Source organism: Deferrivibrio essentukiensis, from assembly GCF_020480685.1.
In the GTDB taxonomy this organism is placed as follows: domain Bacteria; phylum Chrysiogenota; class Deferribacteres; order Deferribacterales; family Deferrivibrionaceae; genus Deferrivibrio; species Deferrivibrio essentukiensis.
This window is the reverse complement of the sequence record NZ_JAJAFU010000016.1, coordinates 1-57,404: the sequence shown is the minus strand read 5'-3', so window position 1 is coordinate 57,404 and position 57,404 is coordinate 1. Positions and strand designations below refer to the sequence as shown.

Genomic DNA, 57,404 nt, shown 5'->3' with positions numbered 1-57,404 from the left:
CCATACGGAATTTTTTCTGAGTCAGACTGCAATCAATTTCGACCCTACCTCTAAGGCATTGAAACTATAATTCTTTTGTATTTGTAATTATTTGGGATTTTTATTTCGACCCTACCTCTAAGGCATTGAAACCAATCTTTATATGGCAAAAACAATTAGAATTCTCTAATAAGATGTTAATTTTGTATGAAAATTTACGAACACGGAGTTTTTTTTGAACATAACAAAATGCCGGAGGGGGGACTCGAACCCCCACGGGTGATTAGCCCGCCGGATTTTGAGTCCGGTGCGTCTGCCAATTCCGCCACTCCGGCAAATATAAGAAACTCTTGAATTTCAGACGCTTATATACTTTTTCATTGAAATTGTCAACCGTTAAAAATAGTTAAAAATTAGCAATTTTAGGTAAGTTTTGTTAGCAATTCGTTAGCAGAAAAAAGCGGGCTAAATGCACTGGTTATTTGGCAAATAATTTGTTTTTTTGTTGTTCGAGATACTGTCTTGCCTGTTCTGGGTCGAAAGATTCCCAGTCTTTTGGGTGGTATATGTCTGACGGATTAAGTTTTAATCTTGCGTCTGCTTGCTTTCTAATATGTCCAATATCTTGTACGACATCCTCAGGTCTTGCTTTAAATATTCTATTTCTGAGTCTGTCAATAGTACTGAACCGCAAAAGGTAATCCGCTTGTCCTTTTGTGAGCCCGTCGATTTTCCCAGTGATGTCTGCTTCTCTAAGGATTTTTTCGAGGTTTTCTCTGCCAAATCTTTCCTCCATCGAACGGATTTGTTCTGGTTTTATTCTTAATTTATAAGAACCATAGACTTTTGTCAAACCAAAAAAATTCTATAGTCGCCTGTCTTTTGTAATTTTGAACTATATGATTTGACTTTTGTCTTTTTTAAATCACCAAGGATACAGAGTATCGCAAAGAGCTTTTATTTTATTATTTTTAAAGCTTAAATATTTTTCTCCTTGTCCCTCCGTGTGCTCAGTGATGAATTATCTTTTAAACTACCAAACTCAGAGGTTATTTAATTTTTCCTATTCATAATACTAAATTCTTATGTGGAAACGGGACGATACCAAAAATGTCAAACTAACAATATTTTGTATTTAATTAAAGCTTTCTTCATGAATTCTGCTTTGTTGTAACTTTGAGTAATCTATCGGTTTTGGTTTGCTTGCAGGATACCCAATTCCAATAATTGATTCGATAAGATAGTTGTCAGGAATATTTAATATTTTTCTTACGTTGTTCTCAGCTAAGTTTTTATTTTCATCATATCGTAATCTTATTTGAGCCCAACAGCTTCCAAGCCCTAAACTTTCAGCAGTAAGTTGAATTATTATGGAAGCGATAGAGCAATCTTCAATGCAGGTGTCTGATTTGTCGGTATTGCCAATTACTACAAAAGCTACATTAGATTTGCTTAAAAACTCTGCTCCATGAGCTTTCACCTTACTCAATTTTTCCAAAATTGATTTGTTTATGACAATAATAAACTCGGTTGGGTTGATATTTCTTGATGTAGGAGCCCTAAGTGCGGCCTCTTTTAAAATTTCCAGTTTTTCAGCTTCAATATTTTTAGGTAAAAAGCTTCTTACACTCCTTCTTTTTCTTAAAATTTCAATCATTTAAAGGGTCCTCCTCTGGTTTCCAATTTTTCAGTGTTTTTTCATATAAATTAAAGTCATCCCCTTTATGTTCTGTAAATACAAGATACATATTTTCTTTTGGCACGGAAAATGTGTTGTATATTTCATCCATAAACTTTAAGGCAAGTTGCCTTCTTTGCTCAAAGGTTCTCCCTTCCCTAATATCAGCATTAATAAAAGCAACCTTTTCATCAATATTTTTCATTCTGCCCATCAAAAGTGAGCCCTTTTCAAATTCCCTTATAGTTATGCCAATATGACCAGTCCCTGTGTCCATAACTTCAGAAAAAATTGCCATGATTTTTTTAGAAAAGGATTCCTTTTCATCTTTTGAAATTTTGAAATTAAATTCAAATTGTAGATGTGGCATTTTTGACTCCTAATAGTTAGTTAACAATTTTTCAGCTAATTCTTTTCCGGCTGCTTCAATTTCATCCAATATTTTTTTGTTTTTTATTATGCTCTTTTTTTCAAAAGAACCTAATACTTTTATATTTTTTACGACTTTATAGCCTAAAGCTTGCATAGGCTTATCCATTGCACTTAGTGTAAAGTTTATATCTTCCTCATCAAGTTGCTCGCACACTGAAGCAGTTACAGCAAGCCTGTTTTGATTTGATAATTTACTTCCCCATCTTCCAGGCCTTGGCAACTCAAAATCGTAAAAGCAGTATAGTCTGTCTAAGAATGCTTTCATCCATGCTGTAATATTATAATTATAGAACGGAGAAACCAAAAGAAGACCTTTAGAATCTATTATCTTTTTGTAAATGCTTGTCATATCATCATTAAATCTTTTGCATACGTTGTCTTTTCTGCATGATTCGCATCCTACACAAGAAGAAAACTTTAAATCTGTGATATTTATGGTTTCATCTTCCAGATTTAGTGCTCTTACACCTTTAATAAATAAATCAGCAATGATTTCAGAGTTGCCACCTTTTCTTGGGCTTGCAACTATTGCAAGCACTTTATTTTTGGGCTTAAAATTATTTTTCATGACAAAATGGTATATTGTAAAGAACATAAATTCAAGTAGTTTATGTTTTAAAGTGAACAATAACTTCTATATTTTCTTAAAGAAAGTATTGAAATTGACGATATAAAGGTGTATTTAACTATCCGTAAAGGGCAGAGTAATTTATTGTTGGGAGTGTGTTATGAATATTAAACTCAAGTTAGTTTTATCTTATTTAATCATTACTTTAATTATTGTTGTTTTTGGTATGGTAACGTTAGGGTATTTTTCTAAGATTAAAAACTTTATTAATAAAGATATTACCATTAACAATAGGCTGTTAACAGACATTTCAAACTTTGATATCGGTTTTTTAAAGGCTGCAAATATATTAAGCGCTATACTGACTGAAAGTGACCTTGAAAAGCTTGATAAAGAATTTGAAAATATAAAAAGTGTAAATCAGAATTTGGGAAAGCTTGTACTATCTATAAAAAATACAAATCCCAAAATATCTCTGAGATTGGAGAATGAGCTGAGGCAGTTAAAAGAAACAATAGAGCAAATGGTGAACAGTAAGAAGGAATATCTTACAATCAAAAAAGAAGTAGATGGTGTAGCTTTAAAAATAGATGACCTTTACAGAAGGATTAAAGGTTATGTGGAGATTCTACTAAAGACTATGCCTACAGATAAAACTGGCACGTTAAGTCTTCTTAACACTATTATGGAAGATGACTTACAGCTTAAAGTTTATGCAAATTATATGCTGACTCAGACTGATGAGTATGAGATAGAAGATGCTCAGCTTTCAATGAATAGTTATTCTAAAGCTATGGTTTTGAAGGCCAAGTCAATTCTTGACGGTAAAAAATATCAAGATATAACTCCAGAAAGATTGACCGATGTAAAGAATAGGGAAAGACTTGAAAATATTATAAAAACTAATGAAGAGTTAAAACCTCTGATTGATGAGATGTATAATAAGTATATGAGATTAGTAAACCTACAGTTTTCTTTAAATGATATGACTATGAAAATGGAAGGGAATATACAAAGTTTAGATAAATATGTAGTGCAGCAATTGGATTTAGCCCAGAAAAATTTTGAAAAAAGTTTGACAACTATTGGCTCAATTTCTGACAAAAGCAGATATTTTTCTGTAATTGCGATTTTAGTTGCCATAATTTTATCGTTGGTAGTAGGGATTGTTTCTGCAAATCGGATTTCTTCCCCCGTTATAAAAATTACGAAAGTAGCTAAAGATATAATTGATGGCAGATTGAATATTGAAGATTTAGAAGTGTCAGAAAGTCAAAAAGATGAGCTTGCAATATTAACAAAATCTATAAATGAGATGAAAAACAGTTTAAAAACGATGATTGAAAAAATAGCAACTTTTTCAAACTCTATGCTTGAAGTAAGTCATCAATCTTTAAACGGTATGGAAGAGATGAAAATGTCTACAATTAATATCAATGAAGAGATAAATCAGACAGCAACTGCAGCCGAAGAGATGTCAAGTACATCCGAAGAGATTGAAATGAATATACAGGAAAGTGTAAGTAATGTAAATATTACTAAAGGTGAAATACTTAATGGTAATAAGGGGCTTCAGGAGTCGATTGATAATATAAGAAGGATAGTAGGTGAATTTTCCGAGGCATCTGCAAGCTTGATGAATTTGAAAAAATCCAGTGATGAGATAAATGATATTATCAAGCTGATAATGGATATTGCTGACCAGACAAACCTCCTTGCACTTAACGCCGCGATTGAGGCAGCCCGTGCAGGTGAGCATGGACGTGGATTTGCAGTGGTAGCCGATGAAGTTAGAAAATTGGCAGAGAAGACAGCGTTTTCTACTAAAGATATATCAGAAAAAGTTAACGTGATTCAAAGAAGTGTTGATGAAGTTGTCAATGTAGTTGATATGGGAATAAGAAATATAGAAAAAGGCTCAGATGAGATAAGTGCGGTTGGCGAGAGTTTTAATTTGGCTACCAATGATTTGGAGGTGGCTGTAAATTCAATGATGCCTATTCAAAGGATGGCTGAAGAGCTTAATGTGGCTATAAGTATGGTGGCATCTTCTATTACAAATATTTCAAAAAGTGCTGAGGAAAATGGTGCCATTATCGAAAGTATTGTGGGACTTTCTGGTGAAATAGAAAAAATAGCCGAAGAACTAAATTCGATAATTAAAAAATATACTATTTAAACCAACAAGCCGGTTTAGACCGGCTTTTTTTATTGGCATCACATCATTTTTATGTATCTATCTGCCTTATTCGGTTACAAAACTGAGAATGGTGAAAGGTGAATAGTGAAAAGTGATTTTGTTGGCAAACAATAAATTGTGTAAGTTAATATGAGTTATAAATGTTATAAAGGTTCTATAGGCTTAACACTTAGAACTAAATTCGAACGTTGAACCTTGAACATTCTTAACACTTAGCATTAACCTTGTGCTTCTCTGCGGTCATTGTTATTAAAAAAGAATAGGTTAAAGGAGCTTTTTTTATTCTTGCAGAATAATTAAATTTTCGATAGATTCCAAAATATGTATGAAATAATTGATGTTAGAAATGTGTCTAAAACTTTTAGTATATCGGAAGGGATATTTTCATCTTCTACTGCAAAAGTTAAAGCTGTTAACAATGTATCTCTCCAGATAAATAAAGGTGTGGCACTTGGTATTGTTGGTGAATCAGGTAGTGGAAAGACCACGCTTGCCAATATAATTGCTGATATTATAAGGCCTGACAAAGGGGAAGTCCTTTACAAAGGGGAAAGGGTAAATGCAAAGAGCCCTTCATATAAAGATTATAGAAAGAATGTTCAGGTAGTTTTTCAAGACCCATACTCAAGTCTTAACCCAAGATTAAAAATTATTACAATGTTAAAGGATGGCTTTAAAGCACATTTTAAATCAAACGATTATATGGGTGTGTTTATTCAGACATTTGCCAAAGTGGGGTTGAAAGAGGAATTTTTGTATAGATATCCTCATGAGTTTTCTGGTGGGCAGAGGCAGAGAATATCTATAGCAAGAGCACTAATTTTAGACCCGGAAGTAATTATAGCTGATGAGCCTGTGAGTGCTCTTGATGTTTCAGTGCAATCTCAAATTTTAAATATTTTTAAAGAGCTTAAAGTTAAAGAGAATAAAACAATTATTCTGATTTCACACGATTTGGCAGTGGTAAATTTCCTGTGCGACTATACGGTTGTAATGTATAAAGGGGTGGATGTAGAGTATGGTAAAACGGAAGATATTATAGATAATCCCATACATCCTTACACTAAAACTCTTATTGATTCTTCAAAAAATTTAAATGTTGTAAAATTTGAAAATAAAGTAGAGGCGGTCTGTCCTTTTGCCGGCAGATGTTCAGCATTTGACAAAGAAATTTGCAATAAAGAGCTTGAAAAAAAATATATAAATGATAACCATTACCACAGATGTAATAAAATTTAAGGAGTCTCTATGGAAATTTTTAATACTATGACGTTAAAAAAGGAAACTTTCGAGCCGATACATGCTAATGAAGTAAAAATGTATGTATGCGGTGTTACTGTTTATGATGATTGTCATATTGGGCATGCAAGAAGCTCGGTAGTATTTGATGTAATAAGAAAGTATCTAAAATATAAAGGGTTTAAGGTTACATTCGTCAAAAATTTTACCGACATAGATGACAAAATTATCAAAAGGAGCAATGAGCTTGGTATTTCTTGGAAAGAGTTAACAGACAGATATATCAAATCACATGATGACGATATGGCTGCCCTTATGGTGGAAAGGCCTGATTATACGCCTAAGGCAACCGAATTTATAAATGAAATGATTAATCTTTGCGAAAGGCTAATAGAAAAAGGATATGCATACGAAAAGGATGGCGATGTATATTTTAGAGTCAGGGCTTTTAAAGATTATGGTAAGCTTTCACACAGAAGCATAGATGATTTGCTTTCTGGTGCAAGGGTAGATATTAACGAAATTAAAGAAGACCCGCTTGATTTTGCCTTATGGAAAAGGAGCAAAGAAAATGAGCCCGGGTGGAAAAGCCCTTGGGGGGTTGGTAGACCTGGCTGGCATATTGAGTGTAGTGCGATGAGCTCAAAAATATTGGGCATTCCTTTTGATATACACGGTGGCGGTAAAGATTTGGTATTTCCTCATCATGAAAATGAAATTGCCCAATCTGAGGCATCTGAAGATAAAACATTTGCAAAGTATTGGATGCATAACGGCTTTGTTAACATAAACAAAGAAAAGATGTCCAAATCTCTTGGCAACTTTTTTACCATAAAAGATATCTTAAAAGAGTTTGACAGGGAAGCTTTAAGATATTTTTTACTTACTACTCATTACAGGTCACCTCTGGATTTTTCTCAGGATAATTTAATTGAAGCTGAGCGTGCCCTTGATAGAATTTATACTGCCCTTGATGAAGTAAAAAGTTACAAGCCGACTAAAAAGTCAAAAGATTTGACTTCTGAAATTGAAAAAGCAGGTAATGAATTTTTTGAAGGTTTTGCAAAGTCAATGGATGATGATTTTAATACTCCTGCAGCACTATCACACCTTTTTGAGTTTGTTAAGGCATTAAATATAATACTTACTAATAAACCTGATGAGCAAAGCTACAGTTTGCTCTTGAAGATAGTTGATAAAGTTAAGTCAACTTGCCTTGATGTGCTTGGTATTATTCAAAAAGAGCCTGAAGAGTGGTTTAAGGCTAATCTCGCATTAGATGAAGAGGAGCTTAATAAATTGATAGAGGAAAGAAATTTAGCAAGAAAAAATAAAAATTTTGCCAAGGCGGATGAGATAAGGGATTACCTTAAAGAGAAGGGTGTAGAGCTTCTCGATACTTTGGAAGGCACAAAATTTAGAGCTAAAAAAATTAGGTGAGGGAAAATATGAATATATTATTGACCGGTGTTGCAGGTTTTATAGCATCTTTTACGCTGAAAAAACTTCTCGATGAAGGGCACTTTGTGGTGGGAGTTGATAATCTCAATGATTATTACAGCCCGGAGCTTAAAGAGTATAGACTCAAGCAATTTGAAAGTAATAAAAATTTTAAATTTATTAAAGCCGATATTTCAGATTTTGAGGCGATGAGTGTACTGTTTCAGACATTTAAAATAGATGCCGTAATTAATTTGGCTGCAAGGGCGGGGGTAAGATACAGCCTTGTAAATCCATTTGTTTATTATGATACAAATTCGACAGGGACAGTTAATCTGCTTGAGCTTTGCAAAGATTATGGTGTCAAAAAATTTGTGCTTGCATCAACCTCAAGTCTTTATGCAGGGCTTGAAACCCCTTTTAGCGAGGACAAGCCTGTCAATACGCCGATTTCCCCTTATGCTGCATCTAAAAAAAGTGCTGAAGTGTCATGTTATACTTACAATTACTTATACGGAATAGATGTTACAATAGTGAGATACTTTACTGTGTATGGTCCTGCGGGCAGACCTGATATGAGTATTTTTAAGTTTATAAGCCTTATAGATAAAAATGTGCCTATTACCTTGTATGGTGATGGCAGTCAGTCAAGAGATTTTACATATGTTACGGATATTGCTGACGGAACGGTAAAAGCACTTAAAAATGTTGGCTATGAAATAATTAATCTTGGTAACAATAACCCTCACAAACTATCATATGCCATAGAATTAATATCAAAATATCTAAATAAAAAAGTGGAGTATGATTATAAGCCATTTCACAAGGCAGATATGCTTGCCACATGGGCGGAAGTGTCAAAAGCAAAAAATATATTAGGGTGGCAGCCTCAAGTTTCTTTGGAAGAAGGGATAGAAAATACTATAAAATGGTATAAAGATAATTACGAATTTGCTTCAAAAATTCCGTTAGTGGATTAGTTATTTTAATAACGGGTATTTTTGCTTTATTTATGAATTATAATTTGTTAGAAATTTATAAAATTTACTTTCGGGGTGAGATATGAGTAAAGGGCTTACAAATTTGAGTAGATTTTTGCTTGAAGAACAGAGAAAATTTCCAACTGCAACAGGAGATTTTACTTTAATTTTAGAGCAGATTGCTTTTGCAGCAAAGATAATCAGCAGAGAAGTAAATAAAGCTGGTCTTGTAAATATTATCGGCAAAACCGACAGCACAAATTATCACGGTGAGGAGCAGCAAAAACTTGATGTATATGCCAATGAAAAGATGATTCAAGCGCTTGACCATACAGGACAGATTTGTGGAATGGCAAGTGAAGAGGTAGATGAGGTAATACGTATACCGAGTAAATACCCTAAAGGGAAATATCTTGTAGTATTTGACCCTCTTGACGGCTCAAGTAACATAGACGTGAACATAAGTATCGGGACAATATTTGGTATTTATAAAAGAAAATCGGACAGCTCTGTTGACGGCTGTGAAGAAGATTTTTTACAGCCTGGGCGCGATTTGGTAGCGAGCGGTTATGTGATTTACGGCTCAAGTACAATGTTTGTTTATACGACAGGAAATGGAGTCAACGGCTTTACATTAGACCCATCAGTTGGTGAATTTATACTTTCACATCCTGATATGAAGGTGCCGAAAGAAGGGAAAATTTATAGTATCAATGAGGCAAATTACCATAAGTGGGATGACAGAATAAGAAATTTTGTTGAATTTATAAAGAATTATAAAGAAAGAAGTTACACTACAAGATATATTGGCTCACTTGTGGCTGATTTTCATAGAAACCTTTTAAAAGGTGGAATTTTTCTCTATCCGGGTGATTCAAAAAATCCTAAAGGTAAATTAAGACTTCTCTATGAAGCTAACCCACTTGCATTTATAATCAAACAAGCAGGTGGGATGGCAACTGACGGAGAAAGAGATATCCTTGATATTGTGCCTGAAAGTCTACACCAAAAAACTCCGCTAATTATAGGCTCGGAGTTTGAAGTAAAGAAGTATTTAGAGTTTATGGGTAAATAAATCGATATGTTTTTAGGTGCTCACGAGTCAATTAGCGGTGGTATTTACAAGGCTTTTGAAAGGGGAGCAGCTGACGGTTGCGAGTGCATACAGGTCTTTGTTAAAAACTCAAACCGTTGGGTAGCAAAACCACTTAGCGACAAAGACATAAAAAAATATTTTGAGCTTCATGATAAATATAGCTTACCGGTTTGTTGTCACAGTAGCTATCTCATTAATATGGCTTCTATTAAACCGGATATTAAAGAAAAATCATATTTAAGTATGGTGGATGAGCTTAAAAGGTGTGACCAGTTAAATATAAAATATTATGTAATCCATCCGGGCTCACATCTTGGAGTGGGTGAAGATGAAGGACTCAAACTTGTTGCCCAAATGATTGATAAAGCATACGATGAAAATGGTTTTGAAGCCTCTATACTTTTGGAGATTACTGCAGGGCAGGGGACAAATCTTGGTTATAAGCTTGAGCATTTTGAAAAAATTTTTAATATGTCAAAATACTCTCATAAACTCAATATATGTCTTGACTCATGTCATATGTATTCGGCCGGATTTGACATAGTAAACCAATATGACAAAGTTTTTGATGAGCTTTTTGCAAAATTTGGGGATAAAATAAAGGTATTTCACTTAAATGATTCTAAAAAAGACTTCTCTTCAAAGCTTGACAGACATGAGCTTTTAGGGAAAGGGACCATAGGTATTGATTTTTTCAAAAGAGTTGTAAACGATAGAAGATTTGAAAATGTATTGGGTATTTTAGAGACTCCCGTAAAAGAAGGGGAGACTTACAAAGGTGAAATTGAAATCTTAAAGAGCTTGAGGGGTGACATATGAAAAAGGCTCTTATAATTGTTGATATGCTTAATGATTTTGTGTTAGAAGGGGCTCCTTTGCAGGTGAAAGGTGCTGAAAAGATTATTCCCTCAATAAAGAAACAGATAGAAATTGCCAAAAAAGAAAATTATCCCGTTATTTATGTGTGTGATAATCATGACGCCAACGATAAAGAGTTTGAGATTTGGCCTAAACACTGCGTTGAAGGGACTGACGGGGCAAAGGTAGTCAAAGAGCTTGCTCCAGAAAGTGAAGATATAATTGTTCCTAAAACGAGATATTCGGGGTTTTACAACACAAATTTAGATGAAATTTTGAAAAAGCACGGTATTGATACGCTCATCGTTACAGGGCTTGTGACAAATATTTGCGTACTATATACGGTAGCTGACGCAGTTAGTCGTAATTATAAAGTAATTGTTCCTAAAGACTGTGTGATAGGTCTTGATGATTATGGTCACGAAGTCGGTCTTTATCAGATAAAAAATGTACATAATGGTGAAATAATATGAGCGAACTCTCTCCCTCTGCACTTATTTTAAAAGAGCTGGTTAAGCCTGAAAAAATAATCGAAACCCATATATCTTATGTAATGCTTACAAAGGACTATGTATACAAGTTGAAAAAAGCTGTGGATTTTGGTTTTCTGGACTTTAAGCTTTCAACTCAGAGAAAAATATATTGTATCTTGGAAAAAGAGCTTAATGAAAGGTTTTCAAAGGGGATTTATGAAGAGGTTTTGAAGATAGCAAGACGAGGTAAAGAGTTTGTACTTGTCCCTTTTCACAATACTTTGGTAACGGTTGATTATGTCCTTAAGATGAAACGTATTGATGATAATAATTTTTTATCGACTAAAATAAAAAATAGCCAAGTTGATGAAAAATATATTTTTGAGATAGGTAAACATATCGGGACACTTTTTAAAAGTATCAATACAAATTACGAAAATGCTAAAGAGAATGGAAGCTTTGAAGTAATATTAAAAAACTGTCAGGAGAATTTCGAACAAACAGAACCTTTTGTAGGTAAATTTATAGATAATGGCATTTATGAGTTTATTAAGGACAAAACATTAGGTTTTCTTGAAGGAAATAAAGAGCTTTTTGAAAGAAGGCTTTCTGACGGTTATATTATTGACGGTCATGGAGATTTACGGTTAGAGCATATTTACGAAGATGAAAACGGTATTGGCCTTGTAGACTGTATAGAATTTAATAAAAGATTTAGATATAATGATGTGATTTCTGACTTTGGATTTCTTTTAATGGAGCTTGACCAGACCGGAGAGATAGGGCTTTCTGATGCATGTCTTAAAGGATTTCTAACAGTTTATAATGACAGCGATACATTAAGACTTTTAAATTTTTATAAATGTTACAGAGCGTATGTAAGGGTTAAGATAGCTTGTTTTATGTTAAACGGACTTGAGGAAGGCAGTGAAAAATATCTTGAGGAATTAGATAAGTTAAAAAGGCTTCTTGATTTGAGTCTGACATACGCTTTAAATATGATTGAGCCTAAACTTGTAATTTATTACGGTCTTATGGGCTCAGGCAAGAGCAAGAATTCAAAAATGTTAAATCAAAAACTCCCATCTTTTAGAGTTAATACGGATGAATTTAGAAAAGAATATTTCAACATAGACAAAGTTGAAAAGGTAAATGAAGATTTTAATAAAGGGATATATTCATATGAAAATTCTCTAACTATCTACAAAGAGTTAGGAAAACTTGCGGACGAAAAATTAAAAATTAACAGGATGACAATTGTGGACGGCAGTTTTTCTAAAAAGGAATATTTGAGACAATTTCAAGAAAATATTAATATAAAGCCTTTGAAAATAAAATGTGAAGCGGATGATAATACGATTTTAAAAAGGCTTGCTGATAGAAAAGATAAAAAAATTGCCACTGACGGGCGACCTGAACTCTATTTTAAACAAAAGGAATCTTTTGAAGATATTGGTTGTGACTTTTTGATTGATACGACAAGCGGGGTAGAAGAAAATATTGAAAAAACTATAAAATTTTTGATAAGTAATGAGAAATAACTTTATAATAAAAAAGATAAATTCCCCTTTTGAAGATTCGGCATTTTTTGTCAGGAATATCTACAAAAAGACGGCATTTTTGCTTGATTGTGGAAGAATAGGAAACATAACAAATTCCGAAGTATTAAGCATTACAGATGTATTTGTAAGTCATACTCACATTGACCATTTTTACGGATTTGACCGCTTGTTGAGAGGGTTTATCCGTGCTGACAGTAGATTAAGATTTTTTGGCCCGCCTGGTTTTATAAATAATGTAAAAGGTAAGCTTGCAGGCTATACCTGGAATCTCATAAAAAATTATACTCTTGTAATTGAAGCGATTGAGCTTCATGAGGATAAAATAAAAGGTGCAGTGTTTAAGGCTTGCGAAGGGTTTGTGCCACAGGAGTATGAAAAAGAAAGAACATTAATTAGCTTAGGTGATGGATTTACTCTTGATTATGAATTTTTTGACCATGGTATTGTTACTTTGGGGTTTAGAATCAGAGAAGATATCCATGTAAGTGTGAAAAAGGATGCACTAGAACAATTTGGATACAAAAAGGGGCCTTGGATTGCCGAGCTTAAAGCAAAATTGAGATGTTTTGACAAGAACGGTTTTTTTGAAGTAGAAATGGAAGGGGAGATGGTTAAAAAGAGTGTAATTGACCTTGAAAATGAGCTTATTTTATACGCACCTCCACAGGATATTACATATATTACTGACCTTGCACCAACTTACGAAAATTTCAAGAAAGCCGTTAATTTCGCAAAAGATAGCCATATACTTATGATAGAGGCAATGTTTTTGAAAAAAGATGTTATGCACGCTATAAAAAAGAAACATTTAACGTTAGAGCTATCAAAAGAAATATTTAAACTGTCAAACAGCAAATTTGTCCATTTTTTTCATTTTGCTCCAAAATATGAAATGGAAAAGAATATTTTCTTTAAAGTGTTATACGAAGGGATAGATAAAAAAGTAATTTGAAATTTATTGCTAAGTGTGTAATAATCCGCACGAGGTGAGAAGTGGACGATAAATTAACGAAAAATATGGAAGACTATCTTGAGGCTATACTTATCCTTGAAAGCAAACATGAAGTTGCAAGGTCTACAGATATTTCTGAAATGCTAAACGTTAAAAAGCCGTCTGTTACAAGTGCATTAAAGTATTTAGCTGAAAAAGGTTATGTAAACTACAATAGATATAAAGGGATAACACTTACGAAAGAAGGTTTGGAATATGCAAAGCAGATATATCACAGACATAAAAGGATAAAAGAATTTTTGATTAAAATTTTAAATGTTGAAGAAAAAGAAGCGGAAGAGAATGCCTGCCGTATTGAGCATGTGATTGATGAAGATATTTTTCACAAATTGTCCTGTTTCCTTGACTTTATCCTTGAAAGCGATACAAAATGCGTAAATATAGACAAGTTTAAATCAAAGTGTGATGAAAATTGAAAGTAGGCGACAGAAATATACTCGGCTCAATTGTAAAATGGTTTATAATCCCATGGTTAATTTTTGGAGTATTGGGGGGTTATTTGTACGACAGTATGAAGACGCCAGATAAGAATATTATTAAGCCATATGTTGACCTTTCCCAGGTAAACCCTGAAGAGCTTTTTATTCTTGATACTAAAAGAGCAATATCTGAAGGTGTAGAAAATAAAGACAATATGCCTTTTTATCTTAAAGGGTCAAATGATGTAGGTATCTTGTTGATTCATGGCTTTACCGCTTCACCTTTTGAAATGAAAGCCTTGGGTGAGTATCTGAATGAAAAAGGTTTTTCTGTTTACGGTGCAAGGCTTCCGGGACACGCATCTTCCCCTGAAAATATTAATAAACTTACTTTTATGGATATGTATGAGGGGTTAAAATATGGTTATTACGTGCTGAAAAATACTAATAAAAAGGTATTTGTTATAGGTCAGTCTATGGGTGGACTTTTGGCAGCTGAGGTTGCCATATTTAATAAAGTAGACGGCTTAATAATGCTTTCCCCGGCTTTTAAAATAAAAAGCAATAAGGTTATTTTTGTGCCGTTTTTAAGAAAATTTATAAAATTTAGCAAAAAAGAAAATTTTGAAGACAGGTTTGCAGACCATTATTACAATGTTAGACCTGTTGAAGGAATTTATCAGCTTACAAAGCTTTCAAGGCATCTTATCCCTTTATTGCCTGAGATGAAAATCCCTGTCTACGTGGTGCAGTCAAAATACGATGATATTATTGATTCAGGTTATACTGAATACTACTTCAAACAAATTGGAACAGAAAGAAAAACTATTGATATTTTGGATGATAATAGAGTAAAACATATTCTTACGACAGATGAAAATCCATTAATGGATAATCTGTTTTCTAAGATTTATGAGTGGATATTGGGGGTAATGTGATGTTTGAGAATAAGAGGATAGGGTTTATAGGTGCTGGAAATATGGCAACGGCACTTATAAAAGGGATTTTGAAGGCAAATCTTGTACCGAGCGATTTTGTCAGTGCAAGTGATGTGGATATTGAAAAACTGGATTCTCTAAAAAGTGAATATGGTATAAATGTAGTGTTTAAGGATAATGAAAAACTCGTAACTGAATCCGATATTATAGTTCTGGCGATAAAACCTCAGATTTTTGAAAAGATATTAAAGGAAATAGCTCCAAAGCTTGATAAATCAAAATTAATTATTTCAATTGCTGCCGGTATTAGTACTGAATATATAGAAAATATTGTGGAAAAGGATTTAAAAATTGTAAGGGCTATGCCAAATACCCCTGCTCTTATTTTGGAAGGTGCGACAGCTATTGCGCCTGGTGCACATGTTGCGGAAGATGATTTGAGGATAGCATATAAAATTTTTGATGCAGTTGGTAAAGTCGCTGTTGTTGATGAGAGTCAGATGGATGCAGTCACAGGCCTTTCCGGTAGCGGGCCGGCATATATTTTTATGATTATTGAAGCATTAAGTGATGCCGGTGTAAAAATGGGGTTATCCAGAAGCGTTGCCATGAAGCTTGCAGCTCAGACTGTTATGGGAGCAGCAAAACTTCAGATTGAAACAGACATGCACCCCGGCAGATTAAAAGATATGGTTACTTCTCCGGGTGGAACAGCAATAGCAGGTATTCATACCCTCGAACAAGGTGGTCTTAGAACTACTCTAATAAATGCAGTGGAATCAGCTACAATGAGATCGATAGAGCTTGGGAGGAAGAATGGAAAATAATAAGGCTAATAAGTTTGACAAAATATTAGACTCATCCATTAAAATTATTGGTCAGAAAGGTTTTCACGGTGCAAAGGTAAAAGATATTGCCAATGACGCAGGAGTAGCGGACGGGACAATATACAACTACTTTAACAATAAAGAAGATATACTTGTCACTATCTTTAAGGTAAAGCTTGAAGAGTATGTCAACATGGCTAAAGAAGAGATTGCAGGTATTGATAACCCCGAAGAAAAGCTTAAGACATTGTTAAAGTATCATTTTAAAGTTATGACTGAGACCCCTTATCTGGCTAATGTATTACAGATTGAGCTAAGGCAGCCTATTAAGGATTTGAGGATAAAAGTAAGGCGTCATCTAAAAAATTACTTTAGATTAATTGAGCAGGTTATTGAGGAAGGTATTCAAAAAGGTGTGTTTAATAAGAAATTAGATGTTTATCTTGCAAGAGAAATATATTTTGGGACATTGGATGAAATTGTTTCTACTTGGATATTTAAAGGTGGAGAATGGGACTTGCAGGAAACATCTGAAAAGTTATTCCCAATATTTTTGAAAGCTTTTAAGTAGTATGGAATTATACACAGTACTCTATCTTTTTATAATAATTTCATTGGGATATTTTATTGGAAATCTCAAAGTTAAAGGTTTTTACCTTGATATTTCGGCTATTTTAATAATAGCATTAATTGCCGGACATTTTGGAGTAAGTTTCCCTTCAGAGTTTAAATATCTTGGTCTTGCGTTTTTTATATATGCTGTTGGTTTGCAATCAGGGCCTGGATTTTTTGAAAATATAAAAAAGAATGGACTGGTACTAAATCTATATGCTTTTTGCCTTGTTACATCAATATTTTTGATAATTTTTATTATTGGCAAGATATTGAAATATGATAATAATGTTATAGCAGGTATATTTACAGGTATTATGTCGAGTGCTCCTGCCCTTGCAGCTACGGTAGAAATAAGTAATTCTCATGTTACTTCGGTAATATTTGGTATAGTCTACCCTTTTGGGACAATAGTTGCGGTGCTTTTGGTCAGAATGATTCCGATTTTATTAAAGTCTGATGCGGAAAAGGAAGTTGAAAGATACAGGCTAAGTAAAGAAAAGGATTATCCAAAAATTGTATCTAAAAACTTTAGAATCACTAATGAAAATTTTAATAATAAAATCATAAGAAAATCTCAGTTGGAAGATATGTCCAATGTCATAATTGAACGTATAGAAACGGAATTTGAAGCAGATGAAGTTGACCCTCAAATACATTTTGGTGATATTGTCAGAGTGACAGGAAGAAAAGAGCATGTGGATAATATGAATATTATCCTTGGAGAAGAGATAGACAGTTATGTTGATTTTCATGACAATATGAAAGTGTTAAGACTGTTAGTTTCAAATAAAAATATTGTTGGAAAAAAGATTAGTGAAATTAAAGAGTTGTTTGCAATGAGAGTTACGATTACAAAAGTAAGACGTTCAGGGATAGATTTTGATGCAAAACCTCAGACAACACTTTTATTAGGTGATAAGCTCTACATTACTGTTCCTCAAAAGTATGAAGAGCAGGTAACAAAGCTTATAGGTGATAATTTAATGGCTTTTCCTGCTGCAGATTTTTTGCCAATTTCCGTCGGGATAGTTATTGGGATTTTGGTAGGTTTTATCCCTTTGAGTTTGCCTTTTCTTGGCAAGTTTAAATTAAGTTTTATCGGTGGTATACTAATAACTTCTCTTATTTTGGGAAGGATTGGCAGGACCGGCCCTGTCGTTTGGCAACTTTCGCCACACTCTACAACATTGTTAAAAACCTTTGGGCAGCTTATATATATGGCGACCATCGGGACGAGTGCAGGTAAATATTTGGTGGAAGCCATAAAAACAAATGGATTAACACCAATATTTTTGGCGCTGTTTGCATTGATTGTTTCACTGACAGTCTTTACTTGCATTTTAAGATTTGTATTAAAAATGAATATGGTTGAAATTTTGGGGCTTATTTCAGGCGGGATGACTTCAACCCCCTCGCTGACAATGTCTTCTAATATTTTAAAGTCAGATTATCCTGCAGTGAGTTATGCTGCGGTGTACCCTTTTTCTCTTATTTTAACTATGTTGTTATCACAAATCCTTATAAAGCTTTGAGGTAAATTTTGGATATAGAAATATTTATGATTGCATTTGCAATGAGTATAGATGCTTTTAGCGTTTCATTTGGAGTGGGATGTAAGTATAACAGCTACAGGCATTACTTCAGACTTGCCTGGCATTTCGGACTTTTTCAGTTTTTTATGCCTCTGATAGGGGCATTCATCGGTAAAGAGCTCTATCAATTTTCCAATAGATTAAATATTATTGCAGCATTAATACTCTTTTTTATAGCTTATAATATGTTTAAAGAATCTATGAAGTCAACTGAAGAAAAGTGTTATATAAAAGACCCTACAAAAGGGTTTTCTCTTATAATCTTATCTGTTGCCACAAGCATGGATGCTTTGGGTGTAGGGATAGCACTTCCTCTTCTGAAAGGGAGTATATTTTTGAATGCGGGGATTATCGGTGTTGTTTGTCTAATTATGTCTTTGGCAGGTGTATATTTTGGCAGTAAAAGTAAAAACTTTTTTGGTGGCTTTGCCGAAAAAGTTGGTGCACTTGTGCTTGTAACAATCGGAATAAAATTTTTGGTGATATAAATGCTTAATATCGGCGAAATCAGTTATGCTAATGTGTTCCCCATCTTCAATATGTTAAAGAGGTATGAAGGGTTAAAATTTATCTCTGCATTCCCTTCTTTTTTAAACAGGGCTGTCAGGGAAGGTGGGGTCGATGTTACCCCATGCAGCAGTATCGAGTACGCAAGAAATAGTAATAACTACCTTATAATTCCAAATATTTCCATCAGCAGCAAAATTAAGGTAAAAAGTGTGTGTCTGTTTTCAAACTATGACATCGGTTATCTGAGCCATAAAAATATTTTTCTGACCTCTGAGTCGGGGACAAGCGTTGTGCTTTTGAAGATACTTTTTAAAAAATTTTACCAAATGAAGGCTAATTTTACAATTGATGAGAATAATGCCGATGCTTATCTGTATATCGGTGATAAAGCCCTTTTTCAATATTATAAAAAAGGGTTTAAGTATGTTTACGACTTGGGGGAGCAGTGGAATAATTTTACCGGACTTCCGTTTGTGTATGCTCTGTGGCTTGTTACAAAAGAGGCCGTCAATACCAAAAGGGATGAAATGATTGAGTTTAAGAAACTTTTATTAAAAATAAAAGAGGACAGCAAGCAAAATCTCTCTTCATTAATTGACCATTATTATTTTAAAGGGCTGACTTCATACCAGATTATAGATTATTGGGAAACAATAGATTACAGCCTGACAGATACCCATATTGCAGGATTAAAAGAATTTTACAGACTTGCTAACGAAATTGGTGAAATAAAGAGTGTGCCTGAGTTAAGTTTTTTCTTAGATTAATACTAATTTATTTTAATCATAATCTATTTTTCAGGTGTTTTCTCAATATAAACAGACATAGAGTTAAATGCAAAATCTATTCCGAGATTTTCTAATATTTCCATAATTTTCAAATTAACATCCTGTTTAATCTCAAGATATTTAGCCCAATCTGCGGTTGTTGCAAAGCAGTAGATAAAAATATCAAGGCTACTTGCCTGAAAATCTGTAAAATATACCATCAAAGGGTCTTTATGAATTTGCGGGTGTAATCGTAACATTTCATCTATCTCTTTGACTGCTTTTTCAAGTAAGTGTCTTGGTGTCGAATAAGTGACGCCGATATTAAAATTTATCCTTCTTCTGTCCCTCATTGACCAGTTTGTTATGGCAGTTGTCGCTACTACTGAGTTTGGGACGCTGACAAGAGCCTTTGCAAATGTCCTGATACGTGTGCTTCTAAAACCTATATCTTCCACTATACCTTCAATGTCATTAATGACTACCCAATCACCTATTTTAAAAGGTCTGTCTATTAAAATCATTATACTTCCAAAAAGATTAGCCAGCGTATCCTTTGCAGCCAAAGCAACGGCAACACCACCAATACCAAGCCCTGTAATGAGAGCTCCCACATTGTAGCCCCATTCTTGAACAATGAATATAACGCCAAAAATTATTATTGTTGTTTTAATAAATTTACTTATAAATGGAAGAAAACTTGATACAAGCTCAAAATCTCTATTTTTTAGGAATTTTTCAATAATTCTTTCTAACAGGGTTTCGCATCGATAAATCCCCCAAAATATTGCATATATAAATAATGAATTCATAATATGGTTTACAAGAGTTTTTGCGTTTGCTGGCAAGTAAAGAGTTGAAAAAGCAATGTAAAATCCAGCAATTACTACGGATAGTTTTAACGGTTGCTCCAAGGCATCTATCAGCTCATCGTCAGCGTCTGTCTTGGTTTTAGAAGCAATCTTTTTTAAGTGATTTAGAATAATTTTTGTAATAATTTGCTTAAAAAATAGTGCCAAAAATATTATCCCAAAAAATATGAGCAGCTGTTTTAGCTTTACATCCAGTATGGTATATTCGAGGAGTTCTTTTAAATCATTATAAAGTTCCATATTATTCCTTTTTAAAATCAATTTTTATTACTTTGCCTTTTGGACTTTGCTTTTTTGCACTTTTATTATCTGTAGTAATAGTTTTTTGGGATTCCTTACTTTTGCGTTCTATGTCAGGTACATTAAAGTTGAATACAAATGTAGGAGCTACCGGAGAGTCGAACACTGTCGTAATGGCAGATACAGGTATCACCAAACTTTCCCATTTTCCCGCAAATCTCATTTCTACATATATAACGTCTTCTTCAAACTCAAGGTTTTTATAAGATTGTGGCCCAAATACCAAAACAATACCTTCTTCATTCTCTTTGCCTATTAATCCTCTTTTACCTATAAAGAGCTCAGGATGCACCATTATATGGAGATACACTTTTTCAGAGGAATAAAGTATTTCTTTAAGTATATTTAATTTTGTGCTTGTATTCATGATATAATAGTAGCATATAATTATAAAATTTAAAAGTATGGTTTTATTTTAATATTTTATGCTATAATTTATTGGTTGAAAAGGAGGATTCTATGGGAAGATTAGATGTTTACGTTGATTTGTTGATTAAGTATGGGACTAAGCTTGCCATTGCAATTTTAATTATATTAGCCGGAAAGTTTATTGCCAACAAGGTAAAGAAAGTTAGCCGAAAGGCTATGGAGAGGGCAAAAGTTGATGAGATGGTTGGAAAATTTTTGGGCGACCTTATCTATTACGCACTTTTTATTATTTCCATTGTTGTAGCATTAAACACGCTTGGCATGAGGACTACATCTATTGCTGCAGTAATTGGTGCTGCTACTCTTGCAATCGGTTTGTCTTTGCAGAATAATCTTTCAAATTTGGGCTCAGGTGTAATGATTTTGATGACAAAGCCTTTTAAAGTTTCCGATACTGTTGAAATTGGCGGGATAACGGGTATGGTTGATAAAGTGTCAATTTTTAATACAAGACTTAAGACACCTGACAATAAAGTAGTTTACATGCCTAATGCAAAGATAACAGGGTCAGAAATAATAAACTATTCGGCTGAAGAAAATAGGCGACTTGATATAGTTGTGGGGATTGGGTATGAGGATGATATTAAGCTTGCCAAAGATATTTTGAAAAAGATTGCCGAAAGCGATGCAAGGGTGTTGAAAGAGCCCGCTATTTTTATAGGTGTCTTAAATCTTGGCGAAAGTGGTATTGATATTGGGCTTAGAGTGTGGGTGAATAATGGTGATTATTTCACTTTAAAATGCGATATTCTTGAAAAAATTAAGGAAGAATTTGATAAAAACGGTATTAGTATCCCATACCCTCAGATGGATATAAGCATTAAAAGAGTGGAAAATGCTTAAAAGTGAAATAAATTTTTCAGATTTTTTGGATACTGTAAAAGACATAAAAATACTTAATGAGTTAGGGGAAAAGCTCTTAAAAAGTATTGCAGACAGTGCCAACTATATTAACTTGACGGAAGGTGAGATACTTTTTAATAAGGCGGAAAGCTACCATAAGGGTATCTACCTTATAATTAATGGCGAAATAAGACTGATTGATGAAGCAGGAAAAATTCTGGAGATTTTGGGAAAAGGCGGCTTGGCTGGGCTTACCACATTTCTTGGAAAGTCAAGTTATGTGGTGACGGGGGTTTCAGTCGGTCAATCGACGCTATTATTTATACCCGAGATAACAATATATAAGTTAATAAATGAAAGTGAGGCTTTTAGTAAGTATTTTTATTCAGTAGTTAATGACAGGCTTCATCTTTTTCAAAATAAAGACAACAGTTTTTCAAAAAGTTTTACTTATAAGCCTGTGGGAAATTATATGACATTTCCTGTAATCACTGTTGAGAAAGATATACCGATTATTGAAGCAAGTAAAATTATGTCTTCAAATAAGGTAGGAAGTTTGATTGTCACGGATAATGAAAACGTATCTGGGATACTAACAGCTAAGTCTTTGGTACACAACTTTTTGCCAAATGCTGACAGATATGGTTTGAATGCCAAAATATGCGATTTTGTCGACAAAGATATTGTAAAGGTGCCCAAAGAATATCCTTTGGTGGAAGTTTTGGCAGAGATGCAGGCCAGAAATAAAGAATATGGTGTAATTGTCAAAAATGAAAAGCCTATAGGGATAATTTCAAATAAGGATATTCTTAAGATTTTGTATAATAGTATCAATATATACACCTCACATATTGAATCTTCTGAAAGTCTTGATGAGCTTAGAAACTCTTACCTTAATCTCTATAAGGTCGCTGATGAGCTGATAGAGTCAAGCAGAATGACCGCAGATGTCTTGCCGATAATATCATCAGTCCATCTGGCAATTCAAAAACAGGTACATAAAATTACCACCCAAGAATTTTATAAAAAGTCAGGAATAAATGTATGTGATATCAAGCACGCATTGATAATAATGGGGAGCGGTGCGAGAAAGGAGATGATGCTTGACCCTGACCAAGATAATGGATTTATTTTTGATGATGATATAACACAAACTGAGAAAAGTATCCTGAAGGATTTTGGTAAAAAACTTGTCGAGAATCTTGATTATGTCGGCTATAAGAAATGTCCTGGCAATGTTATGGTAACCAACCCTAATATGTCCAAGACATTGAGGGAGTGGAAAAAAAGCATAGCTGAAATTGTCAATGATCCTTCAAGCGGTGGTGGATTTTTAAGGTCTTCCATCGTGTTTGATATGGATACATTTTGCGGTCACGATAGTCTTGTCTGGGAGTTAAAAGAGTTTATTTTCGACATTATAGCAGAAAAGCCGATTTTTCTTATTCAGTTTTTAGAAAATGATACTAACTTTAAATCACCTGTATCATTGTTTGGAAAGTTTATAGTTGAAAAAGAAGGGGAAAATAAGGACAAGCTTAATCTAAAACCTTATGCTCTTTCTATAGTCGTTGATGTTACAAGGGCTTATACGCTTGCAAAGAAGCTGAGCAGCTTGAATACAATGGAAAGACTAAAGCATCTTGAAAGAAAGCATATACTTTCGGATGAGACTGTAGGGAAAGTGTCTAAGGCTTATGAAGTTGTAGTTGATATAGTACTTAGAAATCAAATAAAGTCGGCAAAGAAGGGTGAAAAAGTTAATAAATATATAAATCCTGAAAGTTTGTCCACTTACAACCAAAACAGGCTTAAAAATGCTTTAAACACAATAACAAAATATTTAAATAACAGCTTGAAATATTTTAAAGGGCACCCTTAACCACCGTCACCCGTTTTATTCAACGTTCACTATTAGTGTTAAGTATTAACTGTTAAGTGTTAAGCCTTTACAACCTTTATAACTCATATTAGCTTACACAATTTATCGCTTGTCCACAAAATCTCTGTTCACGATTCACTTTTCACCGTTTACAGTTTTATAACTGCATAGGGCGCAGCGATAAATAAGCTTATCTTGCAAATCTCATTGCCACTTTTAGAATAGGTGGATAGATAATAGCTGTCAGTATGGATGTCAAGATTGCTGCACTTGCCATTTCAACACTTAATATGTTTGTAGCTTTTCCTATCTCTGCAAATGCTACTAAAAGTGTTAACGGGAAAGAGGTGCTTAAAGGTATTGCAATTATACTTTTTAAGTTTATGTCAGCAAATACAAAAACAAGACTTGCCAGAAGTCTTACCACAAATATCCCTATGGAAAGAGAAACCGCATATATTATTGTTGTAATATTGGTAAGGCTGTTAATATCAAATGCCAGACCAACATAAATAAAAAAGATAGGTATCAAAAAACCGTTGCCAAACATTTCAAAACCTTCTCTTATATCTTCGTTGTCTTTTAAAATTGTTGCATAAAGCATTCCGCCAATAAAGCTTCCAATAATGATTTCAATGTTCAAATATGCGGCAAGGGCGACAAATACAAGCATATTTAAAAAGTTAGTACGCATTCCTGTCTCTGCAGAGTTGTCACTGCTGACAATTTTAAGCAGCGTGCTTGGATACCACCATGAGAAGAGTTTCAAGCTCTTTAACGCCAGATAGGCAAAAATACAGAAAAATAAAATTTCCGAAATATGGTAAACAGACTTAATGCTGAAGCCGTAACTGTAATATATTGTTGTTGCAGTTATGATTATAAGACTTATTATTTCTCCTACACTACCAATGATTAAGAGTGTCCTTCCGATATTTGTATTCAATGCATTACTTGCTGAAAGGATTGGGTATAAAAGCCCGATTGCCGACATAGATACCAAGAGGACCAAAGGTATTGGTAGGTTAAATAAGATGGCAGTGGCAAAAAGCACACCTATTACTATAAGGTAGTATAGCACATATATTAAAAAGTCTTTTTTCGGAGTCTTTTTCAAATCTTCTATGTCAAGCTCAAGCCCTGCTAAATACATAAGTACCAAAAAACCAAATTCAGATATAAATTTTATGATAGTAAATGCATGTTTATCAATGTTGATAAATGTGCCTATCAATATACCTAATAAAATTTCAATTACAGGTATTGGTAGACGGAGCTTTTTGCCAAGGTATGGGGATATAAAAGCGATGGCTGCCATTAAAAATAAAAGTAAAGCTTCATGTGCTGACATACTTAATCTACACTCTGAGGTATTAATATCGTTGAAAATGTTGTTTTTGTCGCGAGATGATATGCAACGGATGGTTTGAAAAACGAGCCTGGATTAAATCGCTCATAACCTATGACGAATAACAAACTATCTTCCTTTGATAAAAATCTTAAAGTTTCCCTAACGGGATTACCCTCAATTACTGTATAGTTAATGTTTATTTTGTATATAGATTTAAAATCATTAACTATTGTGTAAGATTCTTGCAAGAGCTCAGCATCCTCCTCATTTCGCAAAGCCTTTGGAAGTGTAGTGTATACCGCTTCTACTTCCACTTTAAATAATCTTGCAAGCTCCACTGCAATTTCAAGAATGTGTGTCATGTCAGGGCTATTAAGGCTTACCATTATTTTTGAAAAATCAGAGCCGTTTTTCATAAGAGCTGTAGGCTTTAATGTTTCTTTCAAGATTTGCTTTATTTTAAGTTTTTTCAAGAATGTAGATTTTCTTTGTATGAATACATTTATTCCATTATCAGGTCTGTTTAGATTTTCAAAAAAAGTTTGGGTGGAAATTATACCAAAATCTTTTGTTATTTCGTTTTTCTCAAATAGTGAAATAATCTTTTCTTCTCCGACAACAGTATCCACAGCAATTATTTCAAGCCGTTGCGACCTTATATGTTTAAATAGATGGACACTTCCTCCTAATGAGAGTAAATCTTTGTCAGAGAAGATATACAATGACATAATTTTACCATATTGAAGGGGGAATTGAGGGATACCTTTTAAGAATATATTTGCAAGGTTTTCCAAAACCTTAGGTTCACCAAATATAATAACTTTATCCCCTACCTCTATTTTAACATTGCCAGTGGGGATAACGATTTCATTATTTCTGTAGATAGCTGCTACATGCCAGTTTGAAGGCTTAATATTTTTTAATTTTCTATCTGTCAGGTGAGATTTTGATAAGACATTCATTTCAATCAGCTCACCTTTTCTTATACCTATATCGATAGCTTTCGAATAATTTTTATTGAGTTTATTTATTACAAGGTTAATTGACATCTCAAGGGGGTTTATTAGTGTGACACCAAATTCAGCAAATTTATCTTCAATATCCCCTGAATATGAAATAACCAAAATTGGAAGGTCAAGTTTAAAGGTTTTTCTGATAAAAAAACAAATTTCAAGACTTACATCGGCATCTTTGAAGGCAGTTATGATGTGCTGAACATTATCCAGGTCTATTTTTTTCCATACCAAAACACTGCTTGCATCACCAACAATTGTTTTAACATGTGGATATTGAGATTCAATTTTGGCAGCTTTTTCTTTGTCCAATTCAATGGCAATTACTTCTCTATCTTTTATGTTAGCTATAAGTTGCTCTTCAAAATAACCTATTCCACAAATTATTATCATATACTTTCCCTTGTTTACTATTAAGAATTATTTTGTTAATAATATAGCACTCAATTAAAGAGGTGTAAAATGAAATCTTTCAGAAAAGAATTATGGTTTAATACAAAAGAAAGGGTCGAATTTATAAATATTACATCTGAGGTGCAGCAGGCTGTAAACGAAAGTGGGATAAAAGAAGGACTTTGCCTTGTTAATGCAATGCATATAACTGCTTCAGTGTTTATAAATGACCACGAATCAGGTTTGCACAGTGACTATAAAAGGTGGCTTGAGGAGCTTGCTCCGCACGAGCCGCTAAGTCTTTACAAACATAACTTAACCGGGGAAGATAATGGGGATGCTCACCTTAAAAGGCAGATTATGGGAAGGGAAGTAGTTGTAGCCGTTACAAACGGTAGGCTTGATTTTGGACCCTGGGAGCAGATATTTTACGGGGAATTTGATGGAAGAAGACGTAAAAGAGTACTTATTAAAATAATCGGAGAATAAATTTATGATTTTGCATGTTACACATAACGATCTTGATGGTGCCGGATGTGGCGTATTGATAAAAAAGTATCTTGATGTGGCTGATACGGTTTACCTCAATTATGATGAAATAGATAATTACCTTATTAAAAATTACAATAACTTCAATAAAATTATAATTACAGACCTTTCACCTACCATTGAAACTGCTAAGTTTTTGACAAACTATGTCGAATTATTCTTTATAGATCATCATAAAACTTCAGAAGGACTTAGCAAGTTAATAGATTCTTATCATGATATATCAAAATCGGCTACTTTATTGACGCTTATGTGGCTTAAAGAGATTGGCTGTGATGTGGAAGATTACAGAGAGTTTGCAGAGTGTGTTAATGATTATGATATGTGGCACTTAAAACGGGAAGATAGTTTAACAATGAATATGTATTTTTCTTTAGTGGGGATAGATAGATTTGTAAAAAGGTTTTTGGAAAATCCTTCCACGAAATTTGACAAGTATGAAAAGATGCTGCTTGAGATTGAAGAGGAGTCAAAGAGTAAATATCTTGATAATGCATTAAAAAATCTTACATTTTTCGAGGATGTTGAAGGGAGAAAATTTGCGGTAATTTTTGCGGAAAGGTATAATTCTGAGCTTGGTCATCACATAATAAATAATACTGAAGCTCAGTATGCGGTAATTATCAATGCTCAGAAAAAGAAGATTTCTCTACGCTCCCAAAATGATATAGATGTAAGTAAAATTGCCGTTAATAATGGCGGTGGTGGACATAAAAATGCTGCTGGATTTTCTACGGACTTCGATTTTTGCTTAAAAACTTTTCTAACTAATTGTGGGGTGCTGCCTTGAATGCGGAATTTATAAAATCGGCTCTTTTGCCAAAAGATTATCCGGCTCATGATTTAAGTGAAGTCGCTTTTTTGGGCAGGAGTAATGTGGGTAAATCCAGTGTAATAAATGTGTTGCTTGGTAGAAAAAGTCTTGTCAAAGTAGGTAAAACACCGGGGAAGACAAGACTCATAAACTTTTTTAATATTGACAATAAGATGGTTTTTGTAGACTTGCCGGGATACGGATACGCTAAAGTATCAAAGAAAGAGAAAGAGAGCTGGTCTAAAAATATTTATGCTTATATCTCTTCGAGAAATCAGCTTAAATTATGCGTTTTGATACTTGATATCAGGCGGGTGCCGACGGAAGATGATATTAGTGTTATTAATATGCTTTATGAACTTGACCGTGACGTCTTGTTTATTTTGAACAAGTCTGACAAACTATCTGGAAATGAAATAGCTAAGCAGGCGAAGGTGATTTCCGATAAATTGGGTTTAATTAAGGAAAATTTTGTAATATTTTCAGCTACAAAGAAAAGGGGTACTGATGAGGCTTGGGAAAAGATTAACAAAACGTTATATTAAATACATCTTTGCTGTTTTTTTTATAATTTATGTTTCTATTACAAACATTTATGCAAGACCTGAGGCATATGACGCCAAGGTTACATTTCTGCCTAACAGATATCTTTTGGATTCTATGATAAAAGATGTTACGGATGCTCAAAAAAATATTTTTATAGCTATTTATATGTTTAAGACGACTGATGATAGGCATCAAATGAGCACCCTTTTGGAGGAAGCATTGATTAGTGCTTTGAAAAAAGGTGTAAAGGTCTTTGTCGTTATGGATTTAGGGAAAGGGAATGACATTACTACCGATATTAACAAAGAAACTGCCGAAGAACTGTTAAAAGCGGGCGCAACGGTTGTGTTTGATTCAAAAGATGTGCGTACACATGCAAAGCTAATGGTTATCGATGAAAAGATAACTTATGTTGGTAGTCACAATTATACTGACAGTGCGTTTAAATATAATAATGAAACTACTGTGAGAATAGTTTCCGAAGGGTTAGCAAGTGATGCAGTAAAATATATCAAAAGGTTGGTTAGGTAGATGGTTTTAGGGACGATTGTTAATGCTGCTGCAGTAACTGTGGGGACAGTTATAGGGCTTTTTTTTGGTAAAAGAATAAAAGGTGAGCTAAAAGAGTCAGTCTTAAAAGCTTTGGGGCTTGCTGTAATTGTTTTAGGGGCGAAGATGGCTTTTGAGGAGCATGATTTTTTAGCTGCATTAATTTCTTTGGTAGTTGGCACTATAATTGGTGAAATTATTGATATCGAGGATAAACTCGATAAAGTTGGCTCATATATTCAAAATAAGACGAGAAGCACTTCAAATACATTTGTGCTTGGGTTTGTTACTGCAAGCGTGTTGTTTTGTGTGGGCTCAATGACAATAATCGGTGCGATAAAAGACGGTTTAAACAATGACCCTTCCGTTTTGTATGTTAAAAGCATGTTGGATGGTGTTTCTTCGGTTATATTGACATCCACTCTTGGGATAGGTGTATTGTTTTCTGCAATAGTAATTTTAATTTATCAGGGCGGGCTAAGTCTTCTTGCCTCAAGTGCAGTGTTTTTGCTGGAAAATGAAATTTATGTAAACGGTATATCCGTTGTGGGCGGGATTATCATTGTTGGGATTGGGCTTAATATGCTTAATATTGTCAAAATAAAAACGGCAAACATGCTGCCTGCACTTTTTATAATCCCTTTATATGACTTTATAAAAATAACATATTTTTGAGGTGATAGATGTTTTCAAAGGAGATTGAACTAAGGTTTTCCGATATGGATATGTATGGGCATTTAAATCATGCCAAATATTTTACATTGATGGAAGCGGCAAGGACAGAGCTATTTTTGGATGACTTTTTAAAACTGAAAGAGGATAATATCTTTTTGTTAATAACTGATGTAGAGTGTTCATACAAGCGTCCCGTGTCTTTGGGTGATAAGTTAATAATAGACATGGAATTTTATCAGATTTCAAGGACACGGTTTGAAGGGAAATATATTTTGCACAATGGAAGCGGTCTTGTATATGCCGAGGCAAAAACTACTCTTGCATGTTTTGATGCAAGTAAAGGGAAAAGCTGTGAAGTGCCACAAATGCTTAAAGAAAAGTTTGAGGAAGTGAATAAATGAGTGATACTAAAAGCATTAAAATAGACAAAGTAAAAACACTGGCAGAGAAGTATTTCAATGAGGGGTACTACTGCTCGGAGGCAGTTTTAAAAGCTTTTGAAGATGTAACAGGAATATTTTTTTCCGATGATTTTAAAAGGTCTATGACCATTTTGGGTGAGGGGATTGGTGCTTCAGGTTGCGTATGCGGTGCAGTATCATCTTCCGTAATGATAGCGGGGAGTCTGACCGGAAGAAAAAGTCCCAATGAGGACAAAAGACTTTCCCAAAAGTTAGGGAAGATTTTTATGGAGCGGTTTAAAGAAAAGTTTAAAACTACCTGTTGCAAGTCTTTGACAAAAAGGAGCGAGTTGATTTTTGGTATTGGTAAATACAAGCATTGTCCGCAAATTTCGAGCTTTTGTGCACAGCTTCTTATTGACATATTGATTGATGAAAATCTAATAGACTAATTAAAATATCCTCTTAAAAAGTATGCAATCTAATCATCTGTGGTTAAAAAAATAATGTGCTACGAAAGAACATTGAAGGGTACAAGATTTGTGAATAGTGAAAAGTGAATTGTGAACAGTGAGTCTTGGACAAAAAATAAATTGTGTAAGTTAATATGAGTTGAAAAGGTTATAAAAGTTGTAAAGGTTTTAGAGGCTAAAACTTAACACTTAATACTTAATACTTAGAACCTTGAACATTTTTAGCATTGAATTATAGAGATACAAAAAATATCGCTGAGGTAACAAAATTATTGCCTTTTTAGCCAAATAGTTATAAAGTATTTGCAACTGAGTTGCAGGAGCAATGGTATGAAAAAGTGGTTTTTATGCGTAATTATACTTTTATTCAGTCACTTATCTTATTCTGCGGATATTATTTTTGTAAGTATTTCACCTGTAAAATATATTGCAGATAATATTGTGGGGGGGAAATATCAGGTAAAAGCGCTTGTCCCGGAAAATTTTAACCCTCATCTTTTTGAGCCAAGGCCTAAGGAGATGAGAGAGCTGTCAAAGGCAAAATATTATTTTTCAATAGGGGATACATTTGATCATGTATGGCTTGAAAAATTATATTCGGTAAATAAGGGGGTAAAAGTAGTTTATATAGATAAGGATATTACAAAACAGAGGCTTGAAAAGCACAGTCATGATGAAAAGCATGAAAATGAGGGAGATAACAATTTTTATGATCCTCATATTTGGCTAAGTCCTAATAATGTTAAAATTATGGCAAAAAATATTTTAGATTTTATGGCTGAAGCAGACAAAGATAACCTTCCACTTTATGAATCTAATTATCAAAAACTTGTAAAGAGTATGGACGAGCTTGTGATAAATTTCAAAAAAACTTTTGACAGGTGTGAAAGTAAAAATATCCTTGTTTTTCACCCTTCTTGGGGATATTTTGCAAAAGATTTCGGATTGAAGCAAGTGGCAATTGAGGCTGAAGGGATTGAGCCTTCAATGAGTCATATAAGAGAAATTGTTGATTTTGCCAGAAAAGAGGATGTAAAATTCCTCTTTGTCCAGCCGCAAATTGACAGTAGAATTACAAATACGCTTGCAAAGCAGCTTAATATTGAAATAATAAAAGTTAATCCTTTAAGTTACAACTATATTGGCGAACTTGAATTGATTAAAAATGCTTTTGAAAAAAAGTGTAAGGGGGAAAATGAGTAACTATATTGTAAATGTAGAAAATGTGTATTTTGCATACAATGGCTCATATGCACTTGAAAATGTAAACTTAAACGTTAGGGAAAAAGATTTTTTAATGGTGGTTGGGCCTAATGGCGGTGGGAAAACTACCCTTGTCAAACTTTTGTTAGGTATTTTAAAACCTACAAAGGGTGAAATAAAGATATTTGGTGAGTCACCTTCAAGCGTGCTTGACAGGATTGGATATGTGCCCCAAAAGACAAATAACAAAAATGAAATCCCGTTAAGCGTCTTGGAATGTACACTCCTTGGTTTGCAGAGTAGATTTTTTAGATTTGGTTATTCAAAAAGTGAAACAAAAAAGGCTGAAGATGTGCTTGAGCAGCTTGAGATGTTAGAGCTTAAGGATAAAAAAATGACCGAGCTGTCTGGCGGGCAAGTGCAGCGGGTTTACCTTGCAAGAGCACTTATCTCTAACCCTGAGCTGCTGATTTTAGATGAGCCTACTTCAAATATTGACCCCTATGGAAGCTTTTGTTTTTTTAGCCTTTTGGAAAAGATAAATGCCGATAAGACTATAATTATGGTGACTCATAATCTGAATTTGCTTGCTACCAAAATTAATAGTGTGGCATGCGTTAACAGATATCTGCTTTACAATGACAAGCCTGAGCTTACAAAAGAGATGATGGAAATAATGTATGGTATTCATGATGAGCATACATGCTCAATTGGTGCTTATGTCAGCGAAGAGATAGACCACCTTACAAAGTGTGAGCATAGGGATAAGTGTATGAATACTTTTAACAGCGTTAAATAGGTTTGGTATTGGGAGCAAAAATTGGAAATATTTCAGTATGACTTTTTTTTAAATGCCATATATACCGTTTTGTTGGCAAGTATAGTTTGCGGGATTGCCGGTGCATTGATTGTTGTCAATCAAATGGTATTTCTCACTGGTGCCGTTGCTCATGCCGCTTATGGCGGGGTAGGGCTTGCATTTTTTTTCGGTTTGCCTGTTTTGCCTACTACTTTGGTCTTTTCACTGTTAAGCTCATCCGCGTTAGGGGTGTATACTGCCAATAAAACTTATAGGGTAGATAGCATTATAGGTATTTTTTGGGCACTTGGAATGGCGCTTGGGATTATTCTTATCGACTTTACGCCCGGCTACAAGGCTGATTTGATGAGTTATCTTTTTGGCAGTCTGATTGCAGTTTCACAAAGTGATATCAATATGATTTTTATTCTTGATGTGATTGCAATCTTATTTTTAGTAGCTTTTTATCAAAAACTTGTTCTTTTTTCTTTTGATAAGGAGTTTGCGTATGTAAAAGGGATAAATATAAGTGCTATTCATACGCTTATAATTGTGTTGGCGTCAATTTCTATAGTAATTTTAATTAAAGTTGTGGGTTTAATTTTAGTGATTGCACTTCTTACTATACCTCAACATTTGTCTGAAAATAAGTCAAACAATCTTTTTCAAATGATTATTATGTCTACCGGTTATACATTATTATTTGGACTTATCGGACTTTTATTTTCCTATTATTTTAATACTACTTCCGGCGCATCTATAATATTAGTGGCATCAGTCTGGTTTATAATTGAAAAAATTTTAACGGTTTTGAAAAATGTTTGGTATAAAAAAACTGCTAACTGACAAGAAGATAAGGGTAACTAAAAATAAAATTAAATTGCTTGGGTATTTGATTAATAAAAATTGTCCCGTGACTGCGGTTGAAATAATTGGTAATTTTTCCAAAGAGAGCAGCTTAAACAAATCGACTGTTTATAGAATAATGGATGAACTTTGCGAAAAAGGGTTAATTTTTAAATTTTTGAGTGAAAATGGCGAGTATATGTACTGTTTTGGTAAAGGGGAAGGGAAAAGCCATGTTCATTTGGTGTGTGACAAATGTGGAGATTATTATTGCAAAAATATAAATCTTGATAAAATATTGAATAATTTTGATGATTTTCAGACTCTATCTGTAAATGCAACATTTCATGGCATTTGTAGCAGATGTAAAAAATAAGTATTATTATTTATTGTGTATTATTTTGTTAATAAATATCAGTAGAAATTGATTTGTTTATGCTAACTTATTCATAAATATATATAAATATTATACTTTGTAGTTCTTTACAATTTATCCACATAGGATATTTAATATTCTATGAGACATAGCGGATGTGATTAAATTTTAATCAATTACCGTTTTTTTACATTCCCCCTTTCAAAAAATCTTTTCATGTCTAAATTGAGATAAAACTCTTTAATTGTGTTAAAATAGTTAAAAAAATTTTGGGGGCCAAATGGAAAAATATATTGTTATGATTGAAAGACTATTTGAATATTATGGAAAGTATCTTCACGGCAAGGAAAAAGGGATTAAGCTTGCACTTTTGGCATTTATAAGCAGAGGGCATATTCTCATTGAAGATAGTCCAGGGCTTGGAAAAACAACTCTTGCAATAGCAATAGCTAAGTCGATGGGTGTCGATTTTGGCAGGGTTCAGTGCACCAATGACTTATTGCCCACAGATGTCACGGGGCTTAATATATTTAACAAAGAAAAAGGGGAATTTGAGTTTAAAGAGGGGCCTGTTTTTAACAATATTTTACTTGTAGATGAGATAAATAGAGCTACCCCAAAAACACAAAGTGCACTTCTTGAAGCTATGGGGGAAAAGCAGGTGACGGTGGAAGGTAAAACATACAAACTTAATCAGCCTTTCTTCGTAATCGCAACACAAAACTCAGCGGAGTCTTATGGCGCTTTCCCCCTTCCTGAGTCCCAGCTTGATAGATTTTTAATGAAGATAAATCTTGGCTACCCGTCTAAGGAAGAAGAGTTTGAAATATTAAAAGGTGGAAGCTCACGGGGAAAAATTTACGAGTCAAAGCCTGCCATAAGTAAAAATGATGCTTTGGAATTAATCCGTTTTGTAAGAGAGGGGGTAAAAATAGATGATTCAATACTTGAATATCTTATTGAAATAGTTAATAAAACGAGAAATCACAGTAAAATATCCACAGGGCTTTCTACCAGAGCAGCGCTATCTTTGGTAAATGTGGCTAAAGCTTCAGCAATAATTAACAAAAGGGATTATGTAATCCCTGAGGATGTACTTGATTATTATACTTACACCATGCCTCACAGAATAATATTCAAAGGTATGTTTTCCGGCAGTGAAAAGATAGAGATTTTAGAGGATATAATTAAGTCAGTAAAACTGCCTTATTAGGGGGAAGATTGTCTCCGATTAAATTTACAAAAGCCGGATGGCTGTATATTATACTCACAATAATGATGGGGTTTTCTGCTATCAACACAAATAATAACCTTGTCTTTATTACAGTATCTTTGATGCTTGCGGTGATGGGGATATCGGGCTTTTTTGGTAAATCAAATATTGAAAATCTCTCATTTGAATTTTCATTTGAAGAGGAGATTTATGCATCACGAAAAACAAAGATTAAAGTCAACGTTATAAATAATAAATCGGCGATATTTTCCGCTCTTCTCAATATTAACATTTTAGATGATGAAGAAAAGGTCATTTTTCTAAAACCAAAACAATCGGCATCTATATATTTTACTAAGACTTTTACCGAAAGAGGGTTTGTGAAGATAGATAAAGTCATTGTCACATCTATTTATCCGTTTAATTTTTTTATCAGAGCAAAAGTATATGCAGTAAATGAAGAATTAGTGATATTTCCAAGACTAATTGACAATTCTTTTATTCCTAATTCATCTGAAGATGGTGATATGGTTAACGATTTTCCAGTGCTACCTGTAATACATGGTCAAGAAGAGCTTAGCAATATTAGAAGCTATAATAACGACCCGATGAGTAAAATATTCTGGAAACACTACGCAAAAAACGAAAATCTTTATACCAAAGAATTTACTTCAGAAAAGATGAGCTATATGTATCTCATCTTTGAAGATTTAATTAAGGATTATGCTTTAGAAAAAGGGATAAGTATTGCGACAACAATTATTTATGAAGCAAGTATAAAAAAGCAACCGTTGCTGTTTCAGGTTGGCAATAAGGAATTTAATATCGGCAATATATACGAAAAAAGGGAAGTCTTAAAAAGGCTGGCGATATATGGTAAAGATTAGAGATTTCGTAAATTACCTTATAAGTTTTTTGGTAATTCTCGCACTTTTTAGTGTAGTAAAGTATGTAAATGTCATATATTCTGCTGCCTTAGTTTTTGTCCTCTTAATATTTTTGCTTAATGAAAAATTTAAATTTCTAAAATTAAACAGAAAATTGCTTACCGCTTTTGCCTTTTTATTTTCAGGGCTTACTCTTGTTAACACAAATGTAAATACACTTTTGTTATCACTTTGCCACATTATCATAATATTTATCTGTATTAAGCTACTTGAGGAAAAGGGTTATAGAGATTATATGCAGTTGATTATATTGACCATTTTTCTGACAACTGCTTCCGGGCTTTTTAGTCTAAGTATGATTTATTTGGTATATATTGTAGTTTCAGTATTTGTTGCCAATATTGCGGCAATTTTTATCACTTTTGTTAATTTTAAGGGTGATATTGAGCTTGAAAGCAAAAGTTTTAAACAATTGCTTTTTAAAGGCTCCGGGATAGTGCTATTTGCAGTCCCTCTGGCTGCAGTTATTTTTATTGTGCTGCCGAGAACAGATTACCCGCTTTTTAGCTCTATAGGGTATTCAAATATTTCAAAGTCAGGCTTTAGCAGTGAAATAGGGCTTGGAGATGTTAATTCAATTCAGGAAGATAACAGCATTGCTTTTAGAGCAGTGATGAAGAAGGTAAACAGGCCTCTTTATTTTAGGGGGGTTGTTTTTGATGTTTTTGAGGAAAATAGATGGAAATCTTCCGTTTCAAAGAGGGTAAGCAGACCAAAAAGATTACAGGGTGAAAGGGTAGAATATGAGATTTATTTAGAGCCTCATTTTGAAAATTTTCTCATAACCCTTGATTATCCATTACAAGTAGATGCTGGCAAAAGTGGAATATTTTTTACAGATAAGCTTGAGGTAAAAGATAAAAAATTGATTAATAAAAAGATTAAATACAAAGGGGTATCTTATTTAGTAGATAAATTCAAAGATGAGATAGAAGTGAAGTTTTACACAGATGTTTCAAATGTGACGGAAAAAGTTTTAAAATTTGCTGAAAGTTTTAAAAGGGAAAACAATATTGAAACAGCAAATGCAATTATAAATTATCTGAAGTCTAATATATCTTATTCACTGCAAGATTTACCAACAGGGGAAAACTCCATAGAAGATTTTTTATTCAACGTAAAAAAAGGTAATTGTGAATTTTTCGCTTCAAGTATGGCCGTGTTATTAAGAGCTAATAATATTCCGGCAAGGCTTGTAGGCGGGTTTAAGGGGGGCTACTACAATGAAAACGGTGGATATTATGCAGTTGCTAATAAAAACGCTCATGTGTGGGTAGAGGCATATCTTGAAGGATATTGGGTAAGGTTTGACCCCACTCCGGCAGCTATTGAGCAATTTACAAATAAAAACATATTACCTTTGAGCTTAAAAATTAGGCTATATTTTGACTATATTTCGTATTACTGGACTAAGTTTGTAATAAATTACGATTTTCAAAAACAGATTAGCTTATTTAAAAATGTTTCATCTTCTTTTAAGAAGATGAATATTAATGTATCTAAGAAAGTCTTCATTATTACAGCTTTTGCTATAACAATTATAGTTATAAGTTTTTATTTTGTATCTTATAAACGAAAAAGACAGAAAACTAACTATTATTTAAATAAATTTTATAAGATATTAAAAAATCATGGGGTAGAGGCAGACCAAAACCTAAGCTTATTACAAAATATAAGAAAAATAGAGAATGACGACTTAAGAAATAAGGCAAATCTGTTTGTAGAGGAATTTTACAGGATGAAGTATCGTAATAAGCATGTAAATTATAAAAAACTAAATATGTTTTTAAAAGAGATTAAGAAATTTAAGTGACTATTTCGCATAAATATCAATAGTTAAAAAAGGGGCTAAATGCCCCTTTTCTTAACTTTTTACTATTTTTTTATACCATTTTGGGTGTTTTTCTTTGATATGTTCCAAGTCAGCTTCACCTGTCCTAAAAATTGCTTTTAAGCCACATCTGTTAATTGGATGAGTCCCAATATACATGTGAATAATTAGAAAAAATATTATAAGTATAAAAAATGTACCGTGCAGGCTTTTCGCCCATTGTAAAGCCTCTAAGGTGTAAGAATCTCTAAATGTCAGCATTAGCCCTGTGATAGTCATAACTACCATTGAAAATATTATAAACCATGCGAATAGTTTTTGTCCCATGTTGTATTTTCCTATCTCAGGGTGCTCAAATTTTATATATGTTTTATACAAATCTGAAAATCCCTGGAAAAATGCTTTAATACCCCATTTTTCAGGCCATATTTGCCATGAACTTATATCCTTGAGCATAACAATTACAAACGGTATTGTTGTAAGTAGGAAAAATAATGCCGTTACCCTATGGAATATTCTTGCAACCTGAATACCAATACTTAGTATTTCTGCGGAAGTATTGGCACCGGCAAACAAGCTAACAGGTATGCCAAATATGTAAGCTAAAATGCTAAACTTGTTTGATAAGATCGGCAAGCCCGTAATTATGAAAAATAACATAAAATGAATGATATGTTTGTGATACCAAATAATTATTTGGTTGAATACTTCTATTTTTTGATTGGTATTATGAGTCATATTACTCCTCCTTGTGCTCTTTTTCTGCAACTACTTCTTTTCTTTTTGCCAGCCAATATATAAAATGTCCGGCTGTTGCAGCTAATGCGCCACCAATTAAAAATGGTGCACTTGCTTTGGCAAAGTTTCTAAGTGCTATTGCGTTGCTGCGAGGATTTTCAGGTAATTTGTACAAATTCATCTCTTTTTTGGGGATAATAGTTACCCAGCCTAATTTCCCTACATAATTGTTAATTTTATCAAGACCATAAGCAACAAATTCTTCATTGTAGGTATCTTTGTAAATTGCAATCCTTTTAGCTATCTCTTGCTCTACTTCTTGAATTGTTCCAGAAAATAGCGCTCCAGTAGGACAACCTTCCACACAAGCCTGCTTTAAACCGTTTTCGATGCGGTCGTAACACAAGATACATTTTGAGGTTTTGTTGGTCTCTTTGCTATACTTAGGCACATTATAAGGACAAGCATCTATACACGAACGACAACCGACACACACATCTTCATGAATTACAACTGCGCCACTTTTTCTTTGCTCTATTGCTCCTGCAGGGCAAATTTGCTTACAAGGAGCGTTTTCACAATGATTGCAATGATGAAATTTTGTTATTTTTTGTGCTTCAGGGTATTTTCCATATTCATAAGTTAAAGGGGTAAGGTAAAATTTACTTTCTTTTGGCTCATTTACTGATGCTTCGTACTTATACCCTTTATCTCTGAATTGCCTTGTACTATTTTCTATAGCACAATTTGTCATACAAGCATAGCACCTGATACATGACATTGAGTCATAGCAAATTATATTTTTACTCATTTTGCCCTCCTGATTTTAACAATAAAGTCTTGAGCCAGTTGCCCGCCATCAAGTGCGGCAAAGGTAAAGTTTCCTATATGATTAGGATTAAATCCATATTTTGGCGCATTGGTTAAAAAGTTTGTAAGATTGTTATAATATCCAGCACCTACTCCATAATATGAAAATAAGGCGTCAGGGTGTACATATTCTACAAGTTTTATTTTGGTTTTAGTAACAAGATGGGGCTTTTGAATATTAAAAACTTCAACAATATCCCCATCTTTAAGCCCAATTTTTTCCCCTTTTGATTTGTTGATATATATTGCATCCCAATCTACCATGCCACCAAGGAAGTTTAAAATAGGGTTATCTTTTGTTTGTGCGCCTGTAAATGAGCTTAATGGGTTAAAGCCTGTTACCGGTATAAACTCATCTTTGTCTAATGTTTCTTTTTCTGTTTTCCAGTATGGGGGCTGATATTTAAAGCCAGGGTCTAATATACTTGCCAACTTTTCATTTGCCGCTTTTAGTTCAAAATGTTTTTCCAAAAAGAAAGTACTGTATATTTCGATTTTTTTAGACTTTGTTTTTGCCTTTACCCCGTATTTTATATTTCCAGTCCATACCCCTTTTTCAAATAGTGAGTCTGGCGAAAATGTTTGTAGCTCATCTTCTGATAATCCTTCTACTTTGGAAAGTTGCTTATCTAAAATAGCATTAATCCCTTTTTCGTTGTAATGACTAAAGTATGTATTATATGTTTCTGAGTCCAAAACTCTTTTTGCAAGCTCATTAACTATCCAGTAACCCTCTTTTGCACCAAAAAGAGGCTCAACAGCCTTTTTGTGGACAGCAATGGTAGGGTAAGGTGCTTTAAATTTTGTACGAATGGCTTCATCCCTTTCCAAAAACATTGCATCAGGAATTATTATATCAGCATAAAGTACTGTTTCATTGAAATAGGGGGAAATAGCGACTATTGTTTCAAGCTTTTCCAATGCTTGAATAATTTCTTCACTACCTGTAGAGCCGCCAATTATATTCTGACCCCAAAACACTGCCACTTTGCACTTGTATGGTTTTTCTTCAAGGAGTGACTTTATAAAAAATCTTCTGTAATCTTTAGTATTTATTAACGAGTATTCACTGAATTTTCGGTAATAGTGTGAGATAGGCTTTTGTTCCGGTTTAGGTGCTTTTATAAAGCTGCCAGTCTTTACACCTCTTTGAATAATCATCCCCCCTTTTGTGCCTATACTTCCTAATAGAGTGTTTATAATCAGAATTACCCTTTTCTCTTCCATTGAATTATCATATCTTGTAGACCTGTATCCTCTTTCTATAAACACTTGAGGTGCATTGTTAATTAGATTTTCTGCGACATTTTTAATTTTATTGGCAGGCACACTTGTAACTTTTTCCGCCCATTCAGGTGTAAATTGCTTTGAGGAGTTTATTAATGCAGTCAAAGCAGTAGTAACTTTAACTCCATTATATTCGAATTCTCCCGTCAATGAAGGGTTTGATGCATCTTTAGAAAGCTTAAATTGTTTATCGTCTTCGTCATATACAAGAAAATCTATATGTTTGTCATCTATGTTTTCAAAATGGACAGGTTTCCCTTCGCTGTCTATAAGCATAGGTGCGTTTGTATGCTTTTTAAGATATTCTTTGTTAAATTTTCCGGAGGTCAAAATTGTGTTTGCTATAGCAAGTAAAAGGGCTAAATCTGTACCGGGGCTTATCGGTAGCCATTCGGTAAGACTTTCCCCTGCCTCTGATGGCTTTCTTGGATCAATAACTGTAACTTTTAAACCATTTCTTCTACCTTTTCCATACATAATTCCCCAAGGGAAAGTTACAAGTCCGCCACCTGGATTTCTGCCGATAAGAATCCCGTATTTAGCATTTTCATAATCAGGACTTAATGCGCCCGTTCCGCCCCCAGGTACACCTTTATCTTCCTTACCACCCATAATTGAACCATAGCTTACAATTAATGAGTTGCCAAAACAGGTATCCCCGTATCCTACAATATTTGGGGTGCCGTAAATAGTAAAAAATTCTTTATCCATTCCTGGTGCACTATTAAATCTTGGTAAAAAAGCAACCAGGTGCTCTTCACCGTTATTTTTTAAGTTGATAAGTTTATCTGAAATAATTTTTAAAGCATCATCCCAAGAAATCGGTTTGAACTTTCCTTCTCCCCTTTTACCTACTCTGATTAAAGGCTGTTTAATCCTGTTTGGGTTGTACAACGCAGCTGTTGCTGCCCTCCCTCTGGCACAAATACCTGAATGTGGTGTGTTTTTATTTGACTCTATTCTTATTACTCTCGAGTCTCTAACTACTGCTATCATTGGGCAGAATTGGGCACACATCCTACACAAAACAGGTACTTTTTTTTCTACACCAAAATCCAAAGGTGTAACCTTTGCGTGCGACTCTTTTAGAGAAAGTAAACTTCCTGACAGTGCAGCCCCTGCACTTAGCTTTAAGAAGTTCCTCCTGTTTAAACAAGGCATACTAACCTCCTAATAAAAAATTATGTTAATGTTGCCGGTAACTATTTATAAAACAAAAAAAAACAAATGCAATATTTGTTTAGACTTAATATAAAAGAGAACTAGGTTTTAAATTAATGCTTGCCTGTATTTTACTGTAGTTTAAATAAAATTAAACAACACATCTCATATCTATTATATATAATTTTTTTAAAATTTTATTTTTTATAATGTTTTTTATATTTTTAAAATACTTTATTATCAACATGTTATGCAAATATTTATATATTATAATTTATGAATAATATATAGGTTTCGAGCAAAAGTTTAAGTTTAATGCATATTATTTGTTGAGAGAGATAGTTTTTGCAATAGAGGACGCAGAGGTTAGAATTTAGTATTAAGTATTATGTTTTAGTCTCTAAAACCTTTACACCTTTTATAACCTTTACACCTTCATACCCTTTACAACCTTTACACCTCATATTAACTTACACAATTTATTTTTTGTCCAAGACTCACAGTTCACTATTCACTATTCACCATTCACCATTTACTTTTAACTGTTCACAGTTTTTTAACCACAGAGGGCACAGAGTTTCACTCCCCCCACACCTTATCAATCACCCGATTTATCTTCTCCTCATAGTTTTTCACCATCTCCTTCAGGCCGTCGATTATCTTCTGCTCGGATTTGATTTTATCGACAATACGCTGCTGGACTTCAAGGGGAGGAAGGGATCTCAAATTCTACTTTCATATGCCTCAGAACCAATATACTATCGGGAAATTTCCGATAAACTTTCCTCTAATATCAGTAAGGTCATTTACAAAATTATGTTTTCTCGTCCCTCTCCCCTTTATCTGGATAAATTCTGTTGGAGAAAAGATTGGTCTTATTAGACAAATATTTAAAATGTCAGGACAATCGTATCCGGTAGTCATCATACCCACCGTGACACATACCCTTGTCTTACTTGTTTTATAGGCGGAATCAAAGTTTCCTGAGCCTGAAAGATTGTTATTTGTAAAATTAATAGTGAACTGTTGGGCATCGTGAATATTTGATGTCACCTGAATAGCAAAGTCTGAATTATATTTTTCAGGAAACATTTGATGTGCCATTTCATTTAGGATTTGAGAAATTTTTGCTGCATGATTTTGAGAGACACAGAATACGATAGCTTTTCCTATCTCCCCACTAATTGGATCAAAAAGTGCATTTTCTAAAAATGCTTTGCAAAAAGCTCTATTTGTATTTTCAGAAAAGAATTTTTTTTCAAAGTCTTTGTGAATAAAAGTTTCTTCTGCCTCATTTCCTTCTTCATTTTTAACAGTTACAGCATAACCTTCATCTGAAATTAATTGGGTAGTTACTTCAGTGCGGGCATCTATAACAATAGGATTTACGAGAAAACCGTCTTTGACACCATCAATAAGAGAGTACCTATATGTTGGCTCTCACCATCTTCACAACCAAAAGTTTTATAGGTATCAAGAAGCAATCTTTTTTCCAATTGTCGAGGGTCATTTTCACCAAGTTTTGAAATATTTATATTTTTTAAGTAGTTTTTTGGGGTGGCAGTAAGCCCAAGTTTGTAACCTATAAAATAATCAAATACAGCTCTGCTATTACCGCCTATACTTCTGTGAGCTTCATCAGAAATCACAAGGTCAAAGTCATCAGGAGAAAAGATTCTTTTATATCTATTTTTAGAAAGAAAAGTTTGAATAGTGGAAACAACAATTTCTGCTTTTCGCCAATCATCCCTATTTTCTTTATAAATAACAGTAGTATAATCATTTTTAAGATAGTCTCTAAAGGCTTTGTATGCCTGATTTTCAAGCTCAAGTCTATCCACCAAAAACAATACCCGACGGGCATTGCCAGTGCGTAGGAATAATTTAATTACTGCTGCTGAGACGAGAGTTTTCCCCGTGCCTGTTGCCATTTCAAAAAGAAATCTATCCTTCCCTTTTTTAACAGCACTTTGTATAGATTTTATGGCCAATAATTGATATTTTCTTAAGAAACGCAATTTATTTTCAGTTATAAATTTGTTCCTGATTTTTTCATCTTTGTATGAAGGATCATTTTTATAATCAGGGTATTGTGTTAAAACAATATAATCTTCCTTAACTATCTCTTCTACGAGTCTATTTTTATCTGGCTTGAAATTTTCATACCCTTTTAGAGTTTCTTGAGAGGGGAATTTGCTTATTAATTGAGGATTCCCCCTTTCTATATCCCAGAAATAGTGGATATTTCCATTGGAAAGGATAACAAAGCGACAATTTTGAGATTGTGCGTATTTTCTGGCTTGCTCTTTGCCAAAAAGCGGGTTTTTGGTTTCAGCTTTTGCTTCTAAAACAACCAATGGAAAGCCTTTTTCGTCAAGGAGCAAAAAGTCAATAAATCCATTTTTTGTATGTTCGAAATTTTCACCAAACTCATTTAGCTTTTTCTCAGTTATTTTAACATTATTTTCCAGTAAAATATTTGCTTTACCATCTGCTGTATCGAAAAATCTCCAGCCGGCTTCTTCGAGGAGCTTGTTTATTTTTATTCTTGCCTTAGCTTCTTTTTCAGACATCATCAAACCTCTGAATAATAATATTGCTAAAAATTAAAATATAAGGTGTATTACAATAATCACCCCGCACAAATTTATTGTAAAATACAATAAATATAGGCAGGCACAACACACTATATAAATTTTAACGTGTTTTTTGATTTTAGTAAAGTAAATGTAAACCAAGATTTTTATGGCCTATCTAAAAAGTTTTGAAAATAAATTTGCATAAGATATAAAGTTAAATCTGTGCTTATTCTTGCTCTCTGTTATTTGAATAAATGAGGAAAAGTTTAATTGTAGTTTAGATGTATAAAAAATAGCTGACGGTCGCCTTTGAATACTCGACAAATACTTAAATTTATAGTAAATATCCTTAAGCACTGCCAAATATGTTGTAGGAGATGTTGAAATGCCGGCGTTTATGGTAGATATTCTTAACAAAAAGCAAAAAGAGGTTTTTAAAAAGATTCTTGAAAAAGTAGATGGAGCGATGAATGTCGCTGAGCTTGAAGGGTTTCTTTTCGGTATTGCATTAACGCCTGATGTTATATTTCTAAGTGAATATATGCCTGAAATATTTGGAAACGAAGAACCGATATTTGAATCTCAAGAAGAAATGAGCCTTTTTGTAGATAATCTTATGAAAGCTTATAATGCTTATATTTATGCTGCAGAAAATCAAAAGTTTAAGATACTTGTCGACGTAATAAAAGATGAAGATTTAACTGATGAATATATGGCTGAAATTTCAGATTGGGCAAAGGGTCTTTTTTCTGCATTTAAAATGAGACCTGAAATATGGTTTCCTAACCCTGAAGACCTTAAAAAACCTTCAAAAGAAAAAGAACTTTATACCTATTTTTTGGGGATTATATTTAGTGCAGCTTACCCTGACACTTTAAATGAATATTTAGTACAAGAAGATAATGTTGACAAAAAATTGATTTATAAAATAATACCAAGTGCTGTTGAAGGTATAAAAGCAGTCGGGGAAATGTTTTTGGATGAAAGAAAGAAAAAGTTTAAAGAAAATTTAAATAAAACTCAAAATAAAAAAGAAAAAATTGGGCGTAATGATTTATGCCCCTGCGGCAGTGGTAAAAAATACAAAAAGTGCTGTGGTAAAAATTAAGTACTGTTAACCAGATTAAAATATTTGTTATAGAAAATTGCTTGCTATTTCCTGTTATACAATATTTGTTAATACTTAATGCAAAAATAGAGGATTAAAATTTTGTTTAAATAGCAAACATTATATTAGAGCAAATTAGAAAATAAAAAAGCTTGCCTAAATCTAAAAGATACCAAAAACAGTTTGATGTCGGGTAAACCCCACTTGCTAAAAGTTATAATTTATCTTATATTTGTAAAAAGATTATATTGCCATAAATGTTTCGGAGACGATTATGAAAAAGCTCCCAATCGGAATACAAACATTCAGTGAAATAATTGAAGGAAACTACGTTTATATCGATAAGACTGAAGAAGCTTATAAGCTAATTCAAGAATACAAATATGTATTTCTATCCCGCCCCCGCAGATTTGGTAAGTCATTATTTCTTGATACATTAAAAGAATTATTTGAAGGGAACAAAAAGCTTTTTGAAGGTCTGTATATTTATGACAAGTGGAATTGGAATGAAAAATACCCGGTAATAAAGATAAGCTGGGCTGGTAATTTCCAAACGCTTGAAGGTTTAAAGCAAGTTGCTTTTGATGTGTTTAAAACAAATCAAGAGAGTTTAGGCGTCATCTGTGATAATGTAAACGATCCTGCAAGCTGCTTTAGAGATTTAATCCATAGAGCATACAAAAAATATAACCAAAAGGTAGTAATTTTAATAGACGAATATGACAAACCTATTCTTGATGTGATAGAAAATATTGAACAGGCTAAGATAAATAGAGAGTTTATCAAGGGTTTGTATTCTATAATCAAAGATAACGATGCCTATATCAAATTTGCATTTTTGACAGGCGTGAGCAAATTTTCCAAGGCATCTATTTTTAGCGGGCTCAATATGCTCACGGATATCTCCCTCAATCCGAAGTATGGCAATATCTGCGGCTATACCCAAAAAGATATAGAAACCTCATTTTTACCTTATTTTAAAGATGTGGATTTGGAGAAGGTAAAAAAATGGTATAATGGATATAATTTTTTAAAAGATAATGTGTATAATCCGTTTGATATTTTGCAATTTATCAGTAATGAATTTGTATTTGATAATTATTGGTTTGAAAGCGGCACACCATCTTTTTTGATTAAACTCATAAAAGAGAGAAATTATTTTTTACCGAGTTTAACTAATCTGATATTAGATAAAAAAATACTTTCCAGCTTTGATATAGAAAATATTGATTTGGAAGTGATTTTGTATCAGTCGGGTTATTTGACGATTGAGAAGATGATAGAAGATGAATTGCTTAGCTCAATAGAGTACAAGCTAAAGATACCAAACCTTGAAGTCCAAATATCGTTGAATGATTATATTATAAATTATCTGTTTAAAGGTGATAATAGACTAAAAAGTCCCCTAATCAAGTCTCTTTATTATGAAAAGTTAGAAGATTTTAAAGTAGCGTTGACTTCACTGTTTGCCTCAATCCCTTACAATAATTTTACAAAAAATAACCTTAATTTATACGAAGGTTTTTATGCCAGCGTGATTTATGCATATCTTGCATCCCTTGGGATAAATATAATCGGTGAAGATATTACAAATAAGGGCAGAATAGATTTGACACTTTTTGTGGGGGATAAGATTTATATCTTAGAGTTTAAGGTTGACGGGCAACAAGGTGAAGCTTTAAGGCAAATCAAAGAAAGAAATTATGCCGAAAAATATTTAAATGAAGGCAAACAAATCTATCTTATTGGCATCGAATTTAGCTCTGAACAAAAGAATGTAATAAATTTTGAGTGGGAAAGGGTATAAATGGTATGTTCTACGTTCTATGTTCAACGTTCTACGTTAGAACGTTACAACTTTAAAACGTAAACCGAAACTCGAATCACGAGTTACAAATTACTGTCAAACAACAGACCAGTCATCACTTTGACATTTTTTGACAATTTAAGTGTCTATATTATTATCTAAATCAATAGATGCTGACTGCATAATGCTAAAAAACATCTTAGCTTTTATGGTTTATTTAAATTAATCAATAGTGATTTGATTTGTCTGAAAATTGTAAGAGCTGAAACATATAAAAATAATAATTAATTGGTATTAAGTAATAATAATCGGGGCGACTGGATTTGAACCAATTTTTAGCATGTTTTTGTGTCAATTTAAATATGTTTATATAGCATATAATTCATTGATAATTAATAAATTATAAAGTTATTAGAATTAATTTAAATTGATAAAAATAAATAAATTTTGCAGAAAATTGTCAGAAAACTGTCAGAATTTTTTTGTTTTTCCATATGATATAATAAGACTAAAATTAAAGGGGCATTAATGTTAGAGAAAACAGCAGTAACAGATGAGCCATTATTTCCTTTCTGGTTAAGTACTGAGAAATATAGTTTAATGGCAAATGATAATGATAGTGAAATTAAGCTATGGAGATTAGTGAAATTAAAAGAAGTACCATACCCAGAATGGTTTAAAAACAGACTTGTAAAGCTGTTTAAGATTTATGGTTTTAAAGAGCCATTAAATCAAATTTATGTGCCATTCTATTTAAAGGGGTTTGGTGGTAAAATGGTAGAAGGTGAAGCAGATTATAGTGGGGTGGATTGGACAAAAGCTTATACGTGGTTTTTTGTACATATGCTTGTGAACTTCACTAAATATGGTTTACCTGAAAATTCTGATGAGTTTCGTGTTTTATATGATAAACTACGTGAGAAGGAGTTAATAAGTAGTTATCGCCCAGCTTATTTAAAAGATTTTGATAAGAGGCTGTAATATGTGGTTATTTACTAAAAATGGATATTATAGCATAGTACAAGATGATTATTGTAAGGATGACGAAGTAGTCATTAGGGCAAGGGTAGAGCATAAGCCACTAAATGAAATAGAATAAGCAAAAATATAATATATTTAAAGAGCGATAGCAATGAAAATAATTGAATGGAATTGTAGGGGAGCATTTAGAAATAAAAATAAGAAAATACTTTCATTAGCCCCAGATATTTTAGTTGTTCCAGAGTGTGAAAACGGAGAAAAACTGAAATTCGGTAAATTAACACCTAAACCAAATGACTTTTTCTGGTATGGTGACAATCCAAACAAAGGGGTTGGCATTTTTTCATATTCTGACTATAATTTTGAATTAATTAAAGAATTTAATCCTAAATATAAATATATAATCCCACTGAAAGTAACTGGTAAAAATACTTCTTTTATTCTATTTGCAATCTGGGCAATGAATAATAAAGAAAATAAAAGAGAAAGTTATATTGGGCAGATATGGCTTGCAATTAATTACTATGAAAACCTTTTATCAAATAAAAATATAATCTTGATAGGGGATTTTAACAGTAATAAAAAATGGGACAGTAAGCCTAGAGTTGGAAACCATACAGATGTTGTGAATAAACTAAAAGAGAAAAACATTTACAGTTTATATCATAAAAAAACAGGGATAGAACATGGTGATGAAATTCATCCCACTTTTTATATGCATCATAAAACTGAAAAGAGATACCATATTGACTATTGTTTTGCTTCAGAAGAAATAATTAATAGAGGATTTGATTTATCTATTGGAGAAGCAAACGAGTGGACTAAACTAAGCGATCACGTTCCTTTTATTATTGAAATAAATACCGGTACATAAAAAGTAGTATTCATAATTTCGTGTCATTTTAGTTACCTTTGAATACTTTAATACATGTTTAAATATTTGCCGAACCTTCCCTCAAAAAATATATATGATTGAGATAGGGTAAGGCTCCAATTTCGTATTGTCATTAACACTATAAACCATCATTTAGAATATTGTAAATTTTCACGATAATTGGCGGGAGGGAGTTATCCTAAATTTAATAAGTATATGTTTAATATAAAATAATGTCAGAAACATGATGTATTAATTGTCCGTAAAAGTAGACAAAAAAATAAAAGAATTTTTAATGAAATTGAAAAGAAGTAAGGTATAATTAGGTTAACAAATTCATAAAAATTTGACTTTTAATGATATAATATCGTCAAAAAAGGAGATTTTATAATATGAGAATCCTTCATACATCTGATTGGCACATAGGCCGCACTCTTTATGGTAAAAAAAGATATGAAGAGTTTGAGGCTTTTTTGAATTGGTTATCTGATGTGATTCAGCAAAATAAAATAGATGTGTTACTTGTGGCAGGGGATGTTTTTGATACCAGTACTCCAAGTAACCGCGCACAGGAGTTGTATTATCGATTTTTATGTCGGGTAGTTGCCTCATCTTGCAGACATGTTGTTATTGTCGCTGGTAATCATGATTCGCCATCATTTCTTAATGCCCCAAAGGAACTACTCAAAGCACTTAATATTTATGTAATAGGGAGCACTACAGAATCATTAGAGGAACAAGTATTAGTGCTCAAAGATGATCAAAATAATCCTGAATTAATTGTTTGTGCCGTACCTTATCTCCGTGACAGAGATATTAGGGTAGCTGAAGCAGGAGAAAGTATAGAGGATAAAGAGCGGAAATTAATTGAAGGTATTCGTAATCATTACGCAGCAGTTGCTGACTTAGCAGAGCAGAGACGTAAGGAAATTGGTGCAAATATTCCAATTATTGGCATGGGACATTTGTTTACTGCAGGCGGGCAAACCGTTGATGGTGATGGAGTGCGAGAGCTTTATATTGGCTCTCTTGCACATGTTAAAGCTGAAATTTTTCCATCTTGTTTTAACTATCTTGCTCTTGGACATCTCCATGTCCCACAAAAGGTTAATAATAATGAATTTATGAGATATAGCGGTTCTCCTCTTCCAATGGGCTTTGGAGAGTCAAAGCAGCAGAAAAGTATTTGCCAGGTAGAATTTACAACCACAGATGCATCTGTAAAACTTATAAAAGTGCCTGTTTTTCAAAAGCTTGAGCAGGTGAGGGGAGATTGGAAAGAAATTAAAGAACGAATACTTGAGTTGTCAGCAATTAACTCTAATGCCTGGTTAGAGGTGATTTATGAGGGTGATGAGGTTATTTCTGACCTGCGGGAGCGAATGGAATCTTTTATTTCTGATACTGAAATAGAAATTCTCAGAATAAAAAATAATAAAATTGCCGATAGAATGCTGAGACAAATGAATGAAGAAGAAACCCTTGAAGAGTTGAACGTATATGAAGTTTTCCAGCGCTGCCTTGATGCCCATAATATACCTGAAGAACAGCGACCTGAGCTAACTAATGCTTATCAAGAAATACTATTATCTCTCTACGAAGATGACGTTCAAGCAGAATAAGGAGATTATCAATGATAATACAGCAGATAAGATTTAAAAATTTAAACTCATTAGTAGGTGAATGGAAAATAGATTTGACACATCCTTCTTATACTTCTGATGGTATTTTTGCAATTACCGGGCCTACTGGTGCAGGTAAGACTACTATCCTTGATGCTATATGCCTTGCACTTTATGGGCGGACTCCTCGATTAAACAAAATCACTAAAAGTAGCAATGAAATTATGTCTCGTCTGACAGGCGAATGCTTTGCCGAAGTGACTTTTGAAACTCAAGCTGGCCGATACCGTTGTCACTGGAGCCAACACCGTGGGTACAAAAAACCTGATGGTGAACTTCAGGCTCCGAAACATGAAATTGTAGATGCAGACACAGGCAAAGTCGTTGAATCAAAGATTAAAAATGTAGCCGAACAGATAGAATCAGTTACAGGTATGGACTTTTACCAATTTACTCGTTCAATGTTACTTGCTCAGGGAGGATTTGCTGCATTCCTACAAGCGGCACCGGATGAGCGTGCACCTATTTTAGAACAGATAACAGGTACAGAGATTTATAGTCGTATATCTATCCTTGTCCATGAACGTCAGAAAGAAGAAAGGGAAAAGCTAAACTTACTTCAGGCTGAAACAGCAGGAATTAAGATTCTTGAACCGGAAGAGGAAGAGGAAATCCGACAAACTCTTGAAAAAAGACAAAAGGAAGAAACTGAGCTTGTAAGTAAATATGCTGATACCGGGAAAGCTATAACCTGGCTTACTAACATTAATGGGCTGAAAAAAGAAATTTCAATTTTAGCAGAAGAAGCAAGTAAACTGCAGGCAGGTATTGAGGCATTTAAACCGGACAATGAAAGATTGGATAGAGCTTTAAAAGCTGCTAAATTTGACGGTAAATATGCAACTCTAACAGCTACTCGCAAACAGCAGGAAAATGACAAAACAGCATTGAAAAATGAAGAACTTTCTCTACCTGAGCTGGAAGTCTCTACCAAAAAACAGGCAGAAGTATTGCAATTGGCAGAACAAAAAACTGCAAAAGCGAGGGAAAATCTTAAGGCTACCTTACCTATATTACAGAAAGTTCGTATCCTTGACCAGAAAATTACTGACCTGAATAAAGCTGTATTGGAAGAAGATAAAGGATGTAAAAAGACTGCTAACAGTATTGATACAGCGAGAAAAAAACTTATTAAATTACAGGAAGAAAAGTCTAAGGCTCATAAGGAACTGGACATTGTAGACAATTACCTTAAAGAACATGCACATGACGAATGGTTGATAGGTGGGTTTGCCGGTGTAGAAGAGCAACTGAAAGGCCTGTTATCCAAACAAAATGAAATAGCTATAAAAGAGAAAGATAAAAAAACGGCTAAAAATGTTTTTGAAGTAGCAACAAAATCATTTGTCGATTGTCAGAAAAAATCCAATACTTGTAAGAAAGAATTAGAAAACGCCCAAAATCAGCTTAAGCAAAAGAGAGATGCGTTGAACAAATTATTGGATGGTAGGTTATTGAGAGAGTATCGTGCTGAGAAAGAAGCTCTTCTTAGGGAAGTAGCATATTTGAAAAAAATTGAAGAATTGGAAAGTTACCGTTTGAAACTGGAAGATGGTAAGCCATGTCCTCTTTGTGGTGCCACAGAACATCCCTTTGCAAAAGGCAATATTCCTGTCCCTGATGAAACAGAAAAGAAGATTCAAGAATTAGATATTCTGATTGAAAAAGCTGAGGCTCTTGAAACTTCTATAAAAAAGCTTGAAGAGGCTGAGAGTATTGCACGCCAAAATATGACAGAAGCTGAAAAACTTGAATTATCAGCCGTTAATGAAAAGAACGTCGCAGAAAAAACATTTAAAATAGCACAAGAAGAATTATTAAAACTCAGAGCAGATTTTGATAAACGAAGACAAGATATCGTTAGTAAATTACAGCCCCTTGGTATTGCTGATATTAATGATGCTGACATCTCTTCTTTGATAAAAAACCTCAAAAAACGTCTTAGCGAGTGGCAAACTCAGGTCAATAAAAAAACAGACATAGAAAAGCAAATTTCCAATATTGATAGTGAAATAAAGCAGCTTGATGCTGTTATAAAAACTCAAAATGAAGAGTTGAGCGAAAAACTTGGACGTCTGGAAGCATTAAAAAAAGACCTTACTTCTATTAGAGAAGAGCGTAATAGTCTTTATGGCGATAAAAATCCTGATGATGAAGAGCAGTTTTTAAATAAAGCTATTGCAGATGCGGAAAGCACAGAAAAACAGATGAGAGAGGAGTATAGTACTCTCTTACAAAAATTAAACACTACAAAATCTCACATAGATTCTCTTAAGAAAAATATTGCGCAACGAGAGCCTGAATTAGGAAAGCTTGAAACAGAATTTTTTGAGGCAATTAAATCTGAGGGATTTTTAAATGAGGAAGAACTATTAGCAGCTATGCTGCCATATGAAGTTAGGGATGAATTATCTGCTAAAGCAAAAGAGCTAAATGAACGTCAAACGGAAATAAAGACAAAACAAAAAGACAGGCAAGATAGACTTTCTCAAGAAATTAAACGAAAAATTACTGATAAGCCTTTGGAAGAACTTGAGCTACAATTTAAAGAGCAAGAAGAATCTTTAAAAGAGATACGGAATATTATTGCCGCTATAAAACATCAATTAAATGAAAATAAAGCTGCAAAAATCCGTGTGAAGGAAAAACAGGCAGCTATAGATGCTCAGAAAAAAGAATGTATTCGTTGGGAAAATTTACATCTACTAATTGGCTCTGCAGATGGTAAAAAGTATCGTAATTTTGCACAGGGTTTGACCTTTGAGATTATGATTACCCATGCCAATAAGCAATTGCAAAAAATGACTGACCGATATTTATTAACTCGAAATGATGCGCAACCTTTAGAGCTAAATGTAGTTGATAATTATCAGGCAGGGGAGATTCGCTCCACAAAAAATCTGTCAGGTGGAGAAAGTTTTATAGTCAGTCTTGCCTTAGCACTTGGACTTTCAAATATGGCCAGTAAAAATGTCAGAGTAGATTCTTTATTTTTAGATGAGGGTTTTGGTGCTTTAGATGAAGAAGCTCTTGATATTGCTCTTGAGACTCTTGCCGGTTTGCAGCAAGAAGGCAAAATAATAGGTGTCATTTCACATGTGCAGGCATTAAAAGAGCGAATTAGTACACAGATTCAAGTAACACCTTTAACTGGTGGCAGAAGCAAGATATCTGGGCCTGGATGCAGTAAATTAGGAGCTGTGTAATTATAAAAAAACATAAATTGTGTAGAAAATTGGGTAACGAGTATGTTATAATTTTCATGATAAATTTTGCTGTTTGAAAACTGAATAAGTGTTGAGTGATAAGTAAAACATATTGCAGAGATTGTTTTATTAAAATTTCAAAAATTCAAGTTGATTTTGGATTTTTGCAATTTTTAATGGTTGTTGTTAAGTATCAGTAAGTTATAGAAAAAGTTAGATTAATAGAACACGAATTTTTTAGTTCTTATTTATCAATAGGTTATAAAATAGGGTATCAAAATTTACAAAGTAGAAAAATTGATACCCCCCCTTCTTTAAATTTAGCCTTGCAAGTATCTGAAAATATGGTATTAAAAAGGGGTGCTATTGGAATCATTGACCTGACTTGAAGGGATTACGACTTGGCGTAGCAACCGCCGTTTGCATCTTTACCGGGCTCATTGGAATCATTGACCTGACTTGAAGGGATTACGACTTTGCATCTTTACCGGGCTCCCAGTCCCGGTAATCTTATTGGAATCATTGACCTGACTTGAAGGGATTACGACTGGTTACTATTTTACCACAGAGTTTCTCCATCTGAGGGATTGGAATCATTGACCTGACTTGAAGGGATTACGACAAATTAATAACTACCATAACTACCTCCATTCTATTTAATTGGAATCATTGACCTGACTTGAAGGGATTACGACACCTCCTTCAAAGTCCATACTTCATCGGGAGCATCACACTATTGGAATCATTGACCTGACTTGAAGGGATTACGACCCATTACTCTTTAACATTTCAATCCCAGCTTGAACATTAATTGGAATCATTGACCTGACTTGAAGGGATTACGACATAATAACCTCCTATAAATTATATTTTTTATTCTAACAGATTGGAATCATTGACCTGACTTGAAGGGATTACGACACTTTATAGCCCGCTGACTTGTATAATTCAGTAAGGGAATTGGAATCATTGACCTGACTTGAAGGGATTTAATTTTGAATGTTGAAGTATGGATTATGAATTATGAATTTTTTTATAAAGGTTTTAGAGACTTAGTACTTAATACTTAACGCTATTTTCTGACCTGACTTCCAGCAAGCTTGGAATAGAAACATCAGGACTTTGTATAAATAATGTTAAATTTTGAAATGTAGAATGATGAATTATTTGTTTTACATTTTTGTAATATTGAGCTTATCACTCAACACTTAATTTTGACCTTTAAGAACCTGATAGTTAAATAATTACATCTAAACGTTGGGGATAAAGATGGTTTTATTGACAGATTAAAAAACCATGGTAAAATTATCTTAGGATTAACAATGGTGCATAAGAATATTAGTTATAGAATGTAAGAGTGTTTAATTTTTTTTGTGATACTAATATGTGGGCTATGTTATGCCTAAAAATTTAAAATTGAAAAGGAATTTGAATATGTGTTTTTTACTAAAAAAGTATGTTAATGGATTAAAAACTATTTATTATATGCTGATTAGATTCTTTATAGGTAATTTATGTCAATAAAGGGTAAAATACTGCCTAAGTTTTACGATATATTAATTAAGCCATTGATAAGCATTTTAAGAGTATTAGGATATATTTTATTTTTCTTAGTTTTACTTCTTTTTGGTTATGTGTCTATAAATTTTAGTGATATAGGAGCTTTTGGTTTTATATTGATAACAGCATTACTAATTTTATATCAATTTGTTCAGATATATACAAATTCAAGAAGGCTTCTAAGTATATATTTTAGGGAAGGAAGCTTTTTAAATAGATTTTTCAATAAAAAATCATTTTTAGTGGTTTTATTAGCTATTTTTGCGTCTATAGTTTTAGCAATTACAACATATGGTATTGCAGCACTAATGATTAAGGAAAACCCCTTACTCTTTATCTTTTCTACATCTATTTCTATTGCTGTAATAAATATTCTTTATAGATTTAGAAGAAGAACGAAGATGATTGATGATAATTTAGCTGGGCAACTTGCCGATTATGTTATCACCCTATTAGAGGTGTTTTTATTTACTTTTATAACAAATATAATATTAACTGTAATATATACTTACCATGATTATAATCTGTTTTTTATTAATGATGTTAATTTAAATAATTTTTCTGATCATGCTCTTAAAAACGCTATACCTAAAGCTGAAGCTAATAACATATCAAGAAAAATGTTCAACATTTTTATTTTATTGGATTATTTCAAACAAGCAATTAGCTTTACAATAATAGATGCTTTTTTTGAAAGAGAGCAGCTAAGATCTAGTTTCTTAGTGGTAGTTATTTTTATTTTAGATTTTATAAAATATTTCAGTTTTTCCATGGGTTTAGTTTTAATTGTTAAAGGATTACATAGAGTAGCTTTATTTGTAGTGCAACTTTTTTCTAAATTGGTAGGATTCTTAGTACAAATAAGTAAAATTCATAAAAAAGTGTCAAATAAAATAAAAGTTGAGGAGAGTAAAAATGGTTCATAAAAAGTTATTATTGTCTCTATTAATTGTTTTATCACTTTTTTTGTTCAATGGTTGTGATACTTACAAAAAATATAAATCGGCTAAAGAAAAAATCGATTATTTAGAAGCTCAATTAGCTGAGAAAGAAGCGGAAATTTCTAATTTGTACTCCAGGATATATCAACTAGAAGAGGAAAATAGAAAACTCAATGAATTATTAAAACATCATGAAAAAAATATAAAGAAAATGTTTGATTAAGCTTTTAAAGAATTAATACCATTAATAGCTTGTTGATCAATAAACCATTAAATTCTATATTGATTATTCATCAACATAATATTTGAATATTTCTTTTTCAATTATTGATTTTAAAGTATTCTATTGCTTGTTTAAGTCGTATGGCTGCATTAGATAATGCAAAAGAATATACAATAAAATTAGCTATAAAAAAGATAATTTTTAATAAAACATTATCAAATGGTTTGATCATAAAGGCTACACCATAAATAACTGAAATAATAATTAGTATTGATGATATTAACTTACCTTTAAAATATGGTTCTAATGTTATCATATTGGGTCCTCTTAAAATCTAACTTTTTCTATAATCGAACTTAGTATAATCATATTATATTTTTTTCAAAAATTCTACTTAAACTAAAAAAGATATGAAGATTTATAACAAAGACTCCATTATGCTTCTAAAAATATTACCATAGATAAATATGAAATTTGAAGTATATGTTTATATCAACAAAGAACTAAATTGGAAAATAAAGCCAAATTATAGTGCAATAGTATAAATAGCTCCAAGAAATTGTAATAAAGAAAATAGCAAACAGATTATCCATGTGTAGAATAAACATATAATTCAGTTTCTATTTATACTAATAGATATGAGAACATTAGAGTAGCAAACTGCAAAAAGGATTACTAAAAATTGAGGTGCATTGCATATTTAGTGCTCATTATTTAAATTACTTTATTTGACTGTCAAAGATAAATTAAAAAAATGTCAAAAATTTAACTGTAACTTAATATTTACTTTTCAAGAAGGGATTAACAGGCTTATATAGAGTTAATATCATAAAACAAAATAGGGATTTACACAAATAACGTTACAGGGTCGGTCAATTTGTCTAATTTATTAATTGT

52 protein-coding genes, 1 tRNA gene, 1 pseudogene and 1 CRISPR repeat array are annotated in these 57,404 nt (G+C 33.1%); of the genes and pseudogenes, 40 read left to right on the top strand and 14 right to left on the bottom strand.

From position 1 onward, the window contains the following. Positions 1-229: 229 nt before the first annotated feature. From LF845_RS08565 to LF845_RS08545, 5 genes are all read right to left on the bottom strand, one after another. Positions 230-314 (bottom strand) — tRNA-Leu (locus tag LF845_RS08565). 143 nt (positions 315-457) lie between these two features. Further along, positions 458-832 carry a hypothetical protein gene (locus tag LF845_RS08560; RefSeq protein WP_242820600.1) on the bottom strand — a complete coding sequence of 125 codons (375 nt, stop codon included), beginning with the start codon at positions 830-832 and terminating at the stop codon, positions 458-460. Positions 833-1,114: 282 nt separating this feature from the next. Then, on the bottom strand, positions 1,115-1,636 hold the full coding sequence (locus tag LF845_RS08555) for a nitroreductase family protein (RefSeq protein ID WP_242820599.1): 522 nt from the start codon (positions 1,634-1,636) through the stop codon (positions 1,115-1,117). Then, entirely contained in the window at positions 1,629-2,027 is a 399-nt protein-coding gene (locus tag LF845_RS08550) for a tautomerase family protein (RefSeq protein ID WP_242820598.1), read from the bottom strand. Before LF845_RS08550 ends, LF845_RS08555 begins: the two co-directional genes overlap by 8 nt. Before the next feature lie 9 nt (positions 2,028-2,036). Next, positions 2,037-2,657 (bottom strand): flavodoxin family protein, encoded by a 621-nt coding sequence (locus tag LF845_RS08545; protein ID WP_242820597.1) that lies wholly within the window; start codon positions 2,655-2,657, stop codon positions 2,037-2,039. A 160-nt stretch (positions 2,658-2,817) separates the two neighbouring features. On the opposite strand from LF845_RS08545, the gene LF845_RS08540 reads away from it, so the two are divergent. From LF845_RS08540 to LF845_RS08465, 16 genes are all read left to right on the top strand, one after another. Beyond that, entirely contained in the window at positions 2,818-4,836 is a 2,019-nt protein-coding gene (locus LF845_RS08540; RefSeq protein WP_242820596.1) for a methyl-accepting chemotaxis protein, read from the top strand. Positions 4,837-5,178: 342 nt separating this feature from the next. Beyond that, entirely contained in the window at positions 5,179-6,096 is a 918-nt protein-coding gene (locus LF845_RS08535; protein WP_242820595.1) for an ABC transporter ATP-binding protein, read from the top strand. A 9-nt stretch (positions 6,097-6,105) separates the two neighbouring features. Continuing rightward, on the top strand, positions 6,106-7,536 hold the full coding sequence (cysS, locus tag LF845_RS08530; protein WP_242820594.1) for a cysteine--tRNA ligase: 1,431 nt from the start codon (positions 6,106-6,108) through the stop codon (positions 7,534-7,536). 8 nt (positions 7,537-7,544) lie between these two features. Then, entirely contained in the window at positions 7,545-8,516 is a 972-nt protein-coding gene (locus LF845_RS08525; RefSeq protein ID WP_242820593.1) for a GDP-mannose 4,6-dehydratase, read from the top strand. Positions 8,517-8,598: 82 nt separating this feature from the next. Beyond that, positions 8,599-9,591: a class 1 fructose-bisphosphatase gene (gene fbp / locus LF845_RS08520; protein ID WP_242820592.1), complete on the top strand. Its 993-nt coding sequence runs from the start codon at positions 8,599-8,601 to the stop codon at positions 9,589-9,591. Between the two features lie 6 nt (positions 9,592-9,597). Continuing rightward, the gene (locus LF845_RS08515) at positions 9,598-10,431 is read left to right on the top strand and encodes a deoxyribonuclease IV (RefSeq protein ID WP_242820591.1); all 834 of its coding nucleotides are present in this window, start codon (positions 9,598-9,600) and stop codon (positions 10,429-10,431) included. Then, the gene (locus tag LF845_RS08510) at positions 10,428-10,943 is read left to right on the top strand and encodes a cysteine hydrolase family protein (RefSeq protein ID WP_242820590.1); all 516 of its coding nucleotides are present in this window, start codon (positions 10,428-10,430) and stop codon (positions 10,941-10,943) included. The genes LF845_RS08515 and LF845_RS08510 overlap by 4 nt, the downstream gene beginning before the upstream one ends. After that, entirely contained in the window at positions 10,940-12,484 is a 1,545-nt protein-coding gene (locus LF845_RS08505) for a bifunctional aminoglycoside phosphotransferase/ATP-binding protein (RefSeq protein WP_242820589.1), read from the top strand. The genes LF845_RS08510 and LF845_RS08505 overlap by 4 nt, the downstream gene beginning before the upstream one ends. Then, positions 12,474-13,457, top strand: coding sequence for an MBL fold metallo-hydrolase (locus LF845_RS08500; RefSeq protein WP_242820588.1), 984 nt, complete (start codon positions 12,474-12,476; stop codon positions 13,455-13,457). Before LF845_RS08505 ends, LF845_RS08500 begins: the two co-directional genes overlap by 11 nt. A 41-nt stretch (positions 13,458-13,498) precedes the next feature. Next, complete coding sequence (locus tag LF845_RS12030) at positions 13,499-13,933, top strand: metal-dependent transcriptional regulator (RefSeq protein ID WP_242820587.1); 435 nt, start codon at positions 13,499-13,501, stop codon at positions 13,931-13,933. Continuing rightward, a complete protein-coding gene (locus tag LF845_RS08490) occupies positions 13,930-14,874 on the top strand; it encodes an alpha/beta hydrolase (RefSeq protein ID WP_242820586.1) in 945 nt (314 codons plus the stop codon). Before LF845_RS12030 ends, LF845_RS08490 begins: the two co-directional genes overlap by 4 nt. Then, on the top strand, positions 14,874-15,701 hold the full coding sequence (proC, locus tag LF845_RS08485) for a pyrroline-5-carboxylate reductase (RefSeq protein WP_242820585.1): 828 nt from the start codon (positions 14,874-14,876) through the stop codon (positions 15,699-15,701). Before LF845_RS08490 ends, proC begins: the two co-directional genes overlap by 1 nt. Further along, the gene (locus tag LF845_RS08480; protein ID WP_242820584.1) at positions 15,691-16,272 is read left to right on the top strand and encodes a TetR/AcrR family transcriptional regulator; all 582 of its coding nucleotides are present in this window, start codon (positions 15,691-15,693) and stop codon (positions 16,270-16,272) included. Before proC ends, LF845_RS08480 begins: the two co-directional genes overlap by 11 nt. A gap of 1 nt (position 16,273) precedes the next feature. Then, positions 16,274-17,848: an aspartate:alanine exchanger family transporter gene (locus LF845_RS08475; RefSeq protein WP_242820583.1), complete on the top strand. Its 1,575-nt coding sequence runs from the start codon at positions 16,274-16,276 to the stop codon at positions 17,846-17,848. A gap of 8 nt (positions 17,849-17,856) precedes the next feature. Then, on the top strand, positions 17,857-18,396 hold the full coding sequence (locus LF845_RS08470) for a manganese efflux pump MntP (protein WP_242820582.1): 540 nt from the start codon (positions 17,857-17,859) through the stop codon (positions 18,394-18,396). Continuing rightward, on the top strand, positions 18,397-19,185 hold the full coding sequence (locus tag LF845_RS08465; protein ID WP_242820581.1) for a menaquinone biosynthetic enzyme MqnA/MqnD family protein: 789 nt from the start codon (positions 18,397-18,399) through the stop codon (positions 19,183-19,185). A gap of 23 nt (positions 19,186-19,208) precedes the next feature. On the opposite strand, the gene LF845_RS08460 is transcribed toward LF845_RS08465, so the two are convergent. Together LF845_RS08460 and LF845_RS08455 are read right to left on the bottom strand one after the other, a co-directional pair. Then, positions 19,209-20,297 carry a mechanosensitive ion channel family protein gene (locus LF845_RS08460; protein WP_242820580.1) on the bottom strand — a complete coding sequence of 363 codons (1,089 nt, stop codon included), beginning with the start codon at positions 20,295-20,297 and terminating at the stop codon, positions 19,209-19,211. A 1-nt stretch (position 20,298) separates the two neighbouring features. Then, on the bottom strand, positions 20,299-20,724 hold the full coding sequence (locus LF845_RS08455) for a ClpXP protease specificity-enhancing factor SspB (protein ID WP_242820579.1): 426 nt from the start codon (positions 20,722-20,724) through the stop codon (positions 20,299-20,301). A 92-nt stretch (positions 20,725-20,816) separates the two neighbouring features. Between LF845_RS08455 and LF845_RS08450 the strand changes: the two genes are divergently transcribed. Together LF845_RS08450 and LF845_RS08445 are read left to right on the top strand one after the other, a co-directional pair. Then, positions 20,817-21,629, top strand: a complete 813-nt coding sequence (locus LF845_RS08450) for a mechanosensitive ion channel family protein (protein ID WP_242820578.1) — start codon at positions 20,817-20,819, stop codon at positions 21,627-21,629. Then, positions 21,622-23,511 (top strand): putative nucleotidyltransferase substrate binding domain-containing protein, encoded by a 1,890-nt coding sequence (locus tag LF845_RS08445; RefSeq protein WP_242820577.1) that lies wholly within the window; start codon positions 21,622-21,624, stop codon positions 23,509-23,511. The genes LF845_RS08450 and LF845_RS08445 overlap by 8 nt, the downstream gene beginning before the upstream one ends. Before the next feature lie 190 nt (positions 23,512-23,701). Here LF845_RS08445 and LF845_RS08440 read toward each other — a convergent pair whose 3' ends face one another. Continuing rightward, positions 23,702-24,862 (bottom strand): cation:proton antiporter, encoded by a 1,161-nt coding sequence (locus LF845_RS08440; RefSeq protein ID WP_242820576.1) that lies wholly within the window; start codon positions 24,860-24,862, stop codon positions 23,702-23,704. A gap of 2 nt (positions 24,863-24,864) precedes the next feature. Then, a complete protein-coding gene (locus tag LF845_RS08435) occupies positions 24,865-26,268 on the bottom strand; it encodes an NAD-binding protein (protein ID WP_242820575.1) in 1,404 nt (467 codons plus the stop codon). 69 nt (positions 26,269-26,337) lie between these two features. Between LF845_RS08435 and LF845_RS08430 the strand changes: the two genes are divergently transcribed. The 14 genes from LF845_RS08430 (at position 26,338) to LF845_RS08365 (ending at position 37,472) form a co-directional block, all read left to right on the top strand. Beyond that, a complete protein-coding gene (locus LF845_RS08430; protein WP_242820574.1) occupies positions 26,338-26,757 on the top strand; it encodes a secondary thiamine-phosphate synthase enzyme YjbQ in 420 nt (139 codons plus the stop codon). A 4-nt stretch (positions 26,758-26,761) separates the two neighbouring features. Next, complete coding sequence (locus tag LF845_RS08425; RefSeq protein ID WP_242820573.1) at positions 26,762-27,607, top strand: DHH family phosphoesterase; 846 nt, start codon at positions 26,762-26,764, stop codon at positions 27,605-27,607. Then, positions 27,604-28,176 (top strand): ribosome biogenesis GTP-binding protein YihA/YsxC, encoded by a 573-nt coding sequence (gene yihA / locus LF845_RS08420; protein WP_242820572.1) that lies wholly within the window; start codon positions 27,604-27,606, stop codon positions 28,174-28,176. Before LF845_RS08425 ends, yihA begins: the two co-directional genes overlap by 4 nt. Beyond that, on the top strand, positions 28,139-28,708 hold the full coding sequence (locus tag LF845_RS08415) for a phospholipase D-like domain-containing protein (protein ID WP_242820571.1): 570 nt from the start codon (positions 28,139-28,141) through the stop codon (positions 28,706-28,708). The genes yihA and LF845_RS08415 overlap by 38 nt, the downstream gene beginning before the upstream one ends. Beyond that, entirely contained in the window at positions 28,709-29,401 is a 693-nt protein-coding gene (locus LF845_RS08410; RefSeq protein WP_242820570.1) for a DUF554 domain-containing protein, read from the top strand. It begins immediately after the preceding gene. Between the two features lie 8 nt (positions 29,402-29,409). Then, positions 29,410-29,802 (top strand): acyl-CoA thioesterase, encoded by a 393-nt coding sequence (locus LF845_RS08405; RefSeq protein ID WP_242820569.1) that lies wholly within the window; start codon positions 29,410-29,412, stop codon positions 29,800-29,802. Further along, positions 29,799-30,254 (top strand): C-GCAxxG-C-C family protein, encoded by a 456-nt coding sequence (locus tag LF845_RS08400; RefSeq protein ID WP_242820568.1) that lies wholly within the window; start codon positions 29,799-29,801, stop codon positions 30,252-30,254. The genes LF845_RS08405 and LF845_RS08400 overlap by 4 nt, the downstream gene beginning before the upstream one ends. A gap of 351 nt (positions 30,255-30,605) precedes the next feature. After that, the gene (locus LF845_RS08395; protein ID WP_242820567.1) at positions 30,606-31,478 is read left to right on the top strand and encodes a metal ABC transporter solute-binding protein, Zn/Mn family; all 873 of its coding nucleotides are present in this window, start codon (positions 30,606-30,608) and stop codon (positions 31,476-31,478) included. Further along, the gene (locus LF845_RS08390) at positions 31,471-32,277 is read left to right on the top strand and encodes a metal ABC transporter ATP-binding protein (RefSeq protein ID WP_242820566.1); all 807 of its coding nucleotides are present in this window, start codon (positions 31,471-31,473) and stop codon (positions 32,275-32,277) included. The genes LF845_RS08395 and LF845_RS08390 overlap by 8 nt, the downstream gene beginning before the upstream one ends. Positions 32,278-32,298: 21 nt before the next feature. Beyond that, positions 32,299-33,123 carry a metal ABC transporter permease gene (locus LF845_RS08385; protein ID WP_242820565.1) on the top strand — a complete coding sequence of 275 codons (825 nt, stop codon included), beginning with the start codon at positions 32,299-32,301 and terminating at the stop codon, positions 33,121-33,123. Further along, the gene (locus tag LF845_RS08380; RefSeq protein WP_242820564.1) at positions 33,095-33,499 is read left to right on the top strand and encodes a Fur family transcriptional regulator; all 405 of its coding nucleotides are present in this window, start codon (positions 33,095-33,097) and stop codon (positions 33,497-33,499) included. The genes LF845_RS08385 and LF845_RS08380 overlap by 29 nt, the downstream gene beginning before the upstream one ends. A gap of 280 nt (positions 33,500-33,779) precedes the next feature. Next, positions 33,780-34,712 carry an AAA family ATPase gene (locus LF845_RS08375; protein ID WP_242820563.1) on the top strand — a complete coding sequence of 311 codons (933 nt, stop codon included), beginning with the start codon at positions 33,780-33,782 and terminating at the stop codon, positions 34,710-34,712. Positions 34,713-34,720: 8 nt separating this feature from the next. Next, the gene (locus LF845_RS08370) at positions 34,721-35,599 is read left to right on the top strand and encodes a DUF58 domain-containing protein (protein WP_242820562.1); all 879 of its coding nucleotides are present in this window, start codon (positions 34,721-34,723) and stop codon (positions 35,597-35,599) included. Beyond that, entirely contained in the window at positions 35,586-37,472 is a 1,887-nt protein-coding gene (locus LF845_RS08365) for a transglutaminase TgpA family protein (protein ID WP_242820561.1), read from the top strand. The genes LF845_RS08370 and LF845_RS08365 overlap by 14 nt, the downstream gene beginning before the upstream one ends. A gap of 51 nt (positions 37,473-37,523) precedes the next feature. Here the strand turns inward: LF845_RS08365 and LF845_RS08360 are convergent, their stop codons facing one another. The 4 genes and pseudogenes from LF845_RS08360 to LF845_RS08340 form a co-directional block, all read right to left on the bottom strand. After that, positions 37,524-38,228: a cytochrome b/b6 domain-containing protein gene (locus tag LF845_RS08360; RefSeq protein WP_242820560.1), complete on the bottom strand. Its 705-nt coding sequence runs from the start codon at positions 38,226-38,228 to the stop codon at positions 37,524-37,526. Between the two features lies 1 nt (position 38,229). Then, positions 38,230-39,039, bottom strand: a complete 810-nt coding sequence (locus LF845_RS08355; RefSeq protein WP_242820559.1) for a 4Fe-4S dicluster domain-containing protein — start codon at positions 39,037-39,039, stop codon at positions 38,230-38,232. Next, positions 39,036-41,546: a molybdopterin-containing oxidoreductase family protein gene (locus LF845_RS08350; RefSeq protein WP_242820558.1), complete on the bottom strand. Its 2,511-nt coding sequence runs from the start codon at positions 41,544-41,546 to the stop codon at positions 39,036-39,038. The genes LF845_RS08355 and LF845_RS08350 overlap by 4 nt, the downstream gene beginning before the upstream one ends. A 789-nt stretch (positions 41,547-42,335) precedes the next feature. Beyond that, positions 42,336-44,119, bottom strand: a pseudogene (locus LF845_RS08340) (DEAD/DEAH box helicase family protein); the annotation flags it as partial. A 391-nt stretch (positions 44,120-44,510) separates the two neighbouring features. On the opposite strand from LF845_RS08340, the gene LF845_RS08335 reads away from it, so the two are divergent. From LF845_RS08335 to LF845_RS08300, 8 genes are all read left to right on the top strand, one after another. Next, positions 44,511-45,233 carry a UPF0149 family protein gene (locus tag LF845_RS08335; protein ID WP_242820555.1) on the top strand — a complete coding sequence of 241 codons (723 nt, stop codon included), beginning with the start codon at positions 44,511-44,513 and terminating at the stop codon, positions 45,231-45,233. Positions 45,234-45,507: 274 nt separating this feature from the next. After that, positions 45,508-47,040, top strand: coding sequence for an ATP-binding protein (locus tag LF845_RS08330; protein ID WP_242820554.1), 1,533 nt, complete (start codon positions 45,508-45,510; stop codon positions 47,038-47,040). A gap of 528 nt (positions 47,041-47,568) precedes the next feature. After that, positions 47,569-48,021 (top strand): hypothetical protein, encoded by a 453-nt coding sequence (locus LF845_RS08325; protein WP_242820553.1) that lies wholly within the window; start codon positions 47,569-47,571, stop codon positions 48,019-48,021. A gap of 151 nt (positions 48,022-48,172) precedes the next feature. Then, positions 48,173-48,895 (top strand): endonuclease/exonuclease/phosphatase family protein, encoded by a 723-nt coding sequence (locus LF845_RS08320; protein ID WP_242820552.1) that lies wholly within the window; start codon positions 48,173-48,175, stop codon positions 48,893-48,895. A 392-nt stretch (positions 48,896-49,287) separates the two neighbouring features. Next, positions 49,288-50,517 (top strand): exonuclease SbcCD subunit D C-terminal domain-containing protein, encoded by a 1,230-nt coding sequence (locus tag LF845_RS08315; protein ID WP_242820551.1) that lies wholly within the window; start codon positions 49,288-49,290, stop codon positions 50,515-50,517. Between the two features lie 11 nt (positions 50,518-50,528). Continuing rightward, on the top strand, positions 50,529-53,783 hold the full coding sequence (locus tag LF845_RS08310; RefSeq protein ID WP_242820550.1) for an AAA family ATPase: 3,255 nt from the start codon (positions 50,529-50,531) through the stop codon (positions 53,781-53,783). Positions 53,784-54,148: 365 nt separating this feature from the next. Beyond that, positions 54,149-54,778: a CRISPR direct-repeat array (repeat unit 36 nt; unit sequence ATTGGAATCATTGACCTGACTTGAAGGGATTACGAC). A gap of 519 nt (positions 54,779-55,297) precedes the next feature. Then, positions 55,298-56,269, top strand: a complete 972-nt coding sequence (locus tag LF845_RS08305; protein ID WP_242820549.1) for a hypothetical protein — start codon at positions 55,298-55,300, stop codon at positions 56,267-56,269. Continuing rightward, the gene (locus LF845_RS08300; RefSeq protein WP_242820548.1) at positions 56,259-56,507 is read left to right on the top strand and encodes an NFACT family protein; all 249 of its coding nucleotides are present in this window, start codon (positions 56,259-56,261) and stop codon (positions 56,505-56,507) included. Before LF845_RS08305 ends, LF845_RS08300 begins: the two co-directional genes overlap by 11 nt. A gap of 97 nt (positions 56,508-56,604) precedes the next feature. On the opposite strand, the gene LF845_RS08295 is transcribed toward LF845_RS08300, so the two are convergent. Then, positions 56,605-56,823 carry a hypothetical protein gene (locus tag LF845_RS08295; protein WP_242820547.1) on the bottom strand — a complete coding sequence of 73 codons (219 nt, stop codon included), beginning with the start codon at positions 56,821-56,823 and terminating at the stop codon, positions 56,605-56,607. Between the last annotated feature and the right edge of the window lie 581 nt (positions 56,824-57,404).

Excerpts from the sequence above, each read along its gene's own strand:
- LF845_RS08390 (WP_242820566.1), top strand. The coding sequence starts at position 31,471 with ATGAGTAACTATATTGTAAATGTAGAAAATGTGTATTTTGCATACAAT.
- LF845_RS08445 (WP_242820577.1), top strand. The coding sequence starts at position 21,622 with ATGCTTAAAAGTGAAATAAATTTTTCAGATTTTTTGGATACTGTAAAA.
- LF845_RS08440 (WP_242820576.1), bottom strand. The coding sequence starts at position 24,862 with ATGTCAGCACATGAAGCTTTACTTTTATTTTTAATGGCAGCCATCGCT.
- LF845_RS08365 (WP_242820561.1), top strand. The coding sequence starts at position 35,586 with ATGGTAAAGATTAGAGATTTCGTAAATTACCTTATAAGTTTTTTGGTA.
- LF845_RS08405 (WP_242820569.1), top strand. The coding sequence starts at position 29,410 with ATGTTTTCAAAGGAGATTGAACTAAGGTTTTCCGATATGGATATGTAT.
- LF845_RS08410 (WP_242820570.1), top strand. The coding sequence starts at position 28,709 with ATGGTTTTAGGGACGATTGTTAATGCTGCTGCAGTAACTGTGGGGACA.
- LF845_RS08380 (WP_242820564.1), top strand. The coding sequence starts at position 33,095 with ATGTTTGGTATAAAAAAACTGCTAACTGACAAGAAGATAAGGGTAACT.
- LF845_RS08540 (WP_242820596.1), top strand. The coding sequence starts at position 2,818 with ATGAATATTAAACTCAAGTTAGTTTTATCTTATTTAATCATTACTTTA.
- LF845_RS08305 (WP_242820549.1), top strand. The coding sequence starts at position 55,298 with ATGTCAATAAAGGGTAAAATACTGCCTAAGTTTTACGATATATTAATT.
- LF845_RS08460 (WP_242820580.1), bottom strand. The coding sequence starts at position 20,297 with ATGGAACTTTATAATGATTTAAAAGAACTCCTCGAATATACCATACTG.
- LF845_RS08555 (WP_242820599.1), bottom strand. The coding sequence starts at position 1,636 with ATGATTGAAATTTTAAGAAAAAGAAGGAGTGTAAGAAGCTTTTTACCT.
- LF845_RS08415 (WP_242820571.1), top strand. The coding sequence starts at position 28,139 with ATGAGGCTTGGGAAAAGATTAACAAAACGTTATATTAAATACATCTTT.
- cysS (WP_242820594.1), top strand. The coding sequence starts at position 6,106 with ATGGAAATTTTTAATACTATGACGTTAAAAAAGGAAACTTTCGAGCCG.
- LF845_RS08355 (WP_242820559.1), bottom strand. The coding sequence starts at position 39,039 with ATGAGTAAAAATATAATTTGCTATGACTCAATGTCATGTATCAGGTGC.
- LF845_RS08360 (WP_242820560.1), bottom strand. The coding sequence starts at position 38,228 with ATGACTCATAATACCAATCAAAAAATAGAAGTATTCAACCAAATAATT.
- LF845_RS08395 (WP_242820567.1), top strand. The coding sequence starts at position 30,606 with ATGAAAAAGTGGTTTTTATGCGTAATTATACTTTTATTCAGTCACTTA.
- fbp (WP_242820592.1), top strand. The coding sequence starts at position 8,599 with ATGAGTAAAGGGCTTACAAATTTGAGTAGATTTTTGCTTGAAGAACAG.
- LF845_RS08505 (WP_242820589.1), top strand. The coding sequence starts at position 10,940 with ATGAGCGAACTCTCTCCCTCTGCACTTATTTTAAAAGAGCTGGTTAAG.
- LF845_RS08450 (WP_242820578.1), top strand. The coding sequence starts at position 20,817 with ATGGGAAGATTAGATGTTTACGTTGATTTGTTGATTAAGTATGGGACT.
- LF845_RS08300 (WP_242820548.1), top strand. The coding sequence starts at position 56,259 with ATGGTTCATAAAAAGTTATTATTGTCTCTATTAATTGTTTTATCACTT.
- LF845_RS08295 (WP_242820547.1), bottom strand. The coding sequence starts at position 56,823 with ATGATAACATTAGAACCATATTTTAAAGGTAAGTTAATATCATCAATA.
- LF845_RS08550 (WP_242820598.1), bottom strand. The coding sequence starts at position 2,027 with ATGCCACATCTACAATTTGAATTTAATTTCAAAATTTCAAAAGATGAA.
- LF845_RS08525 (WP_242820593.1), top strand. The coding sequence starts at position 7,545 with ATGAATATATTATTGACCGGTGTTGCAGGTTTTATAGCATCTTTTACG.
- LF845_RS08310 (WP_242820550.1), top strand. The coding sequence starts at position 50,529 with ATGATAATACAGCAGATAAGATTTAAAAATTTAAACTCATTAGTAGGT.
- LF845_RS08515 (WP_242820591.1), top strand. The coding sequence starts at position 9,598 with ATGTTTTTAGGTGCTCACGAGTCAATTAGCGGTGGTATTTACAAGGCT.
- LF845_RS08325 (WP_242820553.1), top strand. The coding sequence starts at position 47,569 with ATGTTAGAGAAAACAGCAGTAACAGATGAGCCATTATTTCCTTTCTGG.
- LF845_RS08430 (WP_242820574.1), top strand. The coding sequence starts at position 26,338 with ATGAAATCTTTCAGAAAAGAATTATGGTTTAATACAAAAGAAAGGGTC.
- LF845_RS08500 (WP_242820588.1), top strand. The coding sequence starts at position 12,474 with ATGAGAAATAACTTTATAATAAAAAAGATAAATTCCCCTTTTGAAGAT.
- LF845_RS08510 (WP_242820590.1), top strand. The coding sequence starts at position 10,428 with ATGAAAAAGGCTCTTATAATTGTTGATATGCTTAATGATTTTGTGTTA.
- LF845_RS08330 (WP_242820554.1), top strand. The coding sequence starts at position 45,508 with ATGAAAAAGCTCCCAATCGGAATACAAACATTCAGTGAAATAATTGAA.
- LF845_RS08465 (WP_242820581.1), top strand. The coding sequence starts at position 18,397 with ATGCTTAATATCGGCGAAATCAGTTATGCTAATGTGTTCCCCATCTTC.
- LF845_RS08480 (WP_242820584.1), top strand. The coding sequence starts at position 15,691 with ATGGAAAATAATAAGGCTAATAAGTTTGACAAAATATTAGACTCATCC.
- LF845_RS08315 (WP_242820551.1), top strand. The coding sequence starts at position 49,288 with ATGAGAATCCTTCATACATCTGATTGGCACATAGGCCGCACTCTTTAT.
- LF845_RS08320 (WP_242820552.1), top strand. The coding sequence starts at position 48,173 with ATGAAAATAATTGAATGGAATTGTAGGGGAGCATTTAGAAATAAAAAT.
- LF845_RS08335 (WP_242820555.1), top strand. The coding sequence starts at position 44,511 with ATGCCGGCGTTTATGGTAGATATTCTTAACAAAAAGCAAAAAGAGGTT.
- LF845_RS08535 (WP_242820595.1), top strand. The coding sequence starts at position 5,179 with ATGTATGAAATAATTGATGTTAGAAATGTGTCTAAAACTTTTAGTATA.
- LF845_RS08375 (WP_242820563.1), top strand. The coding sequence starts at position 33,780 with ATGGAAAAATATATTGTTATGATTGAAAGACTATTTGAATATTATGGA.
- LF845_RS08425 (WP_242820573.1), top strand. The coding sequence starts at position 26,762 with ATGATTTTGCATGTTACACATAACGATCTTGATGGTGCCGGATGTGGC.
- LF845_RS08350 (WP_242820558.1), bottom strand. The coding sequence starts at position 41,546 with ATGCCTTGTTTAAACAGGAGGAACTTCTTAAAGCTAAGTGCAGGGGCT.
- LF845_RS08455 (WP_242820579.1), bottom strand. The coding sequence starts at position 20,724 with ATGAATACAAGCACAAAATTAAATATACTTAAAGAAATACTTTATTCC.
- LF845_RS08400 (WP_242820568.1), top strand. The coding sequence starts at position 29,799 with ATGAGTGATACTAAAAGCATTAAAATAGACAAAGTAAAAACACTGGCA.
- LF845_RS08475 (WP_242820583.1), top strand. The coding sequence starts at position 16,274 with ATGGAATTATACACAGTACTCTATCTTTTTATAATAATTTCATTGGGA.
- LF845_RS08435 (WP_242820575.1), bottom strand. The coding sequence starts at position 26,268 with ATGATAATAATTTGTGGAATAGGTTATTTTGAAGAGCAACTTATAGCT.
- proC (WP_242820585.1), top strand. The coding sequence starts at position 14,874 with ATGTTTGAGAATAAGAGGATAGGGTTTATAGGTGCTGGAAATATGGCA.
- LF845_RS08545 (WP_242820597.1), bottom strand. The coding sequence starts at position 2,657 with ATGAAAAATAATTTTAAGCCCAAAAATAAAGTGCTTGCAATAGTTGCA.